Annotated in this window: 64 protein-coding genes (2 of these 64 cut by a window edge); 21 read left to right on the forward strand and 43 right to left on the reverse strand. The window is 68.8% G+C overall.

Annotation, left to right across the window (positions count from 1 at the left end; all coding sequences use genetic code 11):
• Both FHU30_RS00490 and FHU30_RS00495 read left to right on the forward strand, forming a co-directional pair.
• Window positions 1–838 carry the 3' portion of a TauD/TfdA dioxygenase family protein gene (locus FHU30_RS00490; protein ID WP_253869994.1) on the forward strand. Its footprint begins 50 nt before the window's first position, so only the last 838 of its 888 coding nucleotides appear in the window; its start codon lies off the left edge, out of view; the stop codon is at window positions 836–838.
• A 224-nt stretch (window positions 839–1,062) separates the two neighbouring features.
• Entirely contained in the window at window positions 1,063–1,470 is a 408-nt protein-coding gene (locus FHU30_RS00495; protein WP_253869997.1) for a hypothetical protein, read from the forward strand.
• An 85-nt stretch (window positions 1,471–1,555) separates the two neighbouring features.
• On the opposite strand, the gene FHU30_RS00500 is transcribed toward FHU30_RS00495, so the two are convergent.
• The 10 genes from FHU30_RS00500 to FHU30_RS00545 form a co-directional block, all read right to left on the reverse strand.
• Entirely contained in the window at window positions 1,556–2,623 is a 1,068-nt protein-coding gene (locus tag FHU30_RS00500) for a hypothetical protein (protein ID WP_253869999.1), read from the reverse strand.
• Between the two features lie 30 nt (window positions 2,624–2,653).
• On the reverse strand, window positions 2,654–3,964 hold the full coding sequence (locus FHU30_RS00505; RefSeq protein WP_253870001.1) for an MCE family protein: 1,311 nt from the start codon (window positions 3,962–3,964) through the stop codon (window positions 2,654–2,656).
• A complete protein-coding gene (locus FHU30_RS00510) occupies window positions 3,961–5,085 on the reverse strand; it encodes an MlaD family protein (protein WP_253870003.1) in 1,125 nt (374 codons plus the stop codon). Before FHU30_RS00510 ends, FHU30_RS00505 begins: the two co-directional genes overlap by 4 nt.
• A gap of 20 nt (window positions 5,086–5,105) precedes the next feature.
• Window positions 5,106–6,185 (reverse strand): MCE family protein, encoded by a 1,080-nt coding sequence (locus FHU30_RS00515; protein ID WP_253870005.1) that lies wholly within the window; start codon window positions 6,183–6,185, stop codon window positions 5,106–5,108.
• A complete protein-coding gene (locus FHU30_RS00520) occupies window positions 6,185–7,249 on the reverse strand; it encodes an MCE family protein (RefSeq protein WP_253870007.1) in 1,065 nt (354 codons plus the stop codon). Before FHU30_RS00520 ends, FHU30_RS00515 begins: the two co-directional genes overlap by 1 nt.
• 3 nt (window positions 7,250–7,252) lie before the next feature.
• Complete coding sequence (locus FHU30_RS00525) at window positions 7,253–8,320, reverse strand: MCE family protein (protein WP_253870009.1); 1,068 nt, start codon at window positions 8,318–8,320, stop codon at window positions 7,253–7,255.
• Window positions 8,317–9,408, reverse strand: a complete 1,092-nt coding sequence (locus FHU30_RS00530) for an MlaD family protein (RefSeq protein ID WP_253870012.1) — start codon at window positions 9,406–9,408, stop codon at window positions 8,317–8,319. Before FHU30_RS00530 ends, FHU30_RS00525 begins: the two co-directional genes overlap by 4 nt.
• A complete protein-coding gene (locus FHU30_RS00535) occupies window positions 9,405–10,259 on the reverse strand; it encodes an ABC transporter permease (RefSeq protein WP_253870015.1) in 855 nt (284 codons plus the stop codon). The genes FHU30_RS00530 and FHU30_RS00535 overlap by 4 nt, the downstream gene beginning before the upstream one ends.
• 73 nt (window positions 10,260–10,332) lie before the next feature.
• Window positions 10,333–11,136, reverse strand: coding sequence for an MlaE family ABC transporter permease (locus FHU30_RS00540; RefSeq protein ID WP_253870018.1), 804 nt, complete (start codon window positions 11,134–11,136; stop codon window positions 10,333–10,335).
• Window positions 11,127–11,366, reverse strand: a complete 240-nt coding sequence (locus FHU30_RS00545) for a hypothetical protein (RefSeq protein WP_253870020.1) — start codon at window positions 11,364–11,366, stop codon at window positions 11,127–11,129. The genes FHU30_RS00540 and FHU30_RS00545 overlap by 10 nt, the downstream gene beginning before the upstream one ends.
• A 104-nt stretch (window positions 11,367–11,470) precedes the next feature.
• On the opposite strand from FHU30_RS00545, the gene FHU30_RS00550 reads away from it, so the two are divergent.
• The 7 genes from FHU30_RS00550 to FHU30_RS00580 all read left to right on the forward strand — a co-directional run bounded on the left by FHU30_RS00550 (window position 11,471) and on the right by FHU30_RS00580 (window position 17,829).
• Complete coding sequence (locus FHU30_RS00550) at window positions 11,471–12,016, forward strand: MarR family winged helix-turn-helix transcriptional regulator (RefSeq protein ID WP_253870022.1); 546 nt, start codon at window positions 11,471–11,473, stop codon at window positions 12,014–12,016.
• 230 nt (window positions 12,017–12,246) lie between these two features.
• Complete coding sequence (locus FHU30_RS00555) at window positions 12,247–12,963, forward strand: aggregation-promoting factor C-terminal-like domain-containing protein (RefSeq protein ID WP_253870024.1); 717 nt, start codon at window positions 12,247–12,249, stop codon at window positions 12,961–12,963.
• Between the two features lie 9 nt (window positions 12,964–12,972).
• Window positions 12,973–13,584, forward strand: coding sequence for a TetR/AcrR family transcriptional regulator (locus FHU30_RS00560; protein WP_253870026.1), 612 nt, complete (start codon window positions 12,973–12,975; stop codon window positions 13,582–13,584).
• Between the two features lie 156 nt (window positions 13,585–13,740).
• Window positions 13,741–14,391, forward strand: coding sequence for a TetR/AcrR family transcriptional regulator (locus tag FHU30_RS00565; RefSeq protein ID WP_253870028.1), 651 nt, complete (start codon window positions 13,741–13,743; stop codon window positions 14,389–14,391).
• 24 nt (window positions 14,392–14,415) lie between these two features.
• On the forward strand, window positions 14,416–15,078 hold the full coding sequence (locus FHU30_RS00570) for a hypothetical protein (RefSeq protein ID WP_253870030.1): 663 nt from the start codon (window positions 14,416–14,418) through the stop codon (window positions 15,076–15,078).
• A gap of 174 nt (window positions 15,079–15,252) precedes the next feature.
• Complete coding sequence (locus tag FHU30_RS00575; RefSeq protein ID WP_253870032.1) at window positions 15,253–15,429, forward strand: hypothetical protein; 177 nt, start codon at window positions 15,253–15,255, stop codon at window positions 15,427–15,429.
• 435 nt (window positions 15,430–15,864) lie between these two features.
• The gene (locus tag FHU30_RS00580; RefSeq protein ID WP_253870035.1) at window positions 15,865–17,829 is read left to right on the forward strand and encodes a hypothetical protein; all 1,965 of its coding nucleotides are present in this window, start codon (window positions 15,865–15,867) and stop codon (window positions 17,827–17,829) included.
• A gap of 69 nt (window positions 17,830–17,898) precedes the next feature.
• Here FHU30_RS00580 and FHU30_RS00585 read toward each other — a convergent pair whose 3' ends face one another.
• Together FHU30_RS00585 and FHU30_RS00590 are read right to left on the reverse strand one after the other, a co-directional pair.
• The gene (locus FHU30_RS00585) at window positions 17,899–18,678 is read right to left on the reverse strand and encodes an ABC transporter permease (protein WP_253870038.1); all 780 of its coding nucleotides are present in this window, start codon (window positions 18,676–18,678) and stop codon (window positions 17,899–17,901) included.
• Window positions 18,675–19,658 (reverse strand): ATP-binding cassette domain-containing protein, encoded by a 984-nt coding sequence (locus tag FHU30_RS00590; RefSeq protein WP_253870041.1) that lies wholly within the window; start codon window positions 19,656–19,658, stop codon window positions 18,675–18,677. Before FHU30_RS00590 ends, FHU30_RS00585 begins: the two co-directional genes overlap by 4 nt.
• Window positions 19,659–19,719: 61 nt before the next feature.
• Between FHU30_RS00590 and FHU30_RS00595 the strand changes: the two genes are divergently transcribed.
• Window positions 19,720–20,484: a MerR family transcriptional regulator gene (locus tag FHU30_RS00595; protein WP_253870044.1), complete on the forward strand. Its 765-nt coding sequence runs from the start codon at window positions 19,720–19,722 to the stop codon at window positions 20,482–20,484.
• Here the strand turns inward: FHU30_RS00595 and FHU30_RS00600 are convergent.
• Complete coding sequence (locus FHU30_RS00600; protein WP_253870048.1) at window positions 20,456–20,860, reverse strand: nuclear transport factor 2 family protein; 405 nt, start codon at window positions 20,858–20,860, stop codon at window positions 20,456–20,458. The two genes, FHU30_RS00595 and FHU30_RS00600, sit on opposite strands and share 29 nt — an antisense overlap.
• Between FHU30_RS00600 and FHU30_RS00605 the strand changes: the two genes are divergently transcribed.
• Complete coding sequence (locus FHU30_RS00605) at window positions 20,859–21,062, forward strand: SbtR family transcriptional regulator (RefSeq protein WP_253870050.1); 204 nt, start codon at window positions 20,859–20,861, stop codon at window positions 21,060–21,062. The genes FHU30_RS00600 and FHU30_RS00605 overlap by 2 nt on opposite strands.
• Before the next feature lie 22 nt (window positions 21,063–21,084).
• Here FHU30_RS00605 and FHU30_RS00610 read toward each other — a convergent pair whose 3' ends face one another.
• Window positions 21,085–22,293, reverse strand: a complete 1,209-nt coding sequence (locus tag FHU30_RS00610; RefSeq protein ID WP_253870053.1) for an MFS transporter — start codon at window positions 22,291–22,293, stop codon at window positions 21,085–21,087.
• 80 nt (window positions 22,294–22,373) lie between these two features.
• Between FHU30_RS00610 and FHU30_RS00615 the strand changes: the two genes are divergently transcribed.
• Complete coding sequence (locus tag FHU30_RS00615) at window positions 22,374–23,246, forward strand: LysR family transcriptional regulator (protein ID WP_253870056.1); 873 nt, start codon at window positions 22,374–22,376, stop codon at window positions 23,244–23,246.
• 22 nt (window positions 23,247–23,268) lie between these two features.
• Here the strand turns inward: FHU30_RS00615 and FHU30_RS00620 are convergent, their stop codons facing one another.
• Together FHU30_RS00620 and FHU30_RS00625 are read right to left on the reverse strand one after the other, a co-directional pair.
• Window positions 23,269–23,952, reverse strand: coding sequence for a response regulator (locus FHU30_RS00620; protein WP_253870059.1), 684 nt, complete (start codon window positions 23,950–23,952; stop codon window positions 23,269–23,271).
• Window positions 23,949–25,052, reverse strand: coding sequence for a sensor histidine kinase (locus FHU30_RS00625; protein WP_253870061.1), 1,104 nt, complete (start codon window positions 25,050–25,052; stop codon window positions 23,949–23,951). The genes FHU30_RS00620 and FHU30_RS00625 overlap by 4 nt, the downstream gene beginning before the upstream one ends.
• 150 nt (window positions 25,053–25,202) lie before the next feature.
• On the opposite strand from FHU30_RS00625, the gene FHU30_RS00630 reads away from it, so the two are divergent.
• From FHU30_RS00630 to FHU30_RS00645, 4 genes are all read left to right on the forward strand, one after another.
• A complete protein-coding gene (locus FHU30_RS00630) occupies window positions 25,203–26,126 on the forward strand; it encodes an ABC transporter ATP-binding protein (RefSeq protein WP_253870064.1) in 924 nt (307 codons plus the stop codon).
• Window positions 26,123–27,661 (forward strand): DUF1349 domain-containing protein, encoded by a 1,539-nt coding sequence (locus tag FHU30_RS00635; protein ID WP_253870066.1) that lies wholly within the window; start codon window positions 26,123–26,125, stop codon window positions 27,659–27,661. Before FHU30_RS00630 ends, FHU30_RS00635 begins: the two co-directional genes overlap by 4 nt.
• Window positions 27,658–28,410 (forward strand): DUF2705 family protein, encoded by a 753-nt coding sequence (locus tag FHU30_RS00640; protein ID WP_253870069.1) that lies wholly within the window; start codon window positions 27,658–27,660, stop codon window positions 28,408–28,410. Before FHU30_RS00635 ends, FHU30_RS00640 begins: the two co-directional genes overlap by 4 nt.
• 84 nt (window positions 28,411–28,494) lie before the next feature.
• Window positions 28,495–29,442 (forward strand): hypothetical protein, encoded by a 948-nt coding sequence (locus FHU30_RS00645; protein ID WP_253870072.1) that lies wholly within the window; start codon window positions 28,495–28,497, stop codon window positions 29,440–29,442.
• On the opposite strand, the gene FHU30_RS00650 is transcribed toward FHU30_RS00645, so the two are convergent.
• Window positions 29,422–30,345 (reverse strand): aminoglycoside phosphotransferase family protein, encoded by a 924-nt coding sequence (locus FHU30_RS00650; protein WP_253870075.1) that lies wholly within the window; start codon window positions 30,343–30,345, stop codon window positions 29,422–29,424. The genes FHU30_RS00645 and FHU30_RS00650 overlap by 21 nt on opposite strands.
• 18 nt (window positions 30,346–30,363) lie before the next feature.
• Window positions 30,364–30,864, reverse strand: coding sequence for a hypothetical protein (locus tag FHU30_RS00655; protein WP_253870077.1), 501 nt, complete (start codon window positions 30,862–30,864; stop codon window positions 30,364–30,366).
• 77 nt (window positions 30,865–30,941) lie between these two features.
• Between FHU30_RS00655 and FHU30_RS00660 the strand changes: the two genes are divergently transcribed.
• Window positions 30,942–31,382, forward strand: coding sequence for a hypothetical protein (locus tag FHU30_RS00660; protein WP_253870079.1), 441 nt, complete (start codon window positions 30,942–30,944; stop codon window positions 31,380–31,382).
• 41 nt (window positions 31,383–31,423) lie between these two features.
• On the opposite strand, the gene FHU30_RS00665 is transcribed toward FHU30_RS00660, so the two are convergent.
• Entirely contained in the window at window positions 31,424–32,335 is a 912-nt protein-coding gene (locus tag FHU30_RS00665) for a hypothetical protein (RefSeq protein ID WP_253870082.1), read from the reverse strand.
• 272 nt (window positions 32,336–32,607) lie between these two features.
• On the opposite strand from FHU30_RS00665, the gene FHU30_RS00670 reads away from it, so the two are divergent.
• Window positions 32,608–33,411 carry an SRPBCC family protein gene (locus tag FHU30_RS00670; RefSeq protein WP_253870085.1) on the forward strand — a complete coding sequence of 268 codons (804 nt, stop codon included), beginning with the start codon at window positions 32,608–32,610 and terminating at the stop codon, window positions 33,409–33,411.
• A 19-nt stretch (window positions 33,412–33,430) separates the two neighbouring features.
• Complete coding sequence (locus FHU30_RS00675) at window positions 33,431–34,375, forward strand: SRPBCC family protein (protein ID WP_253870087.1); 945 nt, start codon at window positions 33,431–33,433, stop codon at window positions 34,373–34,375.
• Between the two features lie 13 nt (window positions 34,376–34,388).
• On the opposite strand, the gene FHU30_RS00680 is transcribed toward FHU30_RS00675, so the two are convergent.
• The 11 genes from FHU30_RS00680 to FHU30_RS00730 all read right to left on the reverse strand — a co-directional run bounded on the left by FHU30_RS00680 (window position 34,389) and on the right by FHU30_RS00730 (window position 40,602).
• Window positions 34,389–34,805, reverse strand: a complete 417-nt coding sequence (locus FHU30_RS00680) for a hypothetical protein (RefSeq protein ID WP_253870089.1) — start codon at window positions 34,803–34,805, stop codon at window positions 34,389–34,391.
• A 63-nt stretch (window positions 34,806–34,868) separates the two neighbouring features.
• A complete protein-coding gene (locus FHU30_RS00685) occupies window positions 34,869–35,090 on the reverse strand; it encodes a DUF397 domain-containing protein (RefSeq protein ID WP_253870092.1) in 222 nt (73 codons plus the stop codon).
• A gap of 75 nt (window positions 35,091–35,165) precedes the next feature.
• Entirely contained in the window at window positions 35,166–36,020 is an 855-nt protein-coding gene (locus FHU30_RS00690) for a helix-turn-helix domain-containing protein (protein WP_253870095.1), read from the reverse strand.
• Complete coding sequence (locus tag FHU30_RS00695) at window positions 36,017–36,529, reverse strand: DUF6879 family protein (protein ID WP_253870098.1); 513 nt, start codon at window positions 36,527–36,529, stop codon at window positions 36,017–36,019. The genes FHU30_RS00690 and FHU30_RS00695 overlap by 4 nt, the downstream gene beginning before the upstream one ends.
• Complete coding sequence (locus tag FHU30_RS00700) at window positions 36,513–36,707, reverse strand: hypothetical protein (RefSeq protein WP_308211134.1); 195 nt, start codon at window positions 36,705–36,707, stop codon at window positions 36,513–36,515. The genes FHU30_RS00695 and FHU30_RS00700 overlap by 17 nt, the downstream gene beginning before the upstream one ends.
• A gap of 125 nt (window positions 36,708–36,832) precedes the next feature.
• Window positions 36,833–37,207 carry a hypothetical protein gene (locus FHU30_RS00705; protein WP_253870101.1) on the reverse strand — a complete coding sequence of 125 codons (375 nt, stop codon included), beginning with the start codon at window positions 37,205–37,207 and terminating at the stop codon, window positions 36,833–36,835.
• A 37-nt stretch (window positions 37,208–37,244) separates the two neighbouring features.
• Window positions 37,245–37,997, reverse strand: a complete 753-nt coding sequence (locus tag FHU30_RS00710; RefSeq protein ID WP_253870103.1) for a hypothetical protein — start codon at window positions 37,995–37,997, stop codon at window positions 37,245–37,247.
• 121 nt (window positions 37,998–38,118) lie between these two features.
• Window positions 38,119–39,126, reverse strand: a complete 1,008-nt coding sequence (gene galE / locus FHU30_RS00715; RefSeq protein WP_253870105.1) for a UDP-glucose 4-epimerase GalE — start codon at window positions 39,124–39,126, stop codon at window positions 38,119–38,121.
• 283 nt (window positions 39,127–39,409) lie between these two features.
• On the reverse strand, window positions 39,410–39,610 hold the full coding sequence (locus FHU30_RS00720; RefSeq protein ID WP_253870107.1) for a DUF397 domain-containing protein: 201 nt from the start codon (window positions 39,608–39,610) through the stop codon (window positions 39,410–39,412).
• A gap of 21 nt (window positions 39,611–39,631) precedes the next feature.
• Entirely contained in the window at window positions 39,632–39,826 is a 195-nt protein-coding gene (locus tag FHU30_RS00725) for a DUF397 domain-containing protein (RefSeq protein WP_253870110.1), read from the reverse strand.
• Window positions 39,817–40,602, reverse strand: a complete 786-nt coding sequence (locus FHU30_RS00730) for a helix-turn-helix domain-containing protein (RefSeq protein WP_253870113.1) — start codon at window positions 40,600–40,602, stop codon at window positions 39,817–39,819. The genes FHU30_RS00725 and FHU30_RS00730 overlap by 10 nt, the downstream gene beginning before the upstream one ends.
• A gap of 149 nt (window positions 40,603–40,751) precedes the next feature.
• Between FHU30_RS00730 and FHU30_RS00735 the strand changes: the two genes are divergently transcribed.
• Window positions 40,752–41,180: an ATP-binding protein gene (locus FHU30_RS00735; protein WP_253870116.1), complete on the forward strand. Its 429-nt coding sequence runs from the start codon at window positions 40,752–40,754 to the stop codon at window positions 41,178–41,180.
• A complete protein-coding gene (locus FHU30_RS00740; RefSeq protein WP_253870119.1) occupies window positions 41,177–41,380 on the forward strand; it encodes a hypothetical protein in 204 nt (67 codons plus the stop codon). The genes FHU30_RS00735 and FHU30_RS00740 overlap by 4 nt, the downstream gene beginning before the upstream one ends.
• Before the next feature lie 170 nt (window positions 41,381–41,550).
• Here the strand turns inward: FHU30_RS00740 and FHU30_RS00745 are convergent, their stop codons facing one another.
• The 13 genes from FHU30_RS00745 to FHU30_RS00805 form a co-directional block, all read right to left on the reverse strand.
• A complete protein-coding gene (locus FHU30_RS00745; RefSeq protein ID WP_253870122.1) occupies window positions 41,551–42,165 on the reverse strand; it encodes a hypothetical protein in 615 nt (204 codons plus the stop codon).
• 866 nt (window positions 42,166–43,031) lie between these two features.
• Complete coding sequence (locus FHU30_RS00750; protein WP_253870125.1) at window positions 43,032–43,823, reverse strand: hypothetical protein; 792 nt, start codon at window positions 43,821–43,823, stop codon at window positions 43,032–43,034.
• A 250-nt stretch (window positions 43,824–44,073) separates the two neighbouring features.
• Window positions 44,074–44,874, reverse strand: coding sequence for a hypothetical protein (locus FHU30_RS00755; RefSeq protein ID WP_253870128.1), 801 nt, complete (start codon window positions 44,872–44,874; stop codon window positions 44,074–44,076).
• 75 nt (window positions 44,875–44,949) lie between these two features.
• Entirely contained in the window at window positions 44,950–46,992 is a 2,043-nt protein-coding gene (locus tag FHU30_RS00760) for a DUF6801 domain-containing protein (protein WP_253870130.1), read from the reverse strand.
• A gap of 125 nt (window positions 46,993–47,117) precedes the next feature.
• Complete coding sequence (locus tag FHU30_RS00765; protein ID WP_253870132.1) at window positions 47,118–47,816, reverse strand: hypothetical protein; 699 nt, start codon at window positions 47,814–47,816, stop codon at window positions 47,118–47,120.
• Window positions 47,817–48,142: 326 nt separating this feature from the next.
• Window positions 48,143–48,481 (reverse strand): hypothetical protein, encoded by a 339-nt coding sequence (locus FHU30_RS00770; protein WP_253870135.1) that lies wholly within the window; start codon window positions 48,479–48,481, stop codon window positions 48,143–48,145.
• A gap of 200 nt (window positions 48,482–48,681) precedes the next feature.
• Complete coding sequence (locus FHU30_RS00775) at window positions 48,682–49,464, reverse strand: Rv1363c family protein (RefSeq protein ID WP_253870138.1); 783 nt, start codon at window positions 49,462–49,464, stop codon at window positions 48,682–48,684.
• Window positions 49,427–49,996, reverse strand: coding sequence for a hypothetical protein (locus FHU30_RS00780; RefSeq protein WP_253870141.1), 570 nt, complete (start codon window positions 49,994–49,996; stop codon window positions 49,427–49,429). Before FHU30_RS00780 ends, FHU30_RS00775 begins: the two co-directional genes overlap by 38 nt.
• Window positions 49,993–50,502, reverse strand: a complete 510-nt coding sequence (locus FHU30_RS00785) for an Rv1363c family protein (protein WP_253870144.1) — start codon at window positions 50,500–50,502, stop codon at window positions 49,993–49,995. The genes FHU30_RS00780 and FHU30_RS00785 overlap by 4 nt, the downstream gene beginning before the upstream one ends.
• The gene (locus FHU30_RS00790; protein ID WP_253870147.1) at window positions 50,499–51,746 is read right to left on the reverse strand and encodes an MCE family protein; all 1,248 of its coding nucleotides are present in this window, start codon (window positions 51,744–51,746) and stop codon (window positions 50,499–50,501) included. The genes FHU30_RS00785 and FHU30_RS00790 overlap by 4 nt, the downstream gene beginning before the upstream one ends.
• A gap of 1 nt (window position 51,747) precedes the next feature.
• Window positions 51,748–53,001, reverse strand: coding sequence for an MCE family protein (locus FHU30_RS00795; protein WP_253870149.1), 1,254 nt, complete (start codon window positions 52,999–53,001; stop codon window positions 51,748–51,750).
• Entirely contained in the window at window positions 53,001–54,185 is a 1,185-nt protein-coding gene (locus tag FHU30_RS00800) for an MCE family protein (RefSeq protein WP_253870151.1), read from the reverse strand. The genes FHU30_RS00795 and FHU30_RS00800 overlap by 1 nt, the downstream gene beginning before the upstream one ends.
• Window positions 54,185–54,299, reverse strand: the final stretch of a protein-coding gene (locus tag FHU30_RS00805; RefSeq protein ID WP_253870155.1) for an MCE family protein. 923 nt of this gene lie beyond the right edge of the window; 115 of the gene's 1,038 nt are visible here — the last part of the coding sequence; the start codon falls outside the window, past its right edge; its stop codon occupies window positions 54,185–54,187. The genes FHU30_RS00800 and FHU30_RS00805 overlap by 1 nt, the downstream gene beginning before the upstream one ends.

Genomic DNA, 54,299 nt, shown 5'->3' on the forward strand with positions numbered 1-54,299 from the left:
CGTCGACATCGGCAAGCCCCTGGACGCCGAGCAGGTGCAGACCCTGCGGGACGGGCTGCTCAAGCACATGGTGCTGTTCTTCCGCGAGCAGCACATCACCGACGAGGAGCACGTCGCGTTCGCCAAGCGGTTCGGCACCGCGAACCTGCCGCCGATGGACACCTCGGGCAGCGCCGTCCACGTCCTGGACCAGACCGACCCCAAGGGCGAGGGCGGCGACTCCTGGCACAGCGACAACACGTTCATGAAGACCCCGCCGATGGGGTCGCTGCTGCGCGCGGTCATGCTGCCCGACGTCGGCGGGGACACGCTGTGGGCCAACATGTACATGGCCTACGACTCGCTCGCGCCCTGGCTCCAGCGGCTCTGCGACGACCTGTACGCCGAGCACGACCTGACCATGTCGGTCACCAAGGCCATCGACAAGGGCCACCGCATGGACCTGCGCGCCATGCAGGAGAAGAACCCGCCGGTCGTCCACCCGGTCGTCCGCATCCACCCCGAGACCGGACGCAAGGCCCTCTACGTCAACCGGTCGTCGGTGACGCGGCTGATCGGGCTGTCCCGGCGGGAGAACGAGGCGCTCCTGCCGCTGCTGTTCGACGCCGTCCGCGACCCGCAGTTCCAGGTCCGGCTGAAGTGGCGCGTCGGGACCCTCGCCTTCTGGGACAACCGTCCCACCCAGCACTACGCCGTCGCCGACTACACCCAGCGCCGCAAGATGCACCGCGTCACGATCAACTGCCCCGAGGGCATCGACGACGGCGTCCCGAAGGGCCCGGACGGCGTCACCGGCGCCGACGCCCCCGCCGAGAAGGCCGCCGCCCGCTACCTCTGACCCGCCCGCGCGCCGGTCCGGCTCCTGCGGGCCGCGACCCCGCAGGCCGCCTTCCCGCCGTCCGTCCGCCCTGTGTCCACCCCTCGGGGCGGACGGACGGCACCCCTCACCCGCCTGACCGGCCCGTCTGACTCGCACAGGTTTCGGACGGACGGGTTGAACCGGGCGCGCGCGGCTCCCTAGGCTCGTGCTCCGCGCAGTCCCCCAACCATCTCGGGAGCACCATGCGTGCCTGGGGTAAACCCGCCGTCCTCGCCCTGGCCGCCGCGTCGGCGGTCGGGCTCTCCGCCGCTCCGGCCTCGGCGGCCACGGTCAGCAGTTTCAGCGTCCCGTACGGCAAGTCGTCGGTGAAGGGCACCGTGACCTGGTACGCCGACCGGGCCGTGTTCACGTCCACCGAACTCGCGGCGGACGGCTGCCACGTGTTCGCCTACGTCGTCGGCGGGAAGTCGCCGGAGCAGACCGTCCGGAACATCTCCTGCAACTCCACCACCAAGCGGACCGTCACGGTCCGCGTGACCTCGCCGAACGTCGCGATGGTGGAGCTGTTCAGCTTCGACCTGAGCGGGGTCAGCTCGTCCTGCTACCCGACCCGGACGGTCTGCGACAAGCCGGTCATCGTCAAGCCCTGACGCACGCGCGCGTCAAGCCGTGACGGGCTCGCGCCTCACGCCGTGACGGGGGCGGGCCCGGTGCGCGCCGGGCCCGCCTCCCGCGTCAGTTGGACGGCTTCGCGGACGGCGTGGACGACGGCTTGCCGCCGCTGCCCGGCTGACCGTTCTGACCGTTCGGGCTGACCGGAATCTGCCCGCTGCCGTTGCAGTCGGTGCTCTGCTGGCTCACCCCGGACGGGAACTGCTGCGTCACCTTCCACGTGCCGCCGCTCTTCGCCAGCGACAGCCGGATCAGGCTCGCCGGGGCGGACGTCGAGCCCTGGCTGCTCTGCACGGTGATGTCGGTGGCGATCGTCGCCGTCGCGAACCTGCCGTCCACGTCGCCAACGAACACCTTGCTCGTCTGGGACTTCAGCGACAGCCCCGGGTTGGACTTGAAGTTGTCCCCCAGGTTCGGCACGGTGCAGCGCTTGTACAGCTCCAGCAGGTCGCCGGCGAGCATCTCCTGGACCTTGTTCATCTGCCCCTGGAAGTTGGACGCGTTGTAGTTGAACACCGCGTCCCCGTAAGCCGTCGCGACCTTCTCCACCGCGTCCCGGTCATGCTCCTTGCCGGACAGCTTCGACGCCGACGTCCACTGCCAGATGCCGAGGGACGCCAGCACCGCGACGACCAAGACCATCACGATCGCGGCGTTGCGGCTCATCGAGAACCCGCCCGCCCCGGCCCGCGAGTCGAGGTTGACCACCCCGCCGCCACCGGACGCCTTCTGCACCACGACCGTCTCGGAGCCGACTTCGGACTCGTTCTCGTCCTCGTCCGCGTCCTCGACGATGGCGGGCTTGGGCTTGGTCGCGGTGGGCCTGGTCGCGGCGGGCTTGGCCTTCGCGGCGGGCTTCGGCCTCTCGGGCTCGTCCGCTTCGGCGTCCTCGGCCTCCAGGGCCTGGAGGACCTCGTCGAGGTCGTCCTCATCCTCGATGACCTCGATGACGCGGACGCGGCGCTTGCGCTTCGCCGGGGCCTTCGGGGCCGCGGCCCCGGCCGCATCCCCAGCCTGCTCCTCGGCGGCCACCTCCGCAGACTCGGACGCGCCGGCCTCGGGGGCCGCGGCGTCCGCGACCTCCTCGGGGGCGTCGTCCTTACCGGCGTTCCTGGTGGTCTTCGCAGTCACTTTGGGGTACTCCTCGCGGGACTATGAATCTCACTTCCTGCGGCGGCGCGGCCGGGGCAGGCGGGACAGGCGGGACATCACGGGCACCGAGCCCATCATCACCCTGACCAGGATCATCAGCGCGACGACCGGGGGGACGTACACTAGCCAAGCCGGCGGCCCGGATGAAGAGCTCCCGCTGTTCCCGGAGGCGTTCTTCGCATTGATACTGGACGGTTTGTCCAGCGCCGGGTCGTGCGTCGGGATCGTATCCCCGGTGCTCTTGCCCTTGTAGGGCTTCTGCGGAACCGCCCCCGGCACGCGCCCGCCCGGACACGTCGGCGGGGTGGTCACCTTCGGCTGCGGCAGCGGGTACTTGTACTCCAGCGCCGCCTGCGTCTTGAGCGTGAACATGAACGCCACGTTCAGCACGACCTGGCCCTGGTTCTCGCCGATGACGCCGTTCAGCACGTTCCGCAGCGCGGGCGCGCGGGAGAAGACCTGCGCGAGATGCTGCAGGATCTGCGGGTCGTACTGCTTCAGGTGCAGCGTCCCGAGGTTGTCGACCATGCAGTCGAAGTCGTCGCCGCTCTTGTCCAGCAGCGTATTGAACGAGGTCAGCAGGCCCGGCGTCCGGTCCCGCAGCTCGGCCAGTTGACCGCGCATCTGGCTCAGCGCCCCGGTCAGCGTCGCGAGGTTGTCCACACCCTCGCCCAGCGCGCCCCGGTTCTGGTTCAGCACCGTCGAGACCCGGCTCAGATCCTTGACCAGGCCGTCCAGCATCTGGCTGTTCTGCGCGAACGTCCCGGCCAGCTGGTCGCTGCCCTGGATGATCTGCCGCAGCGAGTCCTGCCGCCCGGACCAGCCCGCCGCCAGCTCGTGCGTGATGATCTTCGCGTCCTCCGGCTTGATCGCCTTCAGCGTGTTGATCACCGCCGCGAACAGGTCCCCGTACTTGGGCGGGACGCTGGTCTTCTCCTTGGGGATCACCGTCCCCGGACGCATCGGCGCCGCGTGCCCCATCCCCGGCGCGGGCGTCAGCTCCACCACCGGCTCGCCGACCGCCGACTTGCGCGCCGCGGCCGCCGTGGACCCCTGCGGGATCTTCACCCCGCGGTCGATCCCGAGCCGCACGACCACCCGGTCCTTGGCCAGCCTCACCTGCTGGATGTGCCCGACCCGCACCCCGAGGTAGTCCACCTCGAAGTTGGGGTGCAGCCCCGGCGACGACTCGAACTCGACGGTCAGGTGGTACGGCCGGTCGATCGCGTCGAACCGGACGACGTTGGTGAACGCCCACACCGTCATGACCACCGCGAGGGCCCCGAACACCCCGAGGTTGATCGCGATCCGCTTGTTCATCGGGGCGGCTCCAGGAGGGAGTCGAGGTTGGGGAAGGTGTCGCGGGCCTTGGGCGGGAGGGGGTTGGACGCCTTGGGCTTCTTGCCGCCGCCGGAGCCGCCGGAGCCGCCACCGCCGCCCAGGCCGGGGAGGACGGGAGTGCCGTCCGGCCAGACGAGGCGGAGGACGGGGTACATCATCAGCGAGCCGTCGTAGCTGGCCAGCGGGAGCTTCTTCTCGAAGGCGACCAGGCCGTTGACGAGGTTGGTGAGGCGGGTGCGGTCGCTGCCGAGCTGCGCGACGATCGGGTCCACGTCGTTGAGGAGGCGGCGGAAGGTGGCGACGCGTCCGGCGAGGACCTTGTCGTTCAGCTCGGCCGCCGCGTAGGTGAGCCGGTCGATCGTCTTGAGGATCTTGTCCTTGTCCTTGTTGAGCAGGTCGGTGGTCTTGGCGATCTCGACGGGGGCCTGGCCGAGGGCGTCCTTGCCGGCCGCGAGGGAGCGGCCGAGGCGGGCGAACTGGTCGATCGACTCGCCCAGCTCCGCGCGCTGGTCGGCGAAGAGCTTCACCAGGTCGCCGGTCTGCTTCACGGTCTTGTTGAGCTTGTGGCCCTGGCCGTCCAGGGCTTGGGCGCCCGCGTTGACGATGGTCGCGACGTCGTTGCCCGCCAGGGACTTCAGCAGCGGGCCCGTCTGCCCGACGACCTGCTCGAACGCGGGCTGGACGGTCGCGTCCTGGATGCGGGCGCCGTTGGCGAGGAACGGTCCCTGGTTCATGCTGCCGCCCGGCGGCAGGATCATGTCCACGTAGTTCTCGCCGAGCAGCGACGTCACCTTGATCTCGGCACGGGTGCCCTGCGGCAGGTGGTACTTGTCGAGGATGGCCATGGTGACCTTGGCCTTGTAGCCCTCGCGCTTCACCGAGAGCACCGTGCCGATCTTCACGTCCGACATCTGGACGCTGTGCCCGGCGACAAGGCCCTGCGCGTCGTCGAACACCGCGGTCAGGTGCACCTTGCCTTTAGGCGCGCCGAACGTCTGGAACGAACAGCCGGTCAGCGCCAGCGTCAGGGTCAGCAGCAGCACCGCCAGCGACCGTCCGCGCATCCGCGGCTTCCCTGCGCCCATCCGCGGCCTCTCCATGCGCATCCTCTGCGGGAGCATCAGTGGCCTCCGGTGAGGTTGCCCGAGCCCGGCCACGGGCAGTTGGAGTTCGGTTTCGGCAGCGGGCACCCGACGTTGTCGTCGCGCAGGATCGACTTCAGCCAGGTCCGCAGGAACGCGTCGGTGGCGACCCGGATCTGCAGCGACTTGTTCTTGGGGTTGTAGCCGTTGATCAACGCGCCGCTCAGCGCGGGCAGCGCCCGGACCAGCTGCGCCAGCCGGGACGCGTTGCCCTTGAGGATCAGCGCGACGCGGGTGAGGACGGCCAGGTCGCCCGGCAGCTGCCCCTGGTACTTGTCCAGCAGCTTCTTGCCGTTGCGGGACAGGTCGACCAGGCCGTCCACCAGGTCCTGGATCTCGCCGCGCTCGCCGGCCAAGACGCGGCTGGCGGTGCTGAAGTCCTGGATCATCTCGCCGAGCACCTGCTCCCGGCCCCGGACGACCCCGGCGAGCCGGTGCAGGTTGGCCGCGACGGCGATCAGGTTCTTGTCCTGCCCGGCGACGTTCTGGACGAGCCGGGCGCTCTCCTCCAGCGTCGCGTTGAACGTCCGGCCGTTGCCGTTGAAGGAGTTCGCGGCCTGGTCGAGCGCGGGCTGGACCTTGGTCGGGTCGAGCGCCTTGGCGAGGTTGGTGAAGGAGTTCAGCGCGTCGTCCACCTCGACGGGGACGCTCGTCCGCTCGATCGGGATGACGTTCGAGGTCTCCTTCGGCTCGCCCGGCTTCCACGCGGGATGCAGGACGAGGTTGCGCTCGCCGACCAGGTTCAGCGGGACGATCGACGCCTGCACGCCCTGCGGCAGCGGGACGTCCCGGGCGATGTGGAAGCGGACCCTGATCCGGTCGCCCTCGGACTGGACGGAGTCGACCGACCCGACGTCCGCGCCCATGACCTTGACCTTGGACTGCTTGTAGAAGGAGCGGGCCTTCGGCAGGTAGACGGTCATCTCGCGGTCGCCGCCGCCCCCGACCGGGGACAGCGAGCAGCCGCCGAGGACGGCCGCGAGCGCGACGCAGGCGGCGACCAGGGCCTTCCTGCTCACCCGCGCGCCCCCGACGAGCGCGCGTCTGCTGCGGGTCATCAGTTGCCGCCCCCTTGCGCGCCGGTCCGGTCGGCGGGTTTGCCGCCGGGCGGGTTGATGCGGGTGGAGATCGGGCCGTCCGGCTGGAGCGGGCCGAGGCCGGACAGCACGCCCTCGATCCACTTGCCGTTGCCCTGCACGCCAGCGACGCCCTCGAAGGTGGGGCCGAGCAGCGAGAAGTCGGTGTTCAGGACGTCCATGTTGGGCGCGAGCCGGGTGGTCAGCAGGTGCAGGTTGTCCAGGAGCGTGTCGAGCTGCTTCTGGTTGCGGGAGATCGTGTTGGACAGCGTCCGGACGGTCCGGCTGCCCTGCCCGATCGTCGCGGCGAGCTGGTCGCGGCGCTCGACGAGGACGCGCAGCAGGATCCGGCTGTTGTCGATGATCTCCTTGAGCTGCCCCTCCTTCGCGGCGAGCGTCGAGGTGATCGTCTTGGAGCCCTCGATCAGCTTCTCGACCTCGGGATAGGAGTCGTTCAGCGCCCGCGAGAGCGACTGGACGTTGCGGAGCATCTCGTTCAGCTTCGCCGCGTTCGGCGAGTGGATCTTCGACATCTCGGCGAGCAGCTTGTCGATCGACTTCTCGTCCAGCTTGCCGATGATGTTCTGGGCGCCTTGCAGCGCGTCCGGGACGGTGAAGGGGACCTGGGTGCGCTCCAGCGGGATGCGGCGGCGCGACTCGGGCACACTCGCCATGTAGGGGTGCGCGACCGGGCCGCTGAGCCGCAGGTAGCGCCCGCCGAGCAGGGTCGTCGTCTCGATCGCGGCGCGCGTGTCGGGGCCGAGGTCGATGCCCTTGTTGACATGCCAGGTGATGATGACGGTGCCGGTCTTGAAGCTCGGCCGGACGCCCGTCACGCGCCCTGCCTTGACGCCCGCGACCCGGACGTCCTGCCCGGCCTTGATCCCGGCGGTGTCGGCGAACACGCCGCTCATCGTGTAGCCCTGGTCGAACAGGTGCAGCTGGCCGACGGCGAACGCGAACACGCAGCCCGCGCCGACTACGGCGAGCGTGCCGACGGCGACGAGCTTCTGGTTGACGTCGCGCAGCGAGGGGAACAGCGGCATCGGTCACCGCCCCCCGTTGAGGATCGACTTGAGCTTGGCGAGGTCCTGCTGGGACGGCCCGTTGTTCGGCTCGTTCGGCAGCCGCATCGGGAACGGGCAGGGTCCCTCGACGAGGTTCAGGCACATCACGTCGGTGCGCAGGAAGTGGCCGCCGTTGGTGGCGGCGAACAGCTGCCGGAGCGGGATCGGCAGGTTCTGCACCATCTTTTCGAGCTGGTCGACGTTGATCCGGAACGTGTCGCTGAACTTGCCGAGGTTGTCGATGATCCGGGCGAGCTGCGCGTCGTTGCCGCCGAGCACCGCGTTGAGGTTGGTGGTCACCCCGGACACCTGGACCACGGCGTTGTCGAGCACCTGCCGGTTGTCGGCGAAGACCTTGGCGAGGTCGCGCAGGTTGTCGACGCTGGTCGCGATCTGCCGGTCCCGGACGGCGACCGCGTCGGTCACCGCCGAGTAGTCCTTGATCATCTGCTGGATCGTCTGCTTGCGCGAGCCGAACGTCTGCAGCAGCCCGTCCAGGTTGGTGATCATCGTGTTGATGGACGCCTCGTTGCCGTCCAGGGCCTGGGAGAGCGCGAACAGGATCCGGTTCAGCTGGTTCGGGTCCAGGTTGTTGGTCAGCGGTTGGAGCGCGTTGACGATCTCGCCGAGGTCCACGACCGAGCGGGTATGCGGGACGCGGTCGCCGCCGTGCAGCATGCCGCGGCTCTGCCCCGGCTCCAGGTACACCACCCGCTGCCCGAGGACGTTGCGCCAGCGGATCGCGGCGGTCGAGTCGTCGGGGAGCTTGACGTCCTTGTCGACGGCCATCCCGACCACGGCCCGGCCCTGCTTGACCTTGATGCTCCTCACCTGGCCGACCGGGGTACCGGCGATCTTCACCTGGTCGCCGGTCAGCAGCCCGGTGACGTCGTCGAACTGCGCGGTCAGCTTGTACCGGTCGTTGAAGCTGGTGCCGAGGATCTGCTGGCCGATGAAGAACGTCAGCATCCCGGTCACCACCACGAACGCCAGGAACTTGGCGGTGGTGACGTAGTCGGGGCCGCGCGCGGCCTTGCGGCGTGGGCTCACGGTCGCATCACCCTGGTGAGCCCGTCGTTCGGCTGGTTCACGTTGGCCTTCTGGTCGAACATCGTGGTCTTCGGCGCCGCCGGGCACACGTCCACGAACAGCTTGCAGAGGTCGAGCGGGAGCGGTCCGACCACGTTGGCGATCATCGTCCCGTTCGGGCCGGGGACCTTGATGACCTTCACGAGCAGGGTGAAGAAGCCGTTCAGGTCGTCCAGCAGGACCGGGAGGTTCTTCTGCTGCCCGTGGACGACGTGCGCGGCGTCGCCCGCGCCGTCGATGAGGTTGCCGATGTTGCCGCCGTGGTCGCGCAGCGAGGTCCCGACGCGGTCGGTGAGCTCGCTCGTGCCGTCCAGGATCTGGTTGACCTTGTCCGGCTTGCCGTAGATGACGGGCGAGACGTTGTTGACGTCGCCGACGATCTGGTTCACCGTCCCGCCGCGCGAGGCGAGCGTCGGGGCGAGCCCGGCGACGTTGTCCATGATGCTCTTGAGCTGCGCCCTGTCCTGGTCGGTCGCGTCGATGACCTTCGCGCCGTTCGACAGCGCGCGGCGGAGCGCGGGGCCCTGGCCGTCCAGGCCGGCGGAGAAGGTGTGCAGGATGGTCGCCAGCTCGTCCGGGTTGATGGCCTTGGTGAGCTTGTAGGTCGGCCACGCCGTCTCGGACAGCTCGACCGGGTCCTTGCCCTGCCCGAGGTCGCTGTTGTTCTTCAGGTACGGGCCGGTGGTCTCCTTCGCGCCGAGGTCCAGGATCAGGTCCTTCGGCCCGAACACCGACACCGGCTCGATCCGCGCGGTCGTCGTCTGCGCGAGCTTCACGCCCTTGTCGACGCGCACCCGGACGGTCACCCGGCCGTCCTTGTCGAGCTTCACCTTCTGGACGGTCCCGACCGTGATCCCGCGGATCTTCACGTCCGACTTGCCGGGGTCCAGGCCCTGGCCCGCGCGGTGGAACTCGGCCGTGTAGTACGTCGAGCCGCCGTTGGACGGCGTCGCGCCGAGCACCAGCGCGGCGACCGCGGCGGCGAGCGCGCCGGCCCCCGCGACGCCGAACAGCGTCCGGGTCCGGCCGGAGAGGGTCTCTTCGCTCATCCGGTCAGCCTCACCGTGCCGCCGTGGCCCCAGAAGATGTAGCTGAGCACCAGGTTCATCAGGATCATCAGGATCGTCGACTCCCGGATCGCGCGCCCGGCCGCGACGCCCACGCCCACCGGCCCTCCGGCCGCGTAGTAGCCGCGGTAGCAATGCACGAACATCACGATGAACGCGAAGATCGCCACCTTGATCACGCTGTACAGCACGTCGATCGGCGGCAGGTACAGATGGAAGTAGTAGTCGTAGATGCCGGGCGACAGCCCGTAGACGGAGACGGAGATGAACCGCGTCGCCCAGAACGCCATGAACAGCGACACCAGGTAGAGCGGGACGAGGGCGATGACGCCGGCCGCCACGCGCGTGCACACGAGGTAGACCAGCGAGTTGATGCCCATGACCTCCAGCGCGTCGATCTCCTCGGAGATCCGCATCGCGCCGATCTCGGCGGTGAAGCTCGTCCCGACCTGCGCGACCAGCGCGACCCCGGCGATGATCGGGGTGACCTCGCGGACGTTGGAGTAGGACGCGACCAGGCCCGTGAACGCCTCCGCGCCGATGCGTTCCAGGCCCGGGTAGCCCTGCTGGCCGACGATCGCGCCGGTGGCCAGCGACATGGTGGCGATCACGAAGATCATGCCGCCGCCGATCACCAGCGCGCCGACGCCGACCGTGATGTCGCTGACCTGCTTGGCCAGCGTCCGGCCGTACTTGCGCCGCAGGATGATGTCGAACAGCAGCCCGTACAGCACCCGGCCGAGGAAGATCGGCAGGTTGAACGAAACGGCCATGCCCGCCGTCCGGCCGCGCACCGCGCGGCCGATCCGCCGGACCGGTGAGATGGCGACCATTCAGAACCTCGGGGGGATCATGCAGAACCTCGGGACCTCGGGGGCGGTTCGGGGGGGCTCGGGAGCGGGGGTTTCAGAACCTTGGCGGGAAGAGGACCTGGTAGATCGTCGTAAGGACGTAGTTGGACGCGAACACCACGATCGAGGTGACCACGACCGCCCGGTTCACCGCCCGGCCGACGCCGACCGGGCCGTAGTCGCAGTTCATGCCCATGTAGCAGGCGACCGCGGCGGCGATGAAGCCGAACACCCACGCCTTGAACAGCGTGATCATCAGGTCCGGGAACTGGAGCAGCGTGGTCGCGCCGTCGAAGAACGCGCCGGGGCTGACCCCCTGCTGGATGACGTTGAAGTAGTAGCCGCCCAGCGTCCCGGCGAGGATCACCACCGAGGCGAGCAGGAGCGAGACCGTGCTGGCCGCCCACAGCCTGGGGGTGACCAGGCGGTGGATCGGGTTGATGCCCATGACCTCCATGGCCGCGAGCTCGTCGCGGATGTTGCGCGCGCCCATGTCGGAGGTGATGGCCGAGCCGCCGACACCGGACACCAGCAGCGCCGCGGCGAGCGGCGCGACCTGCTGGACCATCGCGGCGATCAGCAGCGCCCCGGTCGCCGACGCGGCGCCGAGCTGCCGGGCGATGTCCCCCACCTGGAGCGAGATCGTCGCGCCGAGCGGGATGGCGATGAGCATGACGGGGACGGACGTGACGCGGGCGAGGAACCAGCACTGCTCGATGAACTCGCCCCACCACTGCCGCACGTCCCAGGTGCGGCGGATGCCTTCGAGGAACGTGACGCACATCAGGCCGGTCTCGTCCAGCGCCCGGGCGGCGCGGCGGCGGGCGAGGTCCGGCACGGCGGTGAGGCTCAGGGCCATCTCGCCCCCGGGGGTTCGGGGCGACGGAGCATGCGTGCCTCCTGGGGTGTTCGGACGGTGGCGGCCGTCCGCTGGAGCGCAGTGTCGTTCCGGTCGTGCGACTGGTCGTTCAGGTCGTGCGGTCGATCGTTCGGGTCGTGCAGTTGGTCGTTCCGGTCGTGCAGCAGGTCGTTCGGGTCGTGCGCTTGCTCGCGGTACTCGTCGTACAGCACACGGGTGGCAGCCAGCATCACATGGACACACCGGCACCGCCTGTGATCTGGAGCACTCTATTGGAAGAAGGTCTAAGAAGCGAGTACTTACATCACGCTTCGTCCGGGGCTAGGATCTGCGCGTGCATCCAGATCTCGACGGCGCCGCCGGTCATCCGGCCGACCCGTTCGTGACCGCGGCCGACCCGCTCGTGACCGGAATCCACGACCGCTGGGACGGCCAGGGACTCCCCGGCCAGCCCTGGCCGTACATGGCCATCTGCTCGGTCGGCCGGCTCTACCAGCTCATCAAGAAGGCCCTGGACGGCGAGCTGGAGCGCTGCGGCCTCAGCCGCACCGGGTTCTTCCTGCTGACCACGCTGGCGCTGACGTCCGAGGGACGCGCCCGGCTCAGCACCCTCAGCCGGTTCCTGATGCTGCACCCGACGTCGGTGAAGCTGACCGTCGACCAGCTGGAGGCGGACGGCCTGGCCGCCCGCGCCCCGCACCCGAACGACCGCCGCGCGACGCTCGTCCTCATCACCCCGGCCGGGCGGGAGCTGGCGGGCCGCCTCAACCTCGCGCTCGAATCGCCGGACGGCCCGTTCGGCGACCTCGCCGGCCTGTACCGCCCGCTGTTCGAGTCGCTCCAGCCGATGCGCCTCGCGGCGGGCGACCTGGAGCTCTGACCGCGCTTCCCCTGGGCTTTCGCGGCATCGGGACGGACGCCTCCGGTGAGTGAACCCGGCGACACAGGGCGTCGTACCAGGGGATTGAAGGACATCGCACTCTGACCTTGCGGCAAGGTATGGGGATGGCACGGACCCGAACGAGACCCCCGTCGACCCCGCCACGTCCCCCGCGGCGCGGCGGCCGTCGCTCGTCCGGACGCGCTTCCGGGCGCGTGCCGGCGCCGAGGGTGGAGTACACGCCGGACTACCCCGACCTCGCGGACCACAACCCGTGGGAGCGTCCGCCGGGCCGGGTCCGCAAGACCTGGCGGTTCCTCACGCACAACGTGACGATCACGGTGGTCGGCATCGTCGGGATGCTGGTCGCGATGGTGTTCGTGATCCCGAAGTGGATGGGTCCGGGCGAGCCGCCGAAGGCCGCGGACGGCGGCGCGTTCTCCACCAACGACATGCTCGCGCGGCTCTCGTCGTCCAGCATGGACCCGGTCGCGGCCGGGGTCATCGCGCAGGCGAAGAAGAACGCCTACGAGGAGCAGCAGCGCCAGCTGAAGCTCCTGAAGGAGAAGGCGAAGCGCGACGCGAAGGCGCGCCAGCAGCTGAAGATGCAGCAGGAGCGCGAGCGGCTCGCCAAGTCCAACCCGAACGCGTCCCAGAACAAGGCGTGGGGCAAGAAGATGAACGCGCTGAAGGGCTGGGGCGACTGCTGGGACTCGCTCGAAACGCTCTGGGACCACGAGTCGAGCTGGGACCAGCACGCGACCAACCCGTCCAGCGGCGCGTACGGCATCCCGCAGGCGCTCCCGCCGGACAAGCTCGCCGACGCGGGCCCCGACTGGAAGACCAGCTCGCCGACGCAGATCGCGTGGGGTCTGTCCTACATCAAGGCGCGGTATCACGATCCCTGCGGCGCGTGGTCGTGGTGGTCGGCGCACCACTGGTACTGAGAAACTCCGATGATGCGGAACGGTGGGGCCTCGGCGTCCCGGCAATGGGCGCGGGCGGACGCCACCCGGCGCGCGCTGCTGGACGCCGCGCAGGACGTGTTCGCCGACCGCGGCTACGCGGACGCGGGCATCGCCGAGATCGTCGAACGCTCCGGCGTCAGCGTCGGGAGCCTCTACCACCACTACGGCGGCAAGGCGGGCCTGTACCTGGCGCTGTGGGAGGAGCTGACCGGCGAGCAGGAGTCCCGTGCCGCCGAGGCGGTGTCGGCGGCGCGCGCGTCCGGCGAGGACGACCCGATCGCGCAGTTCGTCGCGGGCGCCCGCGCCTACCTGGAGACGTGCTGGGAGCGGCGCGAGGCGGCGCGGCTGTTCCACGCCGGTGAGGGACCGTCCGGGTTCTCGCTGATGCGGCGCGGCCGGGCGCAGCGCTGGATCGAGCGCAACACGCGGCTGCTGCTGCGCCGCGAGGACGGCGGCGACCGGGCGACGTCCGTGCTGAGCATGGTCCTGACGACGGTGATCGGCGAGGCGGGGCGCGAGATCGCGCTGGCGGACTCGCCGTCCGACGCGTCCGAGATCATCGAAGAGGTCCTGCGCATCCTGATCCGGCTCGCAGGCTGACTCGCGGAGGCGGCAGGAACGCCTTTGCGCACGGGGTTTTCGCGGTCTGCGGCGAAGATCGGTGATCCGGTATCGCGGAGGTGTCACGGAGGTTACGCTGACCGTCCCGTCACCGTGAGCTGACACCCCCAGTGATCACCGGAGAGCCGACGGCCGATGCCGACTTCCACCTGGTACCGCCTGAACGTCGCCAAGCGCGAACGGGTCCTCGAAGCGGCGATGCGCGAGTTCGGCGAGCACGGGTACTCGACCGGCAGCCTGAACACGATCGCCCGCGAGGCGGGCATCGCGAAGGGCTCGCTGTTCCAGTACTTCCGCGACAAGCTGGAGTTCTTCGCGTTCGTGTGCGACGAGACGTCCCGGCGCGTCCGCGAGGAGATGGAGCGCCGCATCGCCCGGCTCGACTTCGACCAGCCCTTCGACGGCTGGCTCTTCGACGTGCTGTGCGAGTGGACCGAGTACTACGCCGACCACCCGCTGGAGCGCGGCGTCACCGCGGCGACCAACTTCGAGCTCGACAACGGCGTCCGCTCGGTGATCCGCGAGACCGCGAACCAGCACTACCTGCAGGTCATCCACCCGGTGCTGAAGCTGTGGAAGGAGCGCGGCGACATCCGCCCGGACGCCGACCTGGACGTCCTCGCCACGTTCCTGCTGATGACGCTGCCGTTCCTGGCGCTGTCCCCGTACTACGACGGCCTCGACCCGGTGCTCGACCTGCGCGGCCGGACGCCCGCCGAGCAGCGCCCGATGATCCGCCAGATCGTGTCCGGCATCCGCCCGATGTTCGCCCCGTCCGCCACCTAGCGGTCGCCGGCGAAAGGACTGGCCATGGCGGACGGGATCGTTCACCAGATGAGGTCCGTCCGGCTGCTTCTGCGGCTGCTCGAATCCGAGCTGCCGACGATCTTCTGGCGCCTGCCCGAAGCCGCCAAGCTGACGGGACACGTGCTGGACTGCGCGGACGAGGGCGCTCTCCGGGCCGTCCTCAACCCGTGGGCGACCTGCTTGGAGACCAAGCCGGTGCGCTCGAAGTACCAGTCCAAGATCATGCTGGAGATCAGGGCCCCGCTGGACGGCCTGGACGTGCACTGCTACGGCTACGCACCCGGCCCGCGGAAGGCGAGGCTCCGCGGCCTGCTGCCGTTGCGCCGTCCGGCCGGGCGCGGGGTATCTGACGCTCCGGACGCGGCCGCGATCCGGCAGGGCCAGCTCAGGGCGGCGCGGCTGCTCGGCACGCTCCTGCGCGAAGACCTCCCGCCGCTCGAATGGCTCGTCCACGGCGCGCTGTACAGCGGGAGACCGCAGCTGTCGGGCGATTTCAGCGCCGGTGCGCCCGGCCAGGCCGAGCGGCTCGGGCGCGAGGCCCTCGGCGCGTGGTCCCGCCACCTGGAAGCCGAGCCCGAGGAACGCGCCCACTCCGGCTTCACGGCCATGAGCCTGAGTTCCAAGGTGGACGATGTCGGCATCAGCGTCAGCACGAACTGGCCCTGACCCAGCACCCCCGTCCGCAACTGGAACCGAGACGTCCGGGTCGGAAATTCACCGAACAGGTCACCCCCAGCGGATAGCGCGTCCGGCTTTGTTCGGTTTTCCTGTTGTGTGAAGCCGTTCGCGCCGGACGGCACGGCGGCTTCGTCCGGACACCCCGTTCTAGGAGGACGACGCATGAAGGCAAAGCGCGCCGCCGCCGGCCTGGCGCTGGCGGCCCCACTGGTCATCGGCATCCTCATGGCCGCCGCGCCCGCCAACGCGGACCCCGCGCCGACCGCACCGCACACCATCGACCTCACGCTGACCGGCGGCGGCGCGTCCACGGACGGCATCCAAGGCTCAGGCCACTGACCCCGGGGCGGCGCCGGCCGGAACGCCGGTCAGCGCCGCCCGAACACCTCCGAACACTTCCGGACGCCCCCGTCCCCTTGCCGGACACCCCGCCGGACGGCTGTGGTCGATGGCATGGGTGGTCTCGTACCGGCGCGCACGCGCCGCATGCTGATCGTCATCGTCACAACGCTCTCCCTGCTCGCCGGCATGGCCGCCGGCCCCGTGGCGCGCCACGCGTCCGCCGCGCCCGCGCCACCGTCAGGCCCGCCACCGTCAGGCCCGCCACCGTCAGGCCCGCCGCCCTCGGGCCCGGGGGGCGAGGATCCGGGTACGCCGCGTCCGCCTGCGGTTCCGCCCCGCGGGCAGCCGGCGCGGTCACCTCAGCCAGGTGAGGGCGACTCGCGGAGCCTGTGGCAGCGGATCAAGGATGAGTGGATCATCGCGACGACCACGATGCCGCCGAAGGAGCCGTCGCCCCCGACGGGGCCAAAGACGGACCATTACACCCTGAGCTACTTCCGCCAGCGCCTGGAGGACATCCTCAACGGCAAGAAGCCCCGGGGCGAGATCCCCCGGGAGCTGGATGAAGTGACCGTCTACTGGGACGAACGCGATGCCGAGCGCGAGCACCGCCAGGCTCTGGCCGACCTGGAGCGCGCAAAGCGGAACCTCGGGAGCCCCTATACCCGGAACACCACCGGCCTGAAGGCTTGGTGGCAGTACCAGAACGCAAGGTTCGACCTCTGGATGGCCGAGGTGCGGCTCAACGAGGTGAAGACCCGGGCCGACGAGCAGCGCAGGCTCGACCGCATCAAGGAGCTTCCGAGCCCGAACAGCCCGCCCAAGAACAAGCGCAAGGGCCACAGCGGCGGCAAGGGCAACCAGGGCCACCGACACAAAGGCAAGCGCCACCGCCGCAAGGACAAGGGCGACGGACCGGGCAACGGACCGAGCAACGCTTTCGCCCCCGGACACTCCGGGGCCCCTGGCCTGCCCGGACACCACGGCTTCCCCGGACACCACGGCCTGCCCGGCCTGCCCGGACAACCCGGACGTCCGAAGCACCCCGGACACCCGATCGCTCCTGGGCAGCCTGGACGGCCGAAGCGGCCTGGACACCCGAAAGCACCTGGGTTGCCGATTCCGGCGCCGGCGCCTCGGCCGGGGCACCAGCGGCCGACGCCGGGCGGGCCGGGGGCGCAGCCGGGGACGCCGGGGGTGCCGGTTACGGTGCCGGACCTGCCGAAGGTGCCCGTTACGCGGCCTGTCGGGCCGTCCTTCGAGCCGACCGGGCCGAACGCGCCCGCCGCGCCGGACAAGTCGTCGCCGAAGGCGCCGACGTTCCCCGCGCCGCCGAACGCGCCGAAGCCGCCGCCTCCGCCGGGCGGCCCGTCGGCTCCGGCTCCCGGTGATCCGTCCAACCCGTACCCGAGCACGCCGCCGCACGTCCCGGCGCAGCCGCGTCCCAAGCCGGACGATCCCAACAAGGACAACCCGGACAAGCCTCAGCACGACCGGCCCGCTCCGGGCCCCGACCGGCCGATCGTGCCCGAGACGCCGGAAGTGATCCCGCCTGGAGTGACCCCGGCTCCCGCGCCGTCCGATCCGGAGCTCGTCCCTGCGGCGCCCGGTCCGGCTCCGCTGGTGCCGGCGCCGTTCGACACCGGCGCGGAGCTGCCCAAGGCCGGTCCGCTGCCGCCCAACGCCCCTGTTCCCGCCGCCCCGGCCGTCGACCCGCGGTTGCAGGCGCTGGAGCAGATGCTCCAGCAGCTCAAGGCCTACGGCTGGATCTACGGGCACATCCTCGGGCAGGTGTTGCGGACGCTGCCGCCGGCATTGGGCATGCTTCTCCAGGACTGGCTCCGCAGTCAGGTCCCGCATCCGGCGCCACCGCCGAAGAAGGCGCCCGGCCCGCTGCCTCCCGGGCCGATCCCGGGCCTGCCGCCGATCGTGGTCGTCCCCGCAGGCGCCCGGACTCCGGCGAAGACCGGGCCTTCGGCTCCGGACACGTCCTCGCCGGACACTGCGCGACCTGCGCCGAAGCCGTCCGATGGCAATACCGGTTTCGGCACACCGGCCGGTAGCGGCAACGACCGCAACACTGGCGTCGGCAGCGCGGCCGGGCCGTCCTCGCCGTCCGGGAACGACTCGGGACGGCTCGGGGACAGCTCCCGTCCCGACACCCACCACGACACGAGCCCACCGCCGGACAACAGCCCGCCTGCCAGCAGCCCACCGCCCAGCAGCGGCGACGGCACCGGCACCCCCGGCGACGGCGGCGGCGGTAGCCCGGGAGGCGGAGGCCCGGCGCCCGATCCGGGGCCCGGCTCTGCTCCTGACGAAGGCGGCGGTACCGCCGGCGGCATCGGATCCGGCCCGCAGCCCGGAGGAGGAAACCCCCAACCCGGTCGCGACTAGGCGACGCCCAAGGCCCGGATGCGTTCGCCGCGGGAACCGTCCCGCGGCGAACGCATCCGGGCGCTTTGGTCAGCTTGCACGGGGGCGGGTGTAGACGGTGCGGGCCCAGGCGTAGCCGGCGGCGGCGATGGCGGCGGACCAGGCCAGCGCGATGACCGGGTTGTGGCCGGCCGGCGTGCCGGTCAGGAGGCCGCGGACGGACTCGATGACCGGGGTGAACGGCTGGTACTCGGCGAACTGGCGAATACCGGCGGGCATGGACGCGGCGGGGGCGAAGGCGCTGCCGACGAAGGGCAGGAAGACGATCAGCATCGGGCCGTTGCTGGCCGCCTCCGGGGTGCCGGAGACGAGGCCGATCGCCACGGCGAGCCAGGTCAGGGCGAAGGTGAGGACGAGCAGGAGCGCGACCGCGGCGAGCCACGAGACCGGGTCGGTGGTCGGACGGTAACCGAGGACGACGGCGACGGCGATGACCGACGCGGTGCTGGCGACGGTCGTGAACATGCTGTTGATGACGTGCGCGGCGAGGATCGAGCCGCGGGCGATGGGCATCGTGCGGAAGCGGTCGACGATCCCCTCGGTCATGTCGACGCAGACGGCGACGGCGGTGGCCATGCTGCCGGACGCGACGGCCATGACGATGATCCCGGGCGCGATGTAGTCGATGTAGCCGCCGTGGTGGCCGCTCGCGGCGGCGATCCCGGAGCCGAGGGTCCTGCCGAGGACGCCGACGAACAGCAGGAGCATGATGACCGGGCCGAAGACGGAGCCGATCGTCATGGACGGGTAGCGGAGGGTGTGCCGCACGTTCCGGCGCAGCATGGTGGCGGTGTCGGTGAGCGCGTTCATCGGGCGTTCCGTTCGGTGAGGGCGAGGAAGACGTCGTCCAGGTCGGGCATGTGGATGGAGAGTTCGCGGACGTCGAGGGACGCGGCGTTGATGCGGTCCAGCAGGATGGACAGGGACGCCACTCCCCCGTCGCTCGGGATCTGGAGGGTGAGGGCGTCGTCGTCGCGGGACGTCACGGGCAGCACGCGGGCGGCGTCGTCCAGGCTGCGCGGGTCGGCGAAGCGCAGCAGGACGTGCCCGCCGGGGACGAGCCGCTTGAGCTCGGCGGCGGTGCCCTCGGCGACCAGGCGGCCGCCGTTCAGGACCGCGATCCGGTCGGCGAGCCGGTCGGCCTCCTCCAGGTACTGCGTGGTGAGGAAGATCGTGACACCGTCGGCGACGAGGCCCCGGATGATCTCCCAGAGGTCGCGGCGGCTGCGCGGGTCCAGTCCGGTGGTCGGCTCGTCCAGGAAGATCAGGCGCGGGTTCGCGATCAGGGTCATCGCGAGGTCGAGGCGCCGCTTCATGCCGCCGGAGTAGGTGGACAGCGGCTTGTTCGCGGCGTCCTGGAGGTCGAGGCGTTCGAGCAGGGCGTCGGCGCGGCGGCGGCCCTCGCGGCGGCCGAGGTGGTGCAGGTCGGCCATCAGGATCAGGTTCTCGCGGCCGGTGAGCAGGGCGTCCACGGCGGAGTACTGGCCGGTGACGCCGATCCCGGCGCGCACGCCGTCCGGGTCGCGGGCCAGGTCGCGGCCGGCGACGCGCGCCTCGCCGCCGTCCGCCGCGATGAGCGTGGACAGGATCCGGACCGTCGTCGTCTTCCCCGCGCCGTTCGGGCCGAGCAGCGCGAACACCGTCCCCGCCTGGACGGTCAGGTCGATGCCATCCAGGACGGTGTGGTCGCCGTAGGACTTGCGAAGTCCCGTCACCTCGATCGCGGCAGGGCGATTCGTACTGGTCAGAGCGGTTTCGATGGCCTGGCGGTAGCGTGGTGCGTCGTCCATGGCACGATCGTCGGGCCCTGACGCAGGGTCAAGGTCAAGCGCTTCTTCCGGAGGACTTCGAGTGCTGACGATCGGGCAGGTCGCGGAGTACCTGGGCGTGACGGTCCGGGCGATCCGCCACTACCACCAGCGGGGCCTCCTGCCCGAGCCCGAGCGCGACGCGTCGGGCTACCGGCGTTACGGGGCGGACATGGTCGTCCAGCTGGTGCGCATCCGGACGCTCTCGGACGCGGGCGTCCCGCTGGCGCGGATCGAGGAGCTGATGGGCGCGTCGCCGGCGGAGTTCGCGGCGTCCGTCGCGGCCATCGACGCCGACCTCAAGGACCAGATGGCCGAGCTGCGCCGGCGGCGGCGCGCGATCGCCGAGCTGTCGTCCGGCGACCGGCTGTTCGTCCCGGACGAGGTGGTCGTCCTGCTGGAGCGGCTGGCGGAGATCGGCCTCAGCGCGGAGGCGATGCGGACCGAGCGCGACAGCTGGATCCTGCTCGCCGCCCAGCACCCCGACCAGGTGCCGGGCTGGGCCGAGCAGAAGCGGAAGCTCTTCGAGAACCCGGCGTTCCAGCGGATGTACCTGACCGCCGACGAGGCCGCCGCCTGGGACCGCGACGACCCGCGCCTCGAAGCGCTCGCCGACGAGGTCAACGCCTTCGGCGGCCTCCAGTCACCGGACGAGGGCGCCGAACCCATCCTCGCCCTGGACGCCCTGGTAGCCGTGACCCTGATGGCCGCGCAGACCGGCCGCCCGGTCCCAGCCTGGGAACGCCTGATCGAGCTCTGCAAGTCCCGCGCAACCGACGTCAGGGCGCGGCCAGAGCAGCCGCGATAGCCGGAACGTTCTGGTACTCGCGCCACAGGACGATCTTGCCGTCGCGCGCCCGCAGGACGCCGATGAAGGCGGCCTCCGACTTGTGGCCCGTGGTGGTGACGGTGCCGCTCATGACGTACTCGACCACGATCGTCCCGGGGTCGGCGGTCTCGTGCAGGGCGGTGACGCGAACGTCGTCGAAGCGGACCGGGAAGTCGGCGCGGCGGGGTTCGGCGTAGGCGATGTAGGTGTCGCGGCCTTCGATGCGGGCCGGACGGCCGGGCGGCGCGAACGGGTTCTCGATGACGGCGTCCTCGGCGAGGAGGTCGCCGGTCAGACCGTCGCCCCTCAGCCAGCAGTCGCGCATCTGCTCGAACAGCTCTCGTGGACCGGGCATGGACTCGGTGCGGATGCTGGAGGGGAAAGTGGAGCGGCTCCTCGTGCGCGCGCAGGAAGCCGGGGCAGTGCGGAGCGACGTCCGCGTGGATGAGGTGCTCGTCCTTTTGGCCTCGACAAGCCAAGCGGCGCTGCATCCCGGGTGGTCTCCGGATCTGCAGCGCCGCACGCTGGTCACGGTCTTCCGGGGTCTGTCCCCGTAGGACGCCGGGCCCGGACATCGGCTCATCGGGTCGTGAGGCGTTCTAGGGACCAGGAGACGAGCATCCCGGCGGAGAGGGCCGCGCCGAGGATCGCGACGGACGGCCAGCCTCCGTGCGTCCAGGCGAGGGACGCGAGGGCCGAGCCGAGCGCGCCGCCGACGAAGTTGCCGGTCATGAAGGCCGAGTTGATGCGGTTGCGGGCCTCGGGCTGGAGCGCGTAGACGACGTGCTGGTTGCTGATCAGCAGGGCCTGCTGGGCGAGGTCGAGGACGATGATGCCGACGATCAGCCAGGCCAGGGAGTGCCCGCCGAGCGCGAGGGGCAGCCAGGCGACGAGGTAGATGACGGCGGCGGCGCCGGTCACGCGGTGGACGTGGCCGCGGTCGGCGAGGCGTCCGGCGACGTTCGCGACGACCGAGCCGAGCGCGCCGAACAGCCCCATCAGGCCGATCGCGCCCTCGCTCCAGTTGTAGGGGCCGCCGGAGAGCAGGAAGGTCAGGGACGTCCAGAGGGCGGAGAAGGCCGCGAAGGACAGCGCGCCGAGCACCATCCGCCAGCGCAGGACGGGCTCCTCGCGGATCAGCGTCGCGATCGAGCCGAGCAGCTTCGGGTAGCGCATCCCGGCCGGGGTGTGCAGGGTCGGCAGGGCGCGGCGGAGCAGGACGGCCATCAGCAGCATCAGCCCGGCCTGCACCCAGTAGACCGTCCGCCAGCCGCCGAGTTCGGCGAGCGCGCCGGAGACGGTGCGGGCGAGCAGGACGCCGAGGAGCAGGCCCATCATCACGGTGCCGACGACGCGTCCGCGCTCGGCGGGGGCGGCGAGGGACGCGGCGAACGGCACGACGACCTGGGCGGCGACCGAGGTCAGCGCGGTCAGGGCCGTCCCGGCGAGGAGCACGGCGCCGTTCGGGGCGAGCGCGGAGATCAGCAGGAACCCGGCGGTGAGGACGTAGAGGGAGACCGAGAGCCGGCGGCGTTCGACCAGGTCACCGAGCGGGACGAGGAGGAACAGGCCGATGCCGTAGCCGACCTGGGCGGCGGTGACGATCAGCCCGGCCATCCCGGTGCCGAGTCCGAGGGAGCCGCCGATGAGGTGGAGCAGGGGTTGCGGGAGGTAGTTGGACGCGACCGTGAGGCCGGTCGCCACCGCCATCAGGGGCAGCAGCCCGCGCCGGAGCCCGGAGCCCTCCGCCGCCGCCTGCCGGACGGGTCGCTGAGTCATGATCGCCATGCCAGAAGGATGCGTCCGGACCCATCGATGAGTCCAACGCATTCTTTTCATCCGATTGATCGCGGATGTAGATTGATCGGATGGATCTGCAGCAGATGCGCTACGTCGTCGCGGTCGCCGAGGAGGGCGGCTTCACCCGGGCGGCGCAGCGCTGCCGGGTCGTCCAGTCGGCGCTGTCACACCAGGTCGCGCGGCTGGAGCGGGAGCTCGGCGCGCGGCTGTTCGAGCGGACGAGCCGGCACGTCCAGCTGACGCCCGCCGGGGAGGCGTTCCTCCCGGCCGCGCGGCAGGCCCTGGACGCGGCGGAGCGCGCCCGCGCCGAGGTCGCGGCGGCGTCCGGCGAGATCCGCGGGCGGCTCGCGATCGGCGCGATCACCACCGTCACCGCCGTGGACCTCCCGGCGCTGCTCAAGCAGTACCGCGAACAGTACCCACAGGTCAGGATCACGCTGCGGGCGGGCATCAGCGAGGAGCTGATCGACCAGGTCCGGGACGGCTCGCTCGACCTCGGCTTCCTCGGCCTGCTGCCCGGCGCCGTCCCGAAGGGCGTGAGCGACCGGGAGCTGCTGCGCGGCAACCTCGTCGCGGTCGTCCCGCCCGGCCACCGCCTCGCCGACAAGGAGGAGACGGACCTGGCGTGCCTGGCGGACGAGACGTTCGTCGACTTCGCCGCCGGGACGATCGGCCGCTCGCAGTCCGACCAGGCGTTCGCGGCGGCGGACGTCCAGCGCGACGTCGCCTTCGAGGTCACCACGACCGAGTTCATCGTCGAGATCATCCGGCAGGGGCTCGCGGTCGGGATGCTCCCGGCGAACTACGCGCACCGGCTGCAGGGCGTCCGCACCCTCTGCGTCCGGGACGCCCCGGGCCGCGTGGAACGCCTGATCTGGTCCCGCCACCGCCCGAGCCCGCCCGCCGCCGCCTTCCTCAAGTTCCTCGACGCGCCGGTGTAGGGATCTCAGCCTGCGGCGGGGACTACGTTCCGCCGCCCGGGACGATCAGGCCGGATTCGTAGGCGGCGATCACGGCCTGGGTGCGGTCGCGCAGGCCGAGCTTGCCGAGGATGCGGCTGACGTGCGTCTTCACGGTCTCCTCGCTGACCACGAGCAGCGCGGCGATCTCAGGGTTGGACAGGCCCTCGGCCATCGCGCGCAGCACCTCGGTCTCGCGCGGGGTGAGTGCGCCGAGCGCGGACGGCGTCGTTCTGGCGCGGTTCCGGCTCTGGCTCTGGCTCCGGCTTCGTGCGAACTCCTCGATGAGGCGGCGGGTGACGCCGGGCGCGAGCAGCGCGTCCCCGGCGGCGACGATCCGGACGGCCTCGAAGAGCCTTTCGGCCGTGACGTCCTTGAGCAGGAACCCGCTGGCGCCGGCCGCGAGCGCGTCGTACACGTACTCGTCCAGCTCGAACGTGGTGAGGATGAGGACGCGCGGGGTGCGCTCGGCGGCGCGGAGGCGCTCGGTCGCCTCGATGCCGTCCATTCCGGGCATGCGGACGTCCATCAGGACGACGTCCGGATCCAGCTCCGCGCACAGCCGGACGGCCTCGGAGCCGTCCGCGGCCGTCCCGACGACGGTGAAGTCCGGCTGCGTGCCGAGCAGCGCCGCGTACCCGGACCGGACGATCTCGTGGTCGTCCGCGACGACGATCGTGACGCTCATGCCGGGCTTCCCGACCGGGCGGGCAGGGTCGCCTCGATGAGGAAGCCGCCGCCGGGAGCGGGGCCGATGTGCAGGTCGCCGCCCACGGTCGCGGCGCGTTCGCGCATGCCGAGCAGGCCGTGCGCGTCGGGCCGGATGTCGTCGCGCGGCCCCGGCCCGAGGTCGCGGACGCGCAGCCGGAGACCGTTCGCCTCGTAGTGCAGCTCGATGTCCACGGCCGTTCCGGGCGCGTGGCGGCGGGCGTTCGTGAGGGCCTCCTGGACGATCCGGTACGCGGTGAGTTCGACGCCCGGATCGAGTTCGGCGACCGGCCCGCTGACGATGAGGCGGACGGCCGAGCCGGTCGTGGCCCGCGTCTCGGCCACGAGGTCGACGAGCTGGGCGAGGCCGGGCTGGGGCTGGCGGGCCTGCTGCGTCCCGCCCGCGTCCTCGCGCAGGACGCCGAGCAGGCGGCGCATCTCGGTGAGCGCGGTGCGCGCGGTGTCACCAATGCTGAGCAGGCGTTTCGCGCCGTCCGCGGGCATCCCGGGGGTGGCGAGCCGGGCGGTCTCGGCCTGCACGGCGATCATCGAGATGTGGTGCGCGACGACGTCGTGCAGCTCGCGCGCGATCCGGGCGCGCTCGCTCTTGGCGGTGTTCTCCAGCAGCGTCGCGCCGATCGTCTGCTCGGCGGCGCTCTGCCGTTCGGCCTGCGTGCGCGCCCACCGGACGATCCCGGCCCCGGCCGCGACGGGCGCGAGGACAGCCGCCGCGCGCGCGATCGCGCCGGGCTGCGGCAGCAGGGCGGCGATGGCGAACGGCACGATGAACGCGGCGGCGAGCGTGTACGCCCCGTCCCGTCCGACCAGGTAGAGGACGACGAGCAGCGCCGCGCATCCCGCGAAGGTGAACCCGCCGAGGGCCGCGAGCGAGGTCGCGCAGGCGGCCGTGACCGCTCCCGCCGCGAGCCAGACGTGCGGGAGCAGCAGCGGCAGCGTCGTGAACAGGCACAGCAAAAGCCCGTACGGGAGCAGCACGTTCGCGTCCCGGACGGTCTGCTCCGCGACGGCACAGACCGCCAGCACCACCCCGATCACGACACGTTCCCGCACGTCGGCCATCTTCCCGAGGTTTCCGGCATCCCGCCATCACTCGCGTGAGGGACCCCGGCGCGTCCCTCACGTGGGGGACGGAGGGCTCGGGGTGGTGACTGCCAAGACCCCTCACGTGGGGGACGCGCCGTCTATGGGGCCGCGCCTAGCGTCCTGGGCATGGAGATAGAAGTCGAGGGCCTGCGCAAACGCTATGGCCCGGTGAACGCGCTGGACGGCGTGTCGTTCACCGTCCGGGCCGGGATGGTGACCGGGTTCGTCGGCCCGAACGGCGCGGGCAAGTCCACGACGATGCGGATCGTCCTCGGCCTGGACGCGGCGGACGGCGGACGGGCGCTCGTCGGGGGCCGCTCGTACCGGTCGCTGCGCGATCCGCTGCGCGCGGTCGGCGCGATGCTGGACGCGTCGTCGGCGCACCCCGGTCGGCGCGGACGCGATCACCTGCGCTGGATCGCGCACTCCGCCGGGCTTCCGGCGCGCCGCCTGGACGAGGTGCTGGCGATCGTCGGCCTGTCCGAAAGCGCCGCGAAGCGCCGCGTCGGCGGGTACTCGCTCGGCATGCGCCAGCGCCTCGGGATCGCGGCGGCGCTGCTCGGTGATCCGGAAGTGCTGATGCTGGACGAACCGGTCAACGGCCTCGACCCGGAGGGCATCGTCTGGATCCGCGGGCTGCTGAAGTCGCTGGCCGCCGAGGGCCGGGCCGTCCTGGTGTCCAGCCACCTGATGGGCGAGCTGGAGGGCACCGCGGACCGCCTCGTCGTGATCGGCCGCGGCCGGATCATCGCGGACACGAGCGTCCCGGAGCTGCTGGAGGCGGCGTCCGGCGGCCGGGTCGCGCTGCGGACCAGCGCGCCCGCCGACGCGATGGCCGTGCTCAGCCGCGCGGGCGGCACCGTCGCGTCGGTCGGCGCGGACGCGCTGACCGTGTCCGGCCTGGACGCCCAGTCGACCGTGGCCGCGCTGAGCGCGGGACGCGTCCCGTTCTCCGAGATCAGCGCGCACCGCGCGACGCTGGAGGAGGCGTACATGGAGCTGACGCGCGACGCGACCGAGTTCCACGCGCAGGCGGGAGGCGTGGCATGAGCGCAGTGATGTTCCGCCAGGTCAGAGCCGAGTGGACGAAGCTGCGGTCGGTCCGCCGCTGGACGCTGACGCTGCTGGCGGCCGTGGTCGTGACCGTGCTGGTGTCGATGCTCGGCGCGTCCGGCGGCCAGGTCAGCCACATCGGCGGCCCGGACGACCAGCCGCCGATGGGACCCGAGGGGAAGCGCGTCCGGGACGCCTTCCAGTTCGTCCACCAGGAGATGCGTGGGGACGGGTCGGTCACCGCGCACCTGGCGTCGCTGACCAGCAAGGTCGACGGCGTGAAGCCGACCGAGGCCGAGCCGTGGGCGAAGGCCGGGATCATGGTGAAGGGCAGCACGAAGCCCGGCGCGTCCTTTGTCGCGCTGCTCGCGACGCACGGGCACGGCACCCGGTTGCAGCACGACTTCCTGCACGACAAGAGCGTCCGGTCGGGGTCGTGGCTGCGGCTGACGCGGTCCGGCTCGACGTTCACCGCGTATATCTCCGACGACGGGACGAACTGGACGAAGGCGGGCAGCGTGAAGGCGCGCAGCATGCCGGAGACGGCCCAGGTCGGGGTGTACGCGGCGTCCCCGCTGCATACCGAGATGGAGCGCCGGTTCGGCTCGACCAGCATCAGCGACGTCCCCGCGCACGCGGTCGGCGTCTTCGACCACGTAACGGTCGGCGCGGGATCCGGGGCAGGCGTCGGCGCGGGTTCCGGGGCGGGCGTCGGCGCGGGGTCCGGCGCTTGGACGAAGACGAAGGTGGGCGAAGGGCCCGTCCTTCCGCCCGGCGAGGGCCCGCCGTCGCAGGTGCAGGACGGCTCGTCCATCACGGACGGGACGATCACCGTGACCGGCTCGGGCGAGATCGGCCCGCTGCCTCGCGGCATGGACCTGGTGCAGCGCAGCATGCAGGGCGTGCTGGTCGGGCTGCTGGTCATGGTCGCCGTCGGCGCGCTGTACATGACGTCCGAGTTCCGGCACGGGCTCGTCCGGACGACGTTCACGACCGCGCCGCGCCGCGGCGGGATGCTCGCGGCGAAGTCGCTCGTGCTCGGCGCGACGGTGTTCGTCCTGTCGGCGGTCGGGCTGGTCATCGCGTTCCCGCTGGCCCAGTCGCGGATGCGCGCGTCCGGGTTCAAGCCGCCGGGGTTCCCGAAGTGGAGCCTGACCGATCCGGCGGTGCTGCGCGCGATCGTCGGCTCGGCCCTGCTGGTCGCGCTGGTCGCCGTCCTCGCGCTCGCGTTCGGGGCGATCTTCCGGCACAGCGCGGCGGCGATCGCGGTGGTGCTGGCCATCGTCCTGGTCCCGCAGATCCTCGCGTCCGCGCTGCCGCTCGGGGCGTCCCGCCTGCTGCTGAGCGTCACGCCGGCCGCCGGGTTCGCCGTCCAGCAGACCGGGAAGAGCTACTCGTTCGCGCCGGAGCCCTGCATGCCCGACGACGGCTGCTACCCGCTCGCGCCGTGGACGAGCCTGCTCGTCCCGGGCCTGTACCTCGCGGTCGCGCTGCTGCTGGCCTGGTGGGCGCTGCGCCGGAGGGACGCGTGAGGCGCGAGCTGCACGCGGAGTGGACCAAGCTCCGCACGGTCGGCAGCACGGCCTGGCTGCTGGCGGCGACGTCCGCGCTGACCGTCCTGGTCGGGGTGCTGGTGATGGCCGGCGTCCACGGCTCGGACGGCCCGCAGGACCTGCCGAAACTCGCGCTGGGCGGCGTCCAGTACGGGCAGGTGACCATGGTCGTCCTCGCCTGCCTCGCAGTCGGGGCCGAGTACGGGACGGGCACGATCGGCCCGACGCTGGTCGCCATGCCGAACCGGTTCCGCGTCTTCGCCGCGAAGACCCTGGTGGTGGCCGCCGCGGCGGCCGCCGTCGGGGCTCTCGGCACGGCGGCATCACTCGTGATCGGACGCCTGGTCATGTCGTCCGACGGCCTCCCGCCGCTGCCACTGTCGGACGGCCCGACCCTGCGTGCCGCGCTCGGAACCGTCCTCTACCTAGCGCTCGTCGCGCTGCTCAGCCTCGGCCTGGCGACGGCGCTGCGGGACTCGGGCGTCGCGGTCATCACGGTGCTGAGCATCCTGTACGCGATGCCGATCGCGACGCGGCTGGTCTCGTCCGAGCACTGGAAGCGGCGCCTGGAGAAGTACGCCCCGATGAAGGCCGGCCTCTCCATCCAGTCAACGAAGAACCTGGCCGCACTACCCCTCTCCCCCTGGCACGGCCTGGGCATCCTGGCCCTGTACGCCACCGCCTGCCTGGCGTTGGGCTTCGCCCTGTTCCGCCTGCGCGACGCGTAGGCCCCGATTTCGGGATCTTCCCTCACGGAGCGCAACACACCACTACGCTGACGCTCTTTACGCTCCCGAAAATTGGACGAAACGATGCTTCAGACCGTGGCGGGCGGCCGCTACTGGTGCGCCCTGGTCGTCAAGGCGAGCAGCGAGGTGGACGACGCGCTGCTCGCCGCCATCGCCGACGCGACGGACCTCACGTTCGAGTACTACGGCAACGGCGGTTTCGGCGGCGAGACGCTCGCCGACGTCTACAAGGCGGACGAGAACCTCCTCATGGAGGTGGAGTGCGACGAGGTCGGCGTCAAGGCCCTGCTCATCCGCGCGGACACCACCGAGAACGCGGTCGCGATCCGCGCGGTCATCGGCGATTCGATGTCGGCGTGGAGCGAGCAGATGCTCCGCGCCCAACTGGAGGACACGTTCGCCGAATCTCCGCAGGCCCTCGTCGCGCTGCTGATGGCGACGGGCGGAGCCCAGCCGGACGAGGCGACCCTCGCCCTGCTCCAACGCGCCGCCGAGCACGACCGGGCTGAGGTCCGCCACTACGCCGAGTACGCCGCCCAGGTCGCCGCCGAACTCGTCCACCCGCCGGTCGTCATGCACGAGACCGAGGCGGAGCGCGAGCTGGACTGGGCCCTGCGCCCTTCCTCGCCGGTGCCGGGCGACGAGCGCTGGGTGACGGTCCGCGCGGGCGTTCCCGAGCGCGCCGTCCCGAGGCCCGTGACCTGGCTCAAGACCCCGCTGGAGGACGACGAGCCGGCGGGGTTCTGGGCGTACACCGCGAACTGGAACCTCGCCGTCCTGCACGACCGCGAGAACGCGGCCTGGCGCGAGATCATCTACACGCCCCGCGACGGCCGGACGGCCCTCCACGTCGTCCAGCACGAGGCGCTGGGCCCGTCCGTCCACCTGGCCGTCCACGGCGACCTGGCCGAGGAGACCGCCGCCAAGCTCGCCGAAGACCTCAACGCCGAGATCCTCTCGTCCGCGCCGGACGGGCTCCCCCGGACCGCCTCAGCCGAGCCGGGGGCGTAGCAGCCGCGCCACGTCGTGGGCGCGGCTGAGCGGGGACCAGGTGTCGCCGGGCTTCCAGTCTTCGGCGTTCCAGACGTCCGACATGACGGCTTTGACGAAGCCCCAGGCGATCACGCGGTCGAGCGGGATCCCGCTTTCGTCGGCCGCCTGCTCGATCCGGGCCGGGACGAGCGCGGTGAGCGCTTCATCGCGGTCGTCCGGCACCGGATTGAACAGGAAGCTGCCGACGTCGTAGCCGGGATCGCCGACCAGCCCATGCGGGTCGATGGCAAGCCACGGCTCGCGCGTAGCCCTGAGCACATTGTCATGATGCAGATCGCCATGCAGAACGACCCGCTCGGCGGCGTCCGCGCACAACTCCCGCATCAGCCCACCCGCCCGAACAACGAAGTCAAGCGGCATCGGCCCACTGTCCCCGAGCCGGGCCGCGTACTTGTCGAACGCCTTCGCTTGCGTGATCACGTCCGGCAGCGGGCAACCGTCCGGCACCGGGGCATGAAGCCGTCGCATCACCTCAACCAGCATGGACGTGGCCTGCGTATCTCGCCTGGGAACGAGATCACGCAACCGTTCACCAGGGCTGGAGCGTTCCAGCAAGAGCGCGCCGCGCGCCAGATCAGACCGCAGGAGGCGGACGGCCCCACGCCCGTCGAACGCTTGGAGCGCAGGCACCTCGTTCGTGATCGACTCCGCATGCGGAAGCCCGAGCTTGAGCACGGCAAGCGTGCCATCTTCGCAGGTCACCCGCGCCACGTAGTGGTACGAAAGCTCATACGGCTCGCCCACCACGAGCCGCCACTCACGAGCAACACCTTCAAGAACGCCAGGCAGATCGTCGAGCCAGCGCCGCCCCTCCGCGCCCCAGACCCCCACGACGTTCCTGGTCAGCTCCCGCGTGATCACCCTTCGGACGATAAACGCTCAGGACACCAGGCCGACCTTCGTCAACGCGTACCGCCGAGCATCGAACTCGGCCAGCTCACGCGCCGGATCTTCGGTCTCCTTCCAAACCCGGTCTGGATGCAGCTTGCCTTGGGCGTGCAGGGCGAGTTCGAGCAGCCGGTAGTTGTCGACCTGCTCGTCAAAGTCGCTGAGCGCCCGCTGCGCCGCCCGCTCTGCCTTCTTCCACTTGCCGCGCGCGAGCCAGGCCACGGCTTCGACCTCGCACGCCTCCCACGAGACGGCCCCGCCGTAAGCCGGCCCGGAGGACGCCGCCATCGCCGCGCTCCGCGCCCGGTTCCCGGCCTCGGCCGCCTTGACCGCGTCGTCGTACCGCCCGTCCGCGACGAGCAGCCACGCCGCTCTGATCTGCAAGTTCATGCGCCGCAGATGCGACTGGAGATCCGGCTCGGGCGTGGCCTCCTCCTCGGACAGCTCCCCCAGCACCCGCTCCAGCTCGCCCCGCACGTCCATGGCGTCCACCCGGCCTCCCCACCTCGCCTAAGCCGGATCTTCCGCCACACCCCGGAGGCTGATCAACTCCTGCGACAATCCCACCCATGCCGCTCGCGAAGATCACCCTCGCTTCCGGCCGCCTGATCGCCCTGGACGACCTGAGGATCTCCACGACCTACGGCGGCCTGCTGGAGGGCTATCCCAACCCGGGCATGAACGACCGCCTGCTGGCGCACCTGGCGAAGCGCCGCGAATCCCCGTACCAGACGTCCCCCGTCCACCTGATCGACCCGCCGCGCCGACGCCGCGACGAGTCCTCGACCCGCCGCATGCCCTTCGGCCCGTTCGAAGAACTCCCCGCCCTCTACTGCCGCGGCTCGTTCACCTCGGACCGCATAGACGAGACCCTCGAAAAAGTGCTGCACCGCTCGTGGCTGGAGGTCGTCTGGTTCCAGGACGACCTGACCGTCCCGGTAGCCGACTTCGTCACAGCAGCAGTGGCCGACCTGCCCTGGAACACCCTGGCCGAAGACCACGAACTCTGACCCGGGGGTGGGCGACCACAGCCGCCCACCACAAGTCGACTTCAGTCGAACAGCTCCTCGGCCCTTTCGGCTTCCAGGGCGCGCTGGAACCAGCGCTCCGCCTGTTCGAGGTCGGTACAGGCGTCCGCACGGGTCCACATGTCCGGAGTGACCTTGATGCCGCGGTGCTCCAAGATCTGGAGCGCCCCGTGCGCCTTGCCCTTGGCCTCGCCGCGGGCCTCGCCGCGAGCCTCACCGCGCGCTTCGCCCCGGGCCTCGCCGCGGGCCTCAAGGGTGCGCTTGAAGTCGTTGATGACCTCGTTGTCGGTGGTCATGCTCAAGACAACCTCCAGGTTGCTTTTCGCCGCGCCTTTGACCATCTCGTACGCGTAATCAATGTATCGCACTGCGTAGGCGGGGTTTCCGATGTCGGCCAGCCCCTGGACGAAGCGTTCGCAGGTGCCGGGCACGTGGCCGTGGGCCATGACGGACAGGCACGCCAGGGCCGGGTGGTCGGTGACCTGGCGAGCGGTCTTGATCTGGGGGATCTGGTTGGGGCCGACGATGCAGAGCTTCAGGGAGAGGGTGAGGGCTCCGCTTCTGACGACCACCTCTCTCGGGAAGGCGTCCGCCTTGGCGTCGGGGGTGAAGATCACCACATGGATGCCCTCAGAGGCCTTGAAGTGGTAGAGCCACCAGGCGACCGCATATTCGACGCAGCGCCGGAGCTTCGCGTCGGACAGTTCGGTCTCGATCTCGTTGATGACGAGACAGGCGGGCGCCTGTGCCTGGCCCCGGAATATGAGGACGTCACTGTGGAGGTCGCGGGACGGCCGAGTGTTGATCTCGTTGTCGCCGACCTTCCAGGACGTGTCGTCGAATTCGGTTCCCATGAACGTGGCCAGTGCCCAACCGGCCAGTTCGGGGTGGGCATGGAGGACGGTTCTGAGGCCGTCGTGTCGTGATACGGGCATGTCACGGGACGCTATCGAACGTTACTGACAGTGGCGAACGGGGTGTCCGGTGACTCGCGGGGTGTTGTCGGAGAAGGTGGGATTTGGCGGCTGAGGTGTGGCCGGATCCGGCCACACGGGCACTGACCAGCGGGAATCAGGTGGGTTGGGACGCGGGTTATGGGACGTCCTCAACCCGCCGGAGGGGCTCGGTCAACCTCGCTTCCTGTTTTGTCCGGACTTGCTCGGGTAGCCAGCGCCGTAACCCAGACGGACGACGGAGTGGCGGAGAGATGAGGTTCAGGAGCGGGGCGATCGCCGGGGCGGCGGCAGGGGCCGCGGGCTACCTGGGCGGACGCGCGGCATGGCACCGGCTCCGGGGACGCGCCGCCGCGAAGTACGAGGCGATGCTCGAACGCGGCGTCCGCACGCTTACCGACAAGGCCGAGCACGGCGGGCCGCTGGTCAAGGGCGCGTTGGCCGGGGTGAAGGCCCTGGCCGAGGGGAAGTCGCCGGTCCGCGCCGTGCTGAGCGCGGGCTGGACCGCGGTCAAGGCCGTCCTCGCGAGGATCTTCGGCGGACGGAGGCGGCCGAAGCTCGTCAACATCGTCGAGGAGATCGACGTCGGCGCGCCGCGCGGGCTCGTCTACGACCAGTGGACGCGCTTCCAGGACTATCCGGACTTCATGAAGAAGGTCGTCAGCGTCGACCAGACCGGCAACGAGAAGCTGACGTGGAAGGCGAAGGTCTTCTGGTCGAGCCGGACGTGGGAGTCGACCATCGTCGAGCAGCTCCCCGACCGGCACATCGTCTGGCGTTCGAAGGGCCCCAAGGGCCACGTCGACGGGACGGTCAGCTTCCACGAACTCGACCCCGAGTTGACGCGCGTCCTGCTCGTCCTGGAATACCACCCGAAGGGGTTGTTCGAGCGGACCGGGAACCTGTGGCGCGCGCAGGGGCGGCGCGCACGGCTGGAGCTGAAGCTGTTCCGCCGCCACGTGATGACCCGGGCCCTCACACATCCGGACGAGGTCGAAGGCCGGCGCGGCGAGATCCGCGAGGCCGAGGTCGTCCGGGACCATCCATCCGCATCGTGAAGAGCGAGGTGTTCAGATCGTGAAGCTTCCGACTGACAAGATCACTCAACGGCTTCCGGGCCACAAGACGTCCCGTATCGGACGCGTGGCCAACAGCCTGCCGACGGACGCGCTCAAGAACGTCCCGGGCAAGCGCACCGTGGGGACGGCCGCCGGCGTCATCGTTGGCGCGGGCGCCGCAGTGGCGGCCACCAAGGCCGCGACCCGCCTGAACGGACGTCACAAGGACTCCGACGAGCAAACGGAATCCGCGAAGCCGAAGGCACAGGAGCAAACCGACCAGTCCGAGCAGAACGAGGACGGCAAGAAGGGCCTGTTCGGTCGCGGCAAGGGCGGCGCGGGCGGCGGCAAGAAGCCGAAGGTCGTCAACATCGTCGAGGAGATCGACATCGGCGCGCCGCGGCGCCTCGTCTACGACCAGTGGACGCGGTTCCAGGACTTCCCGAGCTTCACGAAGAAGGTCGTCGGCGTCGACCAGACCGACGACGAGAAGCTCCAGTGGAAGGCCAAGATCTTCTGGTCCACCCGGACCTGGGAGTCCACGATCATCGAGCAGCTCCCGGACAAGCGGATCGTGTGGCGGTCCAAGGGCGCCAAGGGCCACGTGGACGGCGCGGTCACGTTCCACCGCATCGCGCCGAACCTGACGCGCGTCCTGCTCGTCCTCGAATACCACCCGCAGGGCCTGTTCGAGCGCATCGGCAACCTGTGGCGCGCTCAGGGCCGCCGCGCCCGCCTCGAACTGAAGCACTTCCGCCGCCACGTCATGACGCAGTCGCTTACCAATCCGGAGGGCGTCGAGGGCTGGCGCGGCGAGATCCGCGACAGCGAGGTCGTGAAGTCCCACGAGGACGCCGTCGCCGAAGAGGAAAAGGCCGAAAAGGAATCCGGCGAGGACCGCTACGAGGAGACCTTCACCCGCAGCAACAAAAAGAAGAAGGAACCCGCCACCCGCTCACGCTGACTGCCCTTGCCGCTCAGTGGCAGGTGTCCGAGGTTCCGACCAGGGCGAAGTGGAGGTGGGTGGAGGCTGCGAGCCAGTGGCCCCAGCACACGTCGTTGCCGGACGCCAGGTCGTGAAGGGCCCGGCCGAACCTGACCACGTCCGGAACGGCCTCGGCCTCGCGTCCGACCTGGGCTTTGATCGGGTCCCACTGCGCGCGCAACCAGGCGAGTCCATCGTCCGGCGTCCTCGCCACATGCCGGATCGTGCGCGGCGGCTTCCGCAGCCAGTCCCGGATCACCTTCGGAGCATGCTCGGTGGTCAGGTCCCGCCGCGCCGCCTCGTTCCCGTAGGTCTCGCCGTCCATCCGGGACGAGTGGCAGTGCCAGTGCAGCCCGCGCTTCTTCCAGACCATGGATGAGGCATCGCGCCAGTACTCGTGATCGAACATGCCGCCCCCCGGATGGATTAGCCCGGTCCCGACATGGTTCGGGGCCGGGCCGTTGCCCAAGCCTCAGATGTCGAACTCGCCGGCCTTCACGCCCAGGAGGAAGCCCTCCCACTCGTGACGCGTGAACACCGACGTCACACCGGTCTTGGAATCGCGCAGCCCGACCGTCCCGCCGGTCTCCGCGGCCGCGAGGTTCGTGGCGACCTCAACGCAGCCGCACCCGCCGTTCTCGCCGTTGCACAACGTGCTGACCTTGAACACATACCGATTCGCCCCAGCAGCCACCGGCCTTTTCCTTCCCGCATCGCGCTCGACTTCGTCAATGACGACCGTATGCTCGCCACCTGAAGGCGAGAAGGACTATTCAGGTGGTCGCATAAACTCGGCCAAGACGTCACCCAGGACCGATCTTGCTTCTTCGCCCCAGAGCGCGTGCGTAGAGAAATGCCGGAAGAGGTCAAGGTGGTGCTGAATGTCCTTGGGGTCACGGAGGACCATCTGCCCCGTGAACGTCTCCACTGTCACGAGATTCCTGTCGTACACGGTGAAGGTGTTCATCGGGCCGACACCCAACTCGCCGCTCAAAGGCAGGAGACCGATTCGGACGTTAGGCAGCCGCGAGAGCGATACGAGTCGGTCCACCTGGAGGGCCATGACCGGCGCAGCGCAGAGGCGCCACCTCACCGCCTGCTCGGTCAGGAGGAACTCGAATCGTTTGGTCGCATCCTGGAGGACCCGCTGGCGTTCCACCCTCAACGCGATCGCTCGGGACGTGTCGCCACGCGCGGGCTCGACGGGCGTGTCCATGGCGGCCCGCATGTACTCGGGCGTTTGGAGCAGGCCGGTTACCAGAGAGGGCAGGAAGTAACGCAGTTGGGTCGCGCTCTCCTCCAAGGCGGCCAGCTCTCGCTGGCGATGGTGCAGGCCACGCCGTACAGACGCCCGGATGTCCCGAAACTCGGTGTTGGCCACCCGGGCGAGGTTCAGCAGTTCGTCACGAGTCGACTTGTCCACCGAAAGCGCGAGCAGGATGCGTTCGACGTCCACCACGGACGGAAGCGTCCGGCCGTTCTCTATGCGCGAGATCTTGGATTGCGACACGTTGCAGCGCCGGGCCAGCCGGTCACCGGACAGGCCCGACGCTTTTCGCAGGTCTCGCAGAGCACGTGCCAGGCGTTGGCGATCGTCGCCTGCTTGTTGCGGGTCGGCCTTCACTCGATGTGGTACTCCGGGAAAGGAACGGAGTGGGCCAAAGCCTGCCGCTTGACTTCGACGAACGGGCCAGGGTCGATACCGTCGAGGAGTTCGCGGCTGGTCTGCGCACCGTCCTCGGCATAGTTCATGAGGACGACGCGGGCGTCATCGAACAACCAGAAATCCTGCGCTCCCGCGACCGGGTCGGGGCGGTTGGTCACATCGAGGATCCGGACGTCCTCACCCGCTTCGCAGCTGTGGGGATAGAACGCGAACTCGAACCGGAGGTAGTCCGACAGCGGGCGGGTGATGACGTGGACGCGTCCGATGGTGCGACCCGTCCGCCTGAAATGACGGACGCGAGTCAGCCACGGGTCGTCCTCGGACACGTCAAGGCGACCCGTCTCGCGCCAAACGCGGAATTCCTCGTCCTCTTCGGGGACGCCGTAGGCGGGAAGTGTCTCCAAGCGGAAGGCGTCACGTTCGTAGGCGTCGAAGAACTTTCGCCAGTCGTCACCAGCCAAGCGCACGAACAGCCTCCCGAAGCAGCTCTTCGGGGATCTCGACGATGGCTTCGCCGTCGGGAGTCCGTCGGCCGCTCAAGTGATCTCCCTGGATCGCCAGGGTGCCCCGGTTCGTGCGGTAGAGCGTCGGACAGTCGTCGCGGTTGCAGGTCCCGGCGATCCGGGTCAGTTCCACGTCTTCCACGGGCTCTCCCAGGTGTCGCGTGGTGGTGAGCTAGACGCTAGGAGGGCTGGTTCGGGCCGGTCAACGCCTATGCACGTCACCGCATGAAGTCACTCGATCGCCCTGTGCCCTTGTCCAGTAGGACGTCAGGGGGTGGTGTTGCGGCAGGTGGGGTCTTGGGGGACTACGGCGATGGAGGCGTAGGCCTGGTCGCCGTGGTAGGCCATGTAGACGCGGTTGCCGTGGTCGCATTTGGTGGCGGCGTTGGAGAAGCCGTCCGGCATGCGGATGAGGTCGGCCGGCGCGCCGTTGTCGTGGCCGGAGCGCGGGGCGTCCTTGAAGGGCTCGGTGAACTTGGAGCATCCGGACAGCCCGATGAGGACGAGCGCGAGCGTCGCGACGACGGCGGCGATGGTGGCTTTGGGGTGCTTCATATCGGACGGGTCCTTCCGCGGAGGGGACGGGTACCAGGCGAGGCTCGTCCAGATCATGGTGAGGGACGCGTTCTGGGAGCGCGTCACGTGACTCAATCCGCGGTGGCTTGATCGTCCGGGCGGTTCAGGGGGACGCGAACAGGGCCTGGATGGTGGCCACCAGCGCCAGCGGCCCGGTGACCAGGAAGACGATGTACGGGCTTAGCGTCTGCCGGTCCACGGTGATCGCCGCCGCGCTGAGCAGGGCGAAGGGCAGCGTAAGCCACGCCTGGACGGACAGCCCGGCCGTCCGCAGAAGGATCGGCGCCGAGAGCAGCGCAGCGCTCGACGCATAGACCTGTATGTATCCCAGGAAACGGGTGTGCTGCTCCTCGGTGGTGTTCCCGAAGGGGAAGGCGTCCCACAACCCGGCCATGAGGAACGTCCCGACAATGAGGACGACGGCGAACGCCGAAGCGCGGAGCGGCATCACACGCAACCCGGGAACCAGCGCGGCGCGCAAGGCGACGGCCATCGCCATGCCTCCCGCGATGAGGGAGGACAACGGGATGAACGTGCTGCCGTCCGAGAAGAGGCTTCGAGGCAGGAAGAGCATCGCTGCGAGGAGCACGAGGGGGAGGACGGCCATCCAGACCCCGTGCCGTCCGGCAGCCTCGAACAGCACGCCGCCCAGCAAGGCCAGCAGCACCGCGCCATCCAGGACGAGCCATACGGGATGCGCCGCCGACACCCGGGGCCACGTGGGAAGCGTCACCAGCCGGTAGACGAAGGCGAGGGTCAGCGCGCTCCCCATGATCATCAGCACGCAGGCGAGGAAGCCGACGCCTCCCCTGCCCGCAGAGTCGATGTCGAACGTCACGAAGTCCCCCTTCGGCACCCCGTTCAACATCAACCCCCCCAGGCAGCCCGCCCGGTCAAGAGCGCCGGGGCCCAAGGGGCACACCGTCGGCCAGTCGGCCTTGCTCCAAGGGCAACGGAGGACGCCGCGAACGAGACGGTCAGGACGTCAGGCGGGTGTCGCGCACGCGGACCCACTTCAACGAGTCGGCGATGCCGTCCGCGATGGACAGTTGCGGCTTCCAGCCCAGCAGCCGCGCAGCACGGTCGCTCTGCGTGTAGGCGCCCGCGACGTCCCCGGGCCGGGGCTCGGTCTCCACAACCTTGATCGGCATATCGGCGACCTGGTTGAACGCCGCGACGAGTTCTCGGACGGTCGTCCCGGTGCCCGTCCCGAGGTTGATCGCGGTAGATCCGGCCCCGGCGGGAAGGATCGCGTCGAACCGTTCCAGCGCCGCCAGGTGCGCGGCGGCCAGGTCCCACACGTGGATGTAATCGCGGACGCCCGACCCGTCGCGCGTCGGCCAGTCCACGCCCGTGATCTGGAACGGCTCGCCGGACTCCCACGCCTGGATCATCTTCCCGAGCGCATGCGACGGATGACGCTGCTGAAGCCCGGTGCGCAACTGCGGGTCCGCCCCGATCGGGTTGAAATAGCGCAGAGACAGAATGCGCAATGGCTCGGCTGTGGCGATGTCGGCGAACATGCCCTCGCACACCGCCTTGGTGCGGGCGTAGGGGCTTTGCGGGTCGAGCGGGGACGATTCGTCCACGGTCAGGTCGCCGCCCGGCTTGTAGGCCGTCTTGTAGATGGACGCCGAGCTGGAGAACACCATGCGCGTGCATCCGTTGCGAACCAGGTGCCGGACGAACTCCAGCGACGCCACAACGTTCGCGTCGTAGTACCCGATCGGGTCGGCAACCGAGTCCGGAACCACGATCAGCGCCGCACAGTGCACGACCGCGGCAATGTCGCCGTGCTCGGCGAACACCCGGTCAACCAGGTCACCGTCCCGAATATCACCCTCGTAGAAGATCCGTCCCTCGGTGAACTCACGCCGCCCGGTCACCAAGCTGTCCAGCACCACCGGCACATGCCCCGCATCCACCAACGCCGACGCAACAGTCGACCCGATGAACCCCGCCCCACCCGCCACCAGAACCTTCATGCCCCCACCCTAGAACCGCCGCCGAACGTCAACCGGAAAACTGCCCGCCACCACAGCGGCCTGCTTGTCCAGCGAGGTGATACGCGGCGGATGCAGCGTTCTCGCTCCATCCTGAGTTTCATCCACGCCGACGTACAGCTCGGCGACGTGAGCCAGGTCGTCCCAGCAACGCAAACGGTCCGAGCCAACTCCGGGGAAGCATGATCGGAAGCCCCTGGAGGTGTGGAGGCCGTCCCCGAGGAGACGGCCTCCACCATGCTCCGGGATTCGGCGCCGCGCTGGGCTACGCCCTCGCCTCTGCGTCTTTGACCAGCCCGACAAGCAAGCGGAACGCATCCCGCACAAGGCACAACCGCCAGCCATCGGGCTCCTTGCTGTCGCGGAACGCGACCCCCTCATTCGTCCGCGTCAACTCAACACACTGATCGCCCTCTTCATGGCTGCGAGAGGACTTGCGCCATGCCTCCTCAGAGATCTCACTCATGCTTGGCACCCCGAACAGCAACTACGCCGTGCTGAGATCCTTGATGCAGTCCACAAGTTGCCCGAAAGAACTGCGTTCAACTCGGACGGTGCCGCCGTCACGGTCCTTACTGTCACGGATCGCCACGCCAGCCATCACATCAGCAACTTCGATGCAGGCATCTCCCTTGTCACTACTACGAGATGCCTTCCGCCACTGGGCGTTGTTCACATCCACTTCGCCTCAAGCACCTTCCCAATGTGTGCTCGCGAGTCGGCCACGTTCAGCGCCCTTGCCTGAAGGTTGGCGAACGCCTCGTTGACGAGCGCCAAGTGTTCAGCCTCCTCCGACGTCTCGCCTCCGAACGCCGATGCGGCGTAAGCGGCCTCGTCGCGGTCATCTTGAGTCGCGATACAGAACGACCCACTTACGCTGCGATAGTAGGCCGTCGGAGCGATCTGAAGACAGATCTTCTCTCGGGACGAGACCTCGTACAGGTACGTGAGCTGCTCCTTCATGACATCACGTCCCCCAACCTGCCTGTGCAGAACCGACTCGTCGAGGATGAAACATGCCATGGGCGCAGGGTCACGAATGAGGGTCTCCTGACGCTTCAAACGAGCCTGGAGTGACGGCTCAGTGCGCAGCAGGACGCGCGCATACGACTCGACCTGCAAGAGGCCATCGACCACATCCGAGGAGTAGTGACGAAGCATCACCGCCGTGCCCTCAAGGCTGGCGTAGTCCTCGAAGTACTGAGGGTACTTGGCGCTTCTGACCAGTTCCGCCCATGCTTCCGCGACCTCATCGCCGCGCGCCAACGCATCACCAAGGCGTTCCGAGAAGTCCTTACGGCACCGCGTAATACCCCGCTCGACCTGGCCGACGTAACTGCGTGTGACATTGATCAGCTTGGCCGCCTCGGCCTGGCTCAACCCTGCTTCTTCTCGGAACCTCTTCACCTTCGCGCCGAAGTTGCGCAGGTGGGGGTCGATCCGCTTCTTCGTCGCCATGTGAGCTCCCGGGTAGGTCCGGTACTACCGGCAATCCAGTTGGTAGTGATGCGCGACTGCTTGCCGAGTCGCCGCCTACCGTACGTCGCAGTGTGCCTGGATGGTCACTGAACGCGAAAACTCCAGGACTCAGTTTCGAGGCGCACGTGATGATCACAAGATCCGAGCTCCGGCCGACCCCGCCGCCGACTGGCGTCGCGGAGCTGGAGGTCAAGTCGGCACCCGAATCCATCAAGGCCGCACGCGACTTCGTGGCCGACTGGTTCGCGAACGGCTCGTTCGACCGCGACCTGGTCTACGTCGCTCGAACGGTCGTCACCGAACTCGCCACCAACGCCCACCGCCACGGCTCCACCAAGGGCGACACCATCACCACCCGCATCTTCCATACGGACGCGGGCCCCGTCATAGAGGTACTGGACGCAAGCGCGAAGCTCCCCACCCCAAAGCCCCTGACTCTCGACGGCCTAACAGGACGCGGCCTGGCCATGGTCGACTTGATGGTCTCCCTATGGGGATACGCGCCTCTGCCAGACGGAGGCAAAGTCGTATGGGCGCTCCTACGCGCGCACGCATGAGCGCTCGCACACTCCTAACCGCCGTCCTACGCGACCTCTACCCGCACTGGGACGTCTTCGTGGACAACCGAGGCATCTGGCGAGCCGCCGGCCCCACCCTCATCAGCGCCTCATCCGCCGAAGCCCTCCTAGACGCCCTAACCACCGCCGACCCCGACGCCACCACCAAGGCGAGCCAGCGCCTCCCGGCCGTGGAATGATCGCGCCCGAGATCGCGCGGACCCGGAGGCCCCTCAAGGCCCGCTCTTCGCGCCCACGGTAGTCATGCGCGGTCCGTCCCCGTCATCCACCCCTCCACCAGCGCCATGAGAACGCGTCCGGGCGACATGAGCAAGAACGTCTTGCCTTCCAGGCCGCCCGGACGCTCGGTTCAAGGGCTCGTGACCGTCTGGCGAGGGGAGACGGTGAATGTGGCGGTGACTCCCAGCGGGTCTCCCACGTTGAGCGCCGTCGGGTCGCAGTTCGCATCCACCGACGTCGCAACCAGGGTCGAACTCGTCACCTTCAAGGTCCCGGAGCCGTTGGCGTAAGACAGTCCGATTTCACCACCACCACCGCCTGGAGCTCCGAACGTGGCGTGACAACCGTCCGTGCCCACCATCGACACGATGACGCCTTTCATTTTTCCGAAGGCCGTCCTCGTCGTCGCATCATAGGATTCGGCCGTAAATTTCCAGGGAAGTCCTTGCGCGGAGATGCTCACATAGATACCCGCAGGCCCCGTGCACCAGCTACTCGGATTCCCCGGCGAGCTGAACGAAATCGAGACCAGAGAAACCAGATCGTCGGGAGCCATCCCACTACCCGATTTCGCGGTGGCCACCGCCGTGGCCTTGCTGCACGTCGCAGCTACTCCCGTTGCATTGTCCTTGGCGGTGAGATTGCCGCTGTTCGTCGCCGTGACATTACCACCGGGCAGGAAGGTCCAGGTCGCTCCAGCCGCTGCAGCCGTGACGGCGATCACCGCAGTGGCTGCCAAGGACACGGACGTCAGCGCACTCTTACCAGCCCTACGCACAATGCACCTCCGAGAGGATTCTTTCAGGGACTCGTGACTCTTTGGTGAGGGGAGACAGTGAGGCTTGCGTGGACCGTAAGTGGGTCTCCAAACTCGATGAGCGTCGGGTCGCAATTAGCGTCTACGGACGTAGCGACCAGATTCGAACTCGTGGTGGTTACTGCCCAACTCCCAGGGGTGTACTTGATGCCGACTTCTCCACCCCCTCCTCCCGGAGCACTGAAAGTAGCGTGGCAGTTATCCGCTCCGACGAGGCTCGCGACGACGCCATTCATCTTTCCGGAAACAGCCCCGGTCGTCGCGTCATAGGAGGTGGCCGTGAACTTCCATGGAAGATTCTGCGCCGTCACGCTCACAGTGAGTGCAGCAGGACCTGAGCACGCTCCTCCGGGGTTGGCGGGTGAGCTGAAGACTATCGAGTCGAGCGATACGAGATCATTGGGAGCCAGGCCGGAGCCCGACTTAGCTGTGGCCGAGGCCGAGGCTTTGGTGCAGGTGACCGCGGCCCCGGACCTCGAGTCCGTCGCCGTGAGATTTCCACTGTTTACCGCAGTCACGGGACCTCCTGGAAGAAAGGTCCATGTGGCGTCGGCCGCTGCTGCGGTCACCGCGATGACCGCCGTCGCCGCCAGGGAGATCGACGTCAGAGCGCTCTTGCCAGACTTACGCATTCTCTTCCTCCACGATGGGACCGATGTTCTCGGAACTGGGTTTGATTCGTGCGTCCAGAGAGTCGGGAAGCGGGGAGGTGATCAGCGCTCTCTGCCGTTGGGGAGCTGCCGTGCCCAGCGTGAAGGTGAACGGACCGCTGGGCACGGCTGGTCGGCGCGATGCTAGGGAAGTGCGGTGTAGGCCTTCTGGCCGATGTACTCGTTGAAGATGACCTGGTTCTTGCCTGCGGCCGAGGGGATTCCGGCCTGGCTGTCCACGATGTCGTTGACCAGGCCCCAGTCCAGGGCGCAGCCTTTGGCGCCAGGGACTGGGAAGGTGTTGTCGACATGGGTGGCCTGGCGGACCACGAACGGCGTCCGCTGAACGATCGTCGCGGGCGAGCCGGTGATCGGGGCGGTTCCGGCGGGCGGGCTGGTGGTGCCCGTGGTGAGGTGCAGGGTGACCGGGTTGCTGGAGTCGCCGATCAGGCAGGTTCCGCCAAGGAACGGGTTGGTCAGGCGAACCTGGATTCCGAGGGTGATATGGAAGTCGGGCCCGGTCGGCGTGTCGAAGACACCCGCATATTCCGGCTTGGCGTAGACCGCGCTGAGGATCGGGTCGCCGAAGATGCCGGGCTGCACCAGCATCGTGGAGGCGCGCATCTTCCCGAAGACCGGCGTGTACAGCTGCGTGTCCGGGTTCAGGGCACTCGCGAACGTCATTTTGATCGGCGAGGTGATCTGCTGGTTGAACTTCCCCATCTGGAACGTCCCGCTAGTGACGATCGCCTCGATACAGACTGACCCCTCCGGCGTGTACGGAGCCGACAGCGTCGGGCAGTCCGCGAAGTCGAACGTCGGCATCGGGTCCGCGTGAGCCGACGTGCCCGACATCAGGCCCATGGCAGCGGCGAAGGTAGCGGCGCTCGCCGCTACTCGCTTCCTGCCCAGTCCGGCGAACGTGAACTTTCTCATGGCCATTCCTTTCGTCCTTGCCAGTCCCACTCGCGGACTGGAGCCGATAGAGAAACAGCCCCCGATGTCCTCCACTCATCACGACGTGTTGATCGCCCGGAGCGCCTCTGGGATGGCGCGGGCGCAGCAGTCGAGTCCCCGGCTGAATAACTCACGGATATCTCACTCCTCGGTGGAGGAGCTTTTGGAACGGGCCGTGCCCGGCGCTGGGGTGGTGGTCGCGCGGGGCACGGCCCGAGTCTGGGGAGCACTACGGCAGGGCGGTGTACGCCTTCTGGCCGATGTACTCGTTGAAGATCATCTGGTTCTTGCCTGCGGCAGACGGGATCCCCGCCTGGAGGTCGACGATCGAGTTCACGAGGCCCAAGCCGAGCGCGCAGCCCTTGGCCCCGGGAACGCTGAAGGTGTTGTCGACGTGGGTCGCCTTGCGGACGACGAAGGGCGTCCGCTGGACGATCGTCGCCGGCGAACCGGTGATCGGGGTGGTCCCCGCGGGCGGGCTGGTGGTCCCCGTGGTCAGGTTCAGCTTGATCGGGTTCCCGGTGTCACCGATCAGGCACGTCCCGCCGAGGAAGGGGTTGGTCAGGCGAACACGCAGGCCGAGGGTGATGTGGAAGTCGGGCCCGGTCGGCGTGTCGAAGACGCCCGCATATTCCGGCTTGGCGTAGACCGCGGTGACGATCGGGTCACCGAAGATTCCCGGCTGCACCAGCATCTTGTCCGCCTGCATCTTCCCGAAGACCGGCGTGTACAGCTGCGTGTCCGGGTTCAGGGCGCTCGCGAACGTCATCTTGATCGGCGAGGTGATCGTCTGGTTGAACTTCCCGAGCTGGAACGTCCCGCTGGTAACGATCGCCTCAATACAGACCGACCCCTCCGGCGTGTACGGAGCCGACAGCGTCGGGCAGTCCGCGAAGTCGAACGTCGGCATCGGGTCATCCGCATGCGCGGCCGTCCCCGACATCAGACCCGCGGTCGTCGCGAGAGCGGCGACACCGGCCGCGGTCCCACGCCCCGTCCACTTGGTAAAGGACTTTCTGCGCATGGACATGCCTTTCTCCTCTATCGGCCCACGACTTGGGCCGTAAACGTGGGGGGAGCGACGTCCCGACAACGGAAGTCCGTGTCAGGGTGAAGTGATCTTCTGATGCGGCTTGTAGTTCATATCTCCGACCACCGACCAGGGAGCGCTTGGAACATATCCAGCTCCGGCCCGCTGACAGGCGGTCTGAAATCCGACTTGCAGTCCGCTGGTGACACCAGCGAACGACATTCGGTCATTCTTGACGTCCAGGCCGATGCCTTGAATAGTTCCGGCTATGTCCCCGTCATAGCTGTCGCTGATGTTATTGAAATGAAGATCGCACCCATCCGCTCCAGCGGCTTCCCAATAGATGCCGGCGATCGACATCGTCAGATCACCTGTATCAGCGGAAGTCTTCAGGTTCGCGCCCCAAGGAAGGCCTGAAGCCTTCATTTCCTGTGGAACGTCGCCCGGAGTTCGCACACATCCCGTGAAGTGGGCGTCAGTCACGCGCCCAGCGAAGTACTTGGAAATATAATGCCCCTTCTTGAAGTCGAACTTGAAGGTGGCACTATCACAGCGAATTTGCGGCGTAACCCATTTGTCGGTGTCGTCGTCACCAGCGCCGTTGTGGTCTCCCCCAGCCGGCCCCTGGAACGTGAAGGGGGCAATTCTCGCCTGAATCGTCCCGCCCGGTACGATGCTGTAGGTCGTCGGCTCGGGTTGCTGGTCACAGAAGGGCTCTATCATGTTTGTCGGGTCACACCACTGCGCGGCCTCGATCTTCACATAGTTACTCGTCCCCGCGCTCATGGCGTTAAGGAGAGGGGACAGGTCCTCGCCAGTACCGCACTGCTTGAACTCAGGAACCGTAACTCGTCCTGTATACGTCCCGCCGTCCTGAAGGCCACTGCGCCCGGTGCTGTCATCCCCCAGATCCACCTTGAGATCAAGAGGGATTGCATCGGTTCTGCATTTATCTCCCAGGTTCATCGGCGTACCGTTCACCGACACGCCACCAACCTTCAACTGCACATACGAGCGAAGGTAGCCGGCGCCTCGGAATTGGGCCGGCTGGCCATACTGGTTGATCGGCGCGTCGGAATAAATGTTGGCTGTGTCACTCGTTCCACCCGGTGGCGCGACCTGAGTCGTTTCCAAGGTTGATTTGATCGGCATGAACCCGAATCCGAGCGCGTTACCCGTCGAAGGCACCGCAGCAGTATGCGCGTAGGTGTACGACCGGAAATAGTTGTGTGCGAAGTCGGACTGACTTTGCACGTTGAGACGGAAACGCACTTGAGCAGCGAACGGAAGCGCAGCATTCAGCTTCCCGAGGTTCGCAAACCCCGCTGATTTGCTACATCTCGGCTGTCCGGGACGAAGTCGTCCGAGGCGCCCCGGATTGGTCCCCTCGGGGAACGGGGGCGGGCTGAGGCTCGGATCCGGGTTCATTCCTCCACCTGGATCCGTCGAGGCGGGCTCCTCCGTGCAGTCTGTGTTCACACCTGTAGTGGTGGCAGGCTTTGCATTGGACGACGGTTGTTTCTGCTGGGGTGCGGTCGTTGCCCCGGCACCAATGCGGACCTGCCCCAGCGCCATGCTCGACGTGGGCGTGCACGACAGGATTCCCCCACCGTCCGCCGAGTTCATGCCTGAGAGCCTCAACCGCATGGGCCCGGCCTTCCAGGCCACCACGCCCGTGCCGTCAGTCACCAACGCAGGCACTGCCCCGCTGCCTTGCAGGACGAGAGGTCCCACGTTCGCCGCGCTGTCCGCGTTGGACGAAAGACCGAAGGCGGGCCAAGCCGCGTCAACGGACTGGCCTTGCTGGGAGATGGTCACGGCGATCGTCGCTGTCCCGGTCACATCTTCCGCACTCGCCCTCTGAGCGCCTTGCGGCAGAGCGGATCGTTGACTCGCCGATGCTCGCAGCGCTTCGGGAAGCCGGAGGCGAATACCGACTTCACCCAAGTGAACCGGCTGACCGACCCTCGCGGTGCTCGGAACCTTCGCGGCGATGTCCGCCGTCACCTTGTAGGACGCGTCCCGGGACGAGCACAGGTACGTCATCTCCGCCCCGATGTCGGCGGACGCGACTCGAACGGCGGCCAGGAGGCCTGCACTCGCCAGCAAGGCGGTCACCGTTGCGCCGCGTACGACTCTGCGAGGGTTCGCGAGCATGGAAGTCCTTCGGGATCAGGTAGTGGGGCGGGCCGCCACAGGAGTCCCCGTGGCGGCCCGGTCGTCGGCCGACGCCGTTATAAACGTCAGGTGTGGGAGTTGATGGTCAGGGGTCCCGTCGCCGGGGCCGAAGGAGTGATCGTGAAGGCGCCGTTGAGCGAGATGGAGTCGCCGGCGTTGATCAGCGTGGGGTCGCAGTTGGCGTCCACCGTCTGGACCGTCAGGTTGGAGGTGCTCCCCACGCCACCCGTGGTCAGGTTGTGGGTGGAGTTGTTGTAGTTGCCGCTGATGGTGCCGCCGGCACCGCCGGGGCCCGCCACCGTCGCGTGGCAGTTGTCGCTGCCGACGATGGACGCCTTGATGCCGGTCAGCTGCCCGGGGGTGACGCCGGAGGCGGTCACGCCCGTCACGTTCATGGTCCAGGGGAAGTTGGACGCGGTGACCTGAACCGTGATGCCGACCGGGCCGGAGCACCAGCCGCTCGGGTTGGCGGGGCTGGAGAGGGCGAGGCTCGAGACGGTCGCGACACCGGCGAGCGGGAGGTTCGTCCCGATCTTGCTGGTGCCGGAGGCCGTGCCCTTGCTGCAGGTGATCGCCGCGCCGGTGGAGTTGTCCTTCGCCGTGACGTTGCCCGCGTTGACGCCGGTGATGGCGTTGCTGGGCGAGGAGGCCCCGGGGGCGGAGATGTCCACGCCGGTGACGGCCGACGCGGGAATGCTGGTGAAGCCGATGGCCGCGGCGGCGACGGCACCGCCAATAATGGTGTTGCGAGTGAGCTTGCGCATGTCAGTCCTTGTTCCCTTCAGTGGGGTGGTGTGAGATCTCGTAGGGACACTGACCGGTCGTTCTTATGGGCGTCTCCTCTTCGGGCCGAGAATGGACGGGGCCCTGCCTGCCGAGGTGAACCTCTTCCCCTCGGCCAGGCGGTGGGACCTCCCTGTCCCGTCCATCTGCTTGCTCAGACCATAAGTTGGCATCGCCGGGAATTCAATAGGTCATTTGGAACTTTTTCGACTTATCACAAAGTGACAAACAGCCGTTGTCATCGAAATTCCCTTGGACTTAGTTTTCGATCAGACGGTTTTGTCACCGGGTGATGATCCGCGAGGCGTCAGGGGCCGAAGGTGTCGATGGTGCTGATCTTCCAGGTCCCGTCCGTCCGGATCGCCGTCACGGCGAACACGGCCGCGGAGTAGCTCGTCTGGTTCTTGTCGGTGCGAGTGTTGCGCTGGTCGGCGAAGATCAGCAGACGTGCTTTATCGCTGGTCAGGGACTTGACGGCCGTGTCCGTGACCGTCGTGGTGAGGATCTGCTTCTGCTGAGGGGCCTGCTGGCGAACGGCCGCGAACATGCTGTCGTACTGGCGTACCGCGTCCCCCGTGAGCAGCTTCTTCGCCGCCTGCTCGGTCTTGGCGGTGTCGGCGTAGTTGTACGAGAACACAGAGTTCAACGCACTGGTCACCTCACCCTTCACTTCGCTCGTACGCGCGTTGTCAGTGAGTGCGCCGTTCCGCGCCGCCTCGTTGCCCGTGAGAGCGTCGGCCTTGTTCTCCGCCCACAACGCAGTCGTTCCGAAACCCACCGTAAGGATTCCGAGGACTGTGACTATTCGCATACGCGTTGTGCCGAGAATTCTGTTCTTTTTCTTCATCAGTTACCAGACGACGTCGGGGCCTGACCGAGTGCGGACAGTTTCCACCCTGCGGAAGTTCTTGTGAGCTGACCGGAGAGGCGGCGAATGCTCGCCGACGATTTCCCGTCCGGCGTGGCGACCGATACGCGGACCGCGATCATCACTCCGGCCTTGCCGGCGTCCGAGTCCAGCTCCGTGATCCCCGATTCGAGGATCTTGGCCGTGGAGACGGTCTTCGCCTTCGTGACGGACGTGGCGAGCTGCTGGCGGCCCTGGACGATCTGGTCGTACAGCTCCGCGGTCGTCGAGTCCTGCCAGAGCGACAGTCCTTGGTCGATGTGGTTGTAGTCGAGCGTGTTGAGGTTGACCACCTCTTGCTCGGCCGTCCGCAGGACCTGGTCTCGGAGTCGCGCCTGGCTGATGCTCTTGTCGTTGGACGCCGAGTGATAGCTCCAGCCGAACCAGGCCGCCGCCACCGCCGAGGCCGCCGTGACCGCCAAGGCCACGAGGATCAGGGGATCGCGCCGCAAGCTCCGCTTGGCCTTCGGCTCCTCGGCCGGAGGTTCTTCCTTCTCCTCCGCCTTGGCCTCGGGCTCTTCGGGTTCCGGCTCTTCCTCGGCCTCTGTCTCAGGCTCAGGCACAGGTCTCTTGGTGACGTCCCTCGTCCTGGCCTTGGGCTTCGGCTTGGCCTCCTCCTCGGCCGCCGGCGTCGCTTCTTCCTCGACGTCTTCCTTGGTGTCCACCTGAAATCCACCCCTTCCTTCAGGCGGCCCGCAGTTCAGTGATGCGCCACGTCCCACCAGAGCGATGGGCTGTGACGACGAGTTGCGCGGCGACGGGAGCGCCCGTGGGCTTCCCTGCGCGCGTCGACTGCTGATCGAGGAACACCACGACCACAGCCGTCCCATCGCGGTCCAGGCGAACCAGCCCGGCGCGAGAGACCTTGGTGGTGAGCGCCAGTTGTTGGCGCGGTGCCTCTTGGCGGACCTGGCCAAAGAGGGACTGGTACTGAGACGCGGCCTTGCCGGTCAGGAGGCTGGACGCAGCTCGGGACGTCGAATCCGGATCTGTGTACGAGTACGTGAAGACGCGCTCCACCGCCTGCGTGACGTGTGAGAGCGCGTCCGACGTAGAGCCCTTGTCCAGCAGGACGCGGTTCGCGGCCGGGCCACCCGATGCCCTGTCGGACGCCCAGGTGTTGAGCGCGAAGGCGCCCGCAGCCACAACCACCGCGACCAGGTACGGCCACCAGCGCCTCAGGAACGCCTTCGAGCGCTTGTCCGGTTCGCGCTTCTTCTTCGGCCTGGCCCTGATCTCGACTTCGACGCTCACAGGTGACCTCCCGGCGCGACCGGGGTCAGCGATTCGACCTTCCACAGACCGTCCGAGATCCGCTTCATGCCGACCTCGAACCGCTTCCGCTGCTCGGAGGACGGCGCGCCGTCCGAGTCAGCGCCAAGGAACACCCGGACGGACGCGAGCACCGTCGCCTTCCCCGCGTCCTTGTCGAACGAGGTGACCGCAGCGGCGGTCACCTCACCGCGAGTCGGGACCTGCTGCTTCGCGAACCGCGCCTGCGCAGCGGGAAGGTCGCGTTGCAGCGCATCACGCAGCGTCCCGGTCGAGATGTCGAGCCAGTGCTCCATGTCGAGCTGGGCCCGGGACGGGTCGACGCTGTTCAGCATCACCATGTCCCGGACCGCCGTGTCCCTCACGTCGTCCCGCTGGGCCGCATACGTCCGGTCCTCGTTCCAGACCGTCCCAGCCCACCGCCACCCCGCGAACCCGAGGAACGCGACGGCGGCGGCGACCAGGACCAGCCCGACGAGCCGAGTCATCGGCCGAGCCCCAACAGCTCCTGAAGGGACGTTCCGCTCTCACGTCCGAGAGCCGGAAGGCCCACCGCCGAGAAGAACGGCTGCGCGGCCGTCAGGTTGGCCCTGTCGACGCCTGGGATGGCCGCTGGCGGGACGCCATAGCGCGGGGCATTCTGGGCACCCCGGACATTGATGCCGCTTCCAGCGGGCTCAGAGCACTGCGCGTTGCCGTTGAACTTGGCCGGCTTCAGATCCGTGGTCCCGTTCCGGTACTGCGTCCCGCCGTAGCCGCGAGTACACGGCTGCGGGTTGAAGAACGTGTTGACCAGACCGAGCCGAAGCTTCCCGTCCTGGACGATGGACGGCCCGATGGCCGACACCTTCGGCAGGTTCGAAAGCGTCGTCTCAAGACCGGGCAACCGAGCGTCCGTGAGCCGAGACGTCGTGAGCAGGTTGGCCAGCAGGATCGGAAGACCGGGCTGGAGTTCCTTGATCAGGCGGGACGTCTCCTGCAACGCGGGTGGGCCGTTCGCGAGGATCTTCCGCAGGTCCACGTCCGACGAGCGGAGCTGCTGCGCGAGCAGGTGAGAGCTCGACGCGAAGTCCTTGAACGCCTGGGCCTCGTCGTTCTGCGTCTTCAGGACGACGTTCCCGTTCCGGATCAGCGAGTCCGTCTGCGGGAACGCCTTGTCCGACGCGGAGATGAACTCGCCGCTCGTGTCCAGGAGCTTCTGGAGGTGCGGGCCCTGACCGGCGAAGGCCTGGCCCAGCTCGTCCACCACGACCTTCAGATCGTTCAGCGGCAGCGTCCCGGCCAGGTCGTTGATGCTCTTCAGCGTCTCCGCGACCGGGGTGGGCGTGGTCGTCGCACTGCGCGGGATCACAGTGCCCTGCGCGAGGTACGGACCGCCGTCCCGCTCGGGCTCCAGCTCGACGTACTGCTCACCCACGGCCGACCTGTTGGCGACGATCGCCTTCAGGTCGCGCGGGATGTTGGGCGCGTTGTCGTCGATGTGCAGTTCGGCCATCACGCCATCGGACGTGAGCTTCAGGTCACCGACCTTGCCTACCGAGATCCCCCGGTACGAGACGGCCGAGCCCTTGAACAGGCCGCCCGTCGTGCCCATGTCCATCTTGACGACGTAGTAGCCGCGCAGCCCGACGTACTTCCCCAGGTCCGCGTACGTGATCGAGATATACGAGATCACGAACAGGGCCAGCAGGGTGAAGACGATGGCCTTCAGGCGAGCGCCGACGGTCAGCATGTCAGTTGCCTCCCAGAGTCGGCAGGGGCAGCGCCGGACGGTTCGGATCCGTCCCGCCGGAGCCTCCCGAGCCACCCGCCGGGGTGGTCGGACCCACCGGTTGCTGTGGAGTGGTCGTTGGCGACGAGGTCGGCTTCGAAGAGGGCGACGAGGTGTTCGCCGGGCACGGAGTCGGCAGTGGCCCGGCCGGTGGAGAGTTCTCGGCCAGCGCGCGCAGCCTGGGCGCGTTCTTCTTCTGGTCCGTCTCCTGGACGGGCGGGATGACGCAGTCGTTGCCTGGCGCCGCGATGACCGTCATGTAGCCGTTCAGGTAGTCGCCCTTCACGGCCTTCATCGCCTCGTCCGTGAACGGATACGTGAAGAGAATCTGGAGCGACTTCGGCAGGTCCCGCCCGGAGTCGGCCAGCTTCTGCACGACCACGTCGAGCGAGTTCAGATCGGCCACGGTGTTGTCGCGGCTCTTGTTCAGCACGCCCGTGGCGACCTTCGACAGGTCATCGAGCTTCTGAAGCATCTGGACGAGCTGCCCTCGCTGATCAGAGAGCACCTTCAACCCGGGCGACAGGTCGGTCAGCACCGTGTCCACCTGGCCGCGCCGAGCCGCCACGGTCGAAGACAGGCGATTCAACCCGTCCAGCGCGTCCACGATCGACTGACGGTTCGTGTTCAACGTCGTAGTCAGCTTGTTGAGCTGCTCCAGCGAAGACCGAACTTGCGGCTCGCGCCCGTTCAACGTCCGGTTCAGCTCCCGCGTGATCGTCCGGATCTGCGGCAGCCCACCCCCGGACAGCAGCATCGACAGCGCACCGAAAACTTCCTCGGTATCAGCGTTGCGAGTCGTCCGAGAGAGCGGAATCGTCGCGCCGTTGGCCAGCCGAGCCGTGGACGCGTCCGACGTAGGGGCGGAGATCTTGATGTACTTCTCCCCCAGCAAGCTCGACTGCTCCAGGTTCGCCGTCGCGTTGGCCGGAAGCCGCACGTCCCCGTTGATCAGGACGGTCGCATCGGCGTACCAGGCGTTGTCGGGAAGCGAGATCTTCTTCACCCGTCCCACAGGCACGTCGTTCACGCGCACAGCGGCCTGCGGGACGAGGTTCAGAGCGTTCTGCAACTGCACATGCACGGTGTACGGGTGCGAGCCCAGCGAAGCGCCACCAGGCAACGGCAGTTGCTCCACCGAAACCTGCGAGCACCCCGCAGCCAGCACAGCGGACGCGGCCACCGCACACACACCGGCGAGACGGAAACGTCGCATCACCGACCTCCCCCTGCGTAGACCTGACCGGCGGGCGGGAACGGCAGCGCGGGAAGGGTTCCCGAGCCGGACGGCCCGACGGCCGTGAGGCCGTTCGTCTGGAGCCGGCTGCACTGGAGTTTCAGAGCGGGCGTCTGAGCAGAGGCAGCCGCGCACACCGGACGCGTGTCGGCTCCCGTCCCCTCCAGGCCCTTCTGGGAGAGGTTGCCGAACGCCTTGGTGATCTCCAGCAGGTTGCCGCGGGACATCAGCGTCCGGGTGTCGGGGTCGTAGGCGTTCAACGCGTTCTGCGTCAGCACCGGCGCGTTGTCGAGAACCTCGGCCAGCGACGCCCGCTGATCCATCAGCACCTGCGTGATGTTGGCGAGCTTGTCCACGTTCCGCTTCAAGGCATCCCGGTTGTCGGTGATGAAGCCCTTGACCTCGGCCAACGCCTGGGCCAGCCCCCGAAGCGCACCGGCCAAGTCCTGACGGTCGTCCGCCAAGAACCCGCTGACATCAGCCAACTGCTGCTCCGCCAACCGGATCTGCGAGTCGTTGCCCCGCAGCATCGCCGTGAAGCGGTTGAGGTTGCTGATCGTCGCGTACAGGTCGCCGGACGAGTGGTTCAGCGTCTGCGAGAGCTGTCCGAGGTTGGCGATGGTCGTGTTGAACATCCGCCCGTTGCCGTCGAGGTTCGCCGCGCCCGTGTGGATCACCGACGACAGGGCGCCCCGAGCGTTCACACCGTTGGGCCCAAGGTCGCTGCTGAACTTCCGCACGCTGTCGTACAGCGAGTCCAGCTCCAGCGGCGTAGCCGTCCGGCTCACATCGATGGTCGAGTTGTCGGCCATCCGCGGCCCGCCGCCATAGGCAGGCGCGAGCTGCACGTACCGGTCGGACACCAGGTTCGGCGCGATGACGATCGCCCGCGCATCGGACGGCACGGGCACGTCCTTGTTCACGCGCATCGTGACCGCGACCTGCGTGCCGTGCGGCTTCACCGACTGGATGCTGCCGACCTTCACGCCCAGCACCCGGACGTCCGAGCCCGGGTACACGCCGATCGCCGTGGCGAAGTCGGCGTGCAGGACGCGCGTCGGCTTGTTGCCCAGCACCACGTACAGCGCGACGGCGACGAGCAGGACGAACACCGCGACGATGATCTCCATGGCGCGGATGCGGTGGTCCCGGAGGGCGCTCATCAGCGGCCTCCCGTCAGGTGCGGGGGCTCGCAGCCGACGGCCGGCGGCTGCCAGCGGCCGTTGCTGAGGTACTCCTTGGGGACGGTCCCGCAGAGGTAGCCGTCGATCCAGCGG

The organism is Actinomadura rupiterrae (assembly GCF_024172125.1).
Lineage (GTDB): Bacteria > Actinomycetota > Actinomycetes > Streptosporangiales > Streptosporangiaceae > Spirillospora > Spirillospora rupiterrae.

Excerpts from the sequence above, each read along its gene's own strand:
- FHU30_RS00740 (WP_253870119.1), top strand. The coding sequence starts at position 41,177 with ATGAGCGCTCGCACACTCCTAACCGCCGTCCTACGCGACCTCTACCCG.
- FHU30_RS00535 (WP_253870015.1), bottom strand. The coding sequence starts at position 10,259 with ATGGTCGCCATCTCACCGGTCCGGCGGATCGGCCGCGCGGTGCGCGGC.
- FHU30_RS00665 (WP_253870082.1), bottom strand. The coding sequence starts at position 32,335 with ATGCCCGTATCACGACACGACGGCCTCAGAACCGTCCTCCATGCCCAC.
- FHU30_RS00570 (WP_253870030.1), top strand. The coding sequence starts at position 14,416 with ATGGCGGACGGGATCGTTCACCAGATGAGGTCCGTCCGGCTGCTTCTG.
- FHU30_RS00530 (WP_253870012.1), bottom strand. The coding sequence starts at position 9,408 with ATGAGCGAAGAGACCCTCTCCGGCCGGACCCGGACGCTGTTCGGCGTC.
- FHU30_RS00625 (WP_253870061.1), bottom strand. The coding sequence starts at position 25,052 with ATGGCCGACGTGCGGGAACGTGTCGTGATCGGGGTGGTGCTGGCGGTC.
- FHU30_RS00585 (WP_253870038.1), bottom strand. The coding sequence starts at position 18,678 with ATGAACGCGCTCACCGACACCGCCACCATGCTGCGCCGGAACGTGCGG.
- FHU30_RS00575 (WP_253870032.1), top strand. The coding sequence starts at position 15,253 with ATGAAGGCAAAGCGCGCCGCCGCCGGCCTGGCGCTGGCGGCCCCACTG.
- FHU30_RS00515 (WP_253870005.1), bottom strand. The coding sequence starts at position 6,185 with ATGACCCGCAGCAGACGCGCGCTCGTCGGGGGCGCGCGGGTGAGCAGG.
- galE (WP_253870105.1), bottom strand. The coding sequence starts at position 39,126 with ATGAAGGTTCTGGTGGCGGGTGGGGCGGGGTTCATCGGGTCGACTGTT.
- FHU30_RS00750 (WP_253870125.1), bottom strand. The coding sequence starts at position 43,823 with ATGAGAAAGTTCACGTTCGCCGGACTGGGCAGGAAGCGAGTAGCGGCG.
- FHU30_RS00735 (WP_253870116.1), top strand. The coding sequence starts at position 40,752 with ATGATCACAAGATCCGAGCTCCGGCCGACCCCGCCGCCGACTGGCGTC.
- FHU30_RS00765 (WP_253870132.1), bottom strand. The coding sequence starts at position 47,816 with ATGCGCAAGCTCACTCGCAACACCATTATTGGCGGTGCCGTCGCCGCC.
- FHU30_RS00680 (WP_253870089.1), bottom strand. The coding sequence starts at position 34,805 with ATGTTCGATCACGAGTACTGGCGCGATGCCTCATCCATGGTCTGGAAG.
- FHU30_RS00610 (WP_253870053.1), bottom strand. The coding sequence starts at position 22,293 with ATGGCGATCATGACTCAGCGACCCGTCCGGCAGGCGGCGGCGGAGGGC.
- FHU30_RS00785 (WP_253870144.1), bottom strand. The coding sequence starts at position 50,502 with ATGACTCGGCTCGTCGGGCTGGTCCTGGTCGCCGCCGCCGTCGCGTTC.
- FHU30_RS00495 (WP_253869997.1), top strand. The coding sequence starts at position 1,063 with ATGCGTGCCTGGGGTAAACCCGCCGTCCTCGCCCTGGCCGCCGCGTCG.
- FHU30_RS00620 (WP_253870059.1), bottom strand. The coding sequence starts at position 23,952 with ATGAGCGTCACGATCGTCGTCGCGGACGACCACGAGATCGTCCGGTCC.
- FHU30_RS00730 (WP_253870113.1), bottom strand. The coding sequence starts at position 40,602 with ATGGCGACGAAGAAGCGGATCGACCCCCACCTGCGCAACTTCGGCGCG.
- FHU30_RS00605 (WP_253870050.1), top strand. The coding sequence starts at position 20,859 with ATGGACTCGGTGCGGATGCTGGAGGGGAAAGTGGAGCGGCTCCTCGTG.
- FHU30_RS00795 (WP_253870149.1), bottom strand. The coding sequence starts at position 53,001 with ATGCGACGTTTCCGTCTCGCCGGTGTGTGTGCGGTGGCCGCGTCCGCT.
- FHU30_RS00505 (WP_253870001.1), bottom strand. The coding sequence starts at position 3,964 with ATGAACAAGCGGATCGCGATCAACCTCGGGGTGTTCGGGGCCCTCGCG.
- FHU30_RS00635 (WP_253870066.1), top strand. The coding sequence starts at position 26,123 with ATGAGCGCAGTGATGTTCCGCCAGGTCAGAGCCGAGTGGACGAAGCTG.
- FHU30_RS00540 (WP_253870018.1), bottom strand. The coding sequence starts at position 11,136 with ATGGCCCTGAGCCTCACCGCCGTGCCGGACCTCGCCCGCCGCCGCGCC.
- FHU30_RS00660 (WP_253870079.1), top strand. The coding sequence starts at position 30,942 with ATGCCGCTCGCGAAGATCACCCTCGCTTCCGGCCGCCTGATCGCCCTG.
- FHU30_RS00565 (WP_253870028.1), top strand. The coding sequence starts at position 13,741 with ATGCCGACTTCCACCTGGTACCGCCTGAACGTCGCCAAGCGCGAACGG.
- FHU30_RS00720 (WP_253870107.1), bottom strand. The coding sequence starts at position 39,610 with ATGAGTGAGATCTCTGAGGAGGCATGGCGCAAGTCCTCTCGCAGCCAT.
- FHU30_RS00600 (WP_253870048.1), bottom strand. The coding sequence starts at position 20,860 with ATGCCCGGTCCACGAGAGCTGTTCGAGCAGATGCGCGACTGCTGGCTG.
- FHU30_RS00800 (WP_253870151.1), bottom strand. The coding sequence starts at position 54,185 with ATGAGCGCCCTCCGGGACCACCGCATCCGCGCCATGGAGATCATCGTC.
- FHU30_RS00790 (WP_253870147.1), bottom strand. The coding sequence starts at position 51,746 with ATGCTGACCGTCGGCGCTCGCCTGAAGGCCATCGTCTTCACCCTGCTG.
- FHU30_RS00670 (WP_253870085.1), top strand. The coding sequence starts at position 32,608 with ATGAGGTTCAGGAGCGGGGCGATCGCCGGGGCGGCGGCAGGGGCCGCG.
- FHU30_RS00755 (WP_253870128.1), bottom strand. The coding sequence starts at position 44,874 with ATGTCCATGCGCAGAAAGTCCTTTACCAAGTGGACGGGGCGTGGGACC.
- FHU30_RS00590 (WP_253870041.1), bottom strand. The coding sequence starts at position 19,658 with ATGGACGACGCACCACGCTACCGCCAGGCCATCGAAACCGCTCTGACC.
- FHU30_RS00545 (WP_253870020.1), bottom strand. The coding sequence starts at position 11,366 with ATGCTGGCTGCCACCCGTGTGCTGTACGACGAGTACCGCGAGCAAGCG.
- FHU30_RS00510 (WP_253870003.1), bottom strand. The coding sequence starts at position 5,085 with ATGGAGAGGCCGCGGATGGGCGCAGGGAAGCCGCGGATGCGCGGACGG.
- FHU30_RS00520 (WP_253870007.1), bottom strand. The coding sequence starts at position 7,249 with ATGCCGCTGTTCCCCTCGCTGCGCGACGTCAACCAGAAGCTCGTCGCC.
- FHU30_RS00560 (WP_253870026.1), top strand. The coding sequence starts at position 12,973 with ATGATGCGGAACGGTGGGGCCTCGGCGTCCCGGCAATGGGCGCGGGCG.
- FHU30_RS00630 (WP_253870064.1), top strand. The coding sequence starts at position 25,203 with ATGGAGATAGAAGTCGAGGGCCTGCGCAAACGCTATGGCCCGGTGAAC.
- FHU30_RS00645 (WP_253870072.1), top strand. The coding sequence starts at position 28,495 with ATGCTTCAGACCGTGGCGGGCGGCCGCTACTGGTGCGCCCTGGTCGTC.
- FHU30_RS00615 (WP_253870056.1), top strand. The coding sequence starts at position 22,374 with ATGGATCTGCAGCAGATGCGCTACGTCGTCGCGGTCGCCGAGGAGGGC.
- FHU30_RS00580 (WP_253870035.1), top strand. The coding sequence starts at position 15,865 with ATGCCGCCGAAGGAGCCGTCGCCCCCGACGGGGCCAAAGACGGACCAT.